The following is a 40,995-nucleotide window of genomic DNA, read 5'->3' as shown; positions in this document are numbered from 1 at the left end:
CTCTCCGCTTCCCTGTGGGGCGAACAAGTAATAAGTTACGTGGGTTCCGGGGTTCTGGCAAATCGGGCCACCACTCCCGGGCGTGTCGCCCCCCGCGTTCGATGCAGGTTTTCCCAGTCCAGCGGGGGTATTCGTCTCAGATCGCCGCCACGAGTACGATCACAGCGTGAACGAGCCCCCGAATGGAGCCCCTGCTGCCGTGCTGCTGGAGCGGGTGTGGGCAGAGCTCGGCATCGAGCCGGCCTCTGCATCCACCGCCACCGCACCCCTTCATGCCGTGCCTCTTCCGTCGCGCCTCGCGACTGCTGATCTGGCGTGGGCGAGCGTGCGTGCCGTCTCCCTGGCATCCGGCATCGGGCTCCCTCCAGAACCCGACCGCATCGCCGTCGCCTATCGAAGTGATCAGGCCCTCACCATCGATGGACTCTCCCCCGATGTCTGGTCGCCCTACTCGGGGTTCTTCCGCGCAGCCGACGGGTGGATCCGCACTCACGGCAACTACCCGCATCACGCGATGCGCCTGCAGTCCGGACTCGCTCTCACTGCTGACTCCGACGCCGATGACGTGCGGGCCGCCATCCTGCCGCTGAGTGCCGCCGAGGCAGTCGAGCGGATCACGGCGACGCGCGGGCTGGCGGTGCGGGTGCTGCGGGAGAACCCGCACCACGATGCGCTGCTGCGCGCCACTCCCCTGCTCCAGGTCGAGCGGATCGATCTCTCACCCCGCGATGGACGACACGAATCGGGCGCTCGAGACCTTCGCGCGCCGCTCGCAGGCGTGCGAGTGCTCGACCTCACACGGGTGATCGCCGGCCCCGTATGCACCCGCACCCTCGCACTTCTGGGTGCAGACGTGCTTCGCGTCGATCCGCCGCATCTGCGCGAACCCGAGTGGCAGCACTTCGACACCGGTCACGGCAAGAGAACGACGCTGCTCGATGCCCGCACCGATCGGTTCGAGGAGCTGGTCGCGGAGGCCGACGTCGTCGTTCTGGGATATCGGCCGGAATCCCTCGATCGTCTCGGTCTGTCTGCACCTGCACTGCTCGAACGGCATCCGGGCCTGGTGATCGCCCAGCTCAGCGCATGGGGAATCGACGAGCCCTCTCGTGCCGGGTTCGACAGTCTGGTGCAGGCCGAGTCCGGGATAGCCATGATCGAGAGCCTCGATGGTGATCGCCCCGGAGTTCTGCCTGCACAGGCCCTCGACCACAGCACGGGGTACCTTCTCGCGGCGGCGGTCATCTCACTGCTCGAACGGCGGCGGCGAGAGGGCGGCGGCTGGGTGGTGCGAACCTCACTGCGTCGAGTCGCGGCCGAGCTTCTCGGAATGCCGCGATCCTCCCGGCCCCAAGCGGGACCGGAGTTGGATCTCGCCGCGCACACCGCCGCGTTCGACGTCGCGGGGCAGACGGTCACCACCGCCGCGTCGGTGCTTCCCGGCCTCGAGTTCGCAGCGCCCCATCGCTGGGGATCCGATCAGCCGCGCTGGTGAAGACGGCGGAACAGCGGCACCGAGAGGCAGAGCGCAAGCGTGAGGACACCCCACAGCGCACACGCCGTCGGCAGCACCCGATAGGCCAGATGCTGATACGTGAACTCTTCGGTGAACGGCCCGTACGCCAGGTATCCCATGACCCACGCAGTGATGAGCACGGCGGGTAGCGACAACCACCACGCCAGGCGGACACCCCCTGGCGTCGCGCGCTCGACGTCTTCGCGGGGATCGGCGTGCTGCAGGCGGCGGATGGCCCAGATGCCGATGATGAGCAGCCCGATCACGCTCGATCCGTACTGCAGCCATTTGTACCCGGTGAGCAGGCCCCACATGTCGTCCAGTGCGGGAAGCGCATCCACTCCCCATCGCCCCTCGTGCGTGAAGAGATCCCAGACGATGTGCGTCAGGACGCCCAGCACCAGCGACGCCGCGAGCATGACGGGATAGAGCCGATTCTGCGCCCCGATGCCGACGGCCGTTCTCGCTGCGTCGATGCCGGACTGCGACCAGTCGGCGGGCAGTCGACGGGCCAGCCACAGCGGAGACAGCTCGCCGACCGTCGGGCGCAACACCACGCGCCAGAGCAGGAAGAGCCCGAACGCGACCAGCGCTGTCCAGAGCACATTGCCGAACGTGTGGGTGAACGAGTACCTGAGGCCGACACCGCGGAGGAACAGGGGCAGGTCCGGCGTCATGGCGCCGATCGCGATCGCGGCCGGCACGAGCGGAGTGCGGATGAAGGGCAGGGCGACCAGCGCGTGACTCGGCGTGAACGGCATCGGCTCTCCTGACGAGCGGGGTGGTGAGAAGCGTGACGGCGGTCATCCGAGAGTTCCTCAGACGACCGCCGTCACGCGATCAGAGACAGACCTTCAGGCGAGGAAGACTCCTGCGAGGGTCTTCTTGCCGCGGCGAAGCACGGAGACCCCGCCCGGCAGAGTCCCCTGCACGGTGGCCGAGTCGTCCTCCACGCGTGCGCCGTCGAGCGACACCCCGCCTTGGCTGATCGCGCGTCGTGCTTCGGACAGGCTGGAGACCAGGCCGGTGGCGACGAGCGCATCCACGACCGGTGAACCGGCTTCGACTGTCGCGTGCGGGAGCTCTTCGAGAGCGGTGCGCAGCGTCGACGCATCGAGAGCGGTCAGGTCACCCTGACCGAACAACGCTTCGGATGCCGCGATCACGGCGGCCGTCGCATCGATCCCGTGCACGGTCGCCACGACCTCGAGCGCGAGGCGCTTCTGCGCCGCACGCCGGAACGGCTCTGACTCGACGAGAGCTTCGTACTCCTCGACCTCGGCACGGGTCAGGAACGTGAACACCTTGAGCCGCCCGATCACGTCGGCATCCGCCGTGCTGAGCCAGAACTGGTACATCCGGTAGGGGCTGCACATCTCGGCATCGAGCCAGATCGCGTTGCCCTCGCTCTTGCCGAACTTGGTTCCGTCACTGTTGGTGATCAGCGGTGTGCCGATCGCGTGCGCGGAAGCCCCCTCGGCGCGACGGATGAGGTCGGTGCCGCTGGTCAGGTTGCCCCACTGGTCGGAGCCACCCGTCTGCAGCACGCAGTCGTACTGCCGGTAGAGCTCGAGGAAGTCCATCCCCTGCAGGATCTGGTAGCTGAACTCGGTGTAGCTGATGCCCTCATCCGAGTTCAGACGCGCGGCGACAGCGTCCTTCTTGAGCATCGTGCCGACACGGTAGTGCTTGCCGATCTCGCGCAGGAAGTCGATCGCCGACAGCGGCGCCGTCCAGTCGAGGTTGTTGACGATGCGCGCGGCGTTCTCACCCTCGAAGCTCAGGTAGCGCTCGACCTGCTTGCGCAGGCGCCCCACCCACTCCTCGACCGTCTCACGGGTGTTGAGCGTGCGCTCCGCCGTGGGCCGAGGGTCACCGATCAGACCGGTGGAGCCGCCGACGAGGCCGAGCGGCTTGTGACCGGCGAGCTGGATGCGACGCAGCGTGAGCAGTTGCACCAGGTTTCCGAGGTGCAGGCTGGCTGCTGTCGGGTCGAAACCACAGTAATACGTGATCGGGTCCCCGGCGAGAAGGGCGCGCAGCGCCTCCTGGTCAGTGGACACGTGGACGAGGCCGCGCCACAGCAGTTCGTCCCACACGTTCTCGAACGTGGGGTCGATCGCCGGCGGGGCGGTCGTCAGAGCGGAATTCGACACGCGCCCCAGGCTATCAGCGGTCGGGGCACGGGAATCGCCGTGATCGCATCCGATCAGACGTGCGCAGCCCACCACACGAGGAAGGCTGCACCCAACCCGATGACCCAGCTCACGAGACTGCCGACGAGGAAGTACTCCGCGCGGGCCCCGGTCTCGCCGTCGCGCGAGATCTCGGGGAAGCGGACGATTCCCTTGGCGGCCAGCATCGCGGCGAGAATCGGATACGCGGCGGCCAAGGTGAGGAGCATCACGAGGATGCGTTCGAGCGGCCCGATCAGTCGACCGCCCTTGAAGCCCGCCCGGGGATCCCGTGCGGGCACGGCGTCGGCTTCGCCCGCCTGGTCTGCCTGCTCAGCGGCCGCCGTGTCTGCCGCACCCACGCCGATCACTCCCGTCACGCCGTCGTCTGCCTGCGCGACAGGGGCCACCGGATGCGCGACCGGGGCGTCGGAAACGGCCAGTTGCGCCTCTGCGGTGTCGCGCACCGCGGCTCGCCTCAACTCGGCAGGCCGCCACGTGTGCTCGCCGTCGAGTGCTGCCCGGACCACGAGGTTCGCGGACTCCAAGAGGAACACACCCGTTCCCACGGTGAGGATCGCGAGATCGAACGGGACATCTCCGAACGGGGAGCGCACGCTCCACACGGAGCCGATCAGACCGGCATCCGCGCGGGCACCCAGCCAGACGACCGATCCGATGCTCAGCACACCGAGGAGCACGGCGGGCCAGAAACCGAGCGGCGCGGGTCTCTCGGACGGCATGCACCACACCCAGAGCGCACCCACCACGAGCGCGAGCATCATGGGCAGCAGCGCGTCGCTCACACTGCCGAGCAGAAGGAGGATCACTGCCACCGTGAGATAGCCGACCCATCGATGCGAGGCGAACTGGCGCACGAGATCGGCTGAGCCCACGGCCAGCAGGATGAATCCGGCGACGATCATGCGCTCGCCCCCCTCAGCGCGGCGACGCCTTCGATGAGGGCGGCGCTGCCGGCGTTGCGCAGCGACTTCGAGACGCTGGGCTGCGAAATACCCTCCTCGGCGGCGAGGTCGTGCTGTGATCTGCCGACCAGGCGTCCGTAGGTCAGACGGCGTTCTCGCTCGTTCATCGCCCCGACCAGCTCGTCACGGACGAGGAGGTAGGCGTTCGACGCGGCGATGGTGCTCTCCATGACCTCATCCTGCCCCGTGGCTCCGACAATCCACGTGCGCGTGCGCGGCACGGTGCGACTCTCCCTCGCGTGCACGGTCTCGATCGCGGCACGCGCCGCGTACCACCCCGGTCCGTCGGCGAGTTCGCCGTGCACCGAGTCGACCGAACGCACGTCCCCCACGCCGATCCCGAATCGGAAGGCGATGCCGTCGGGAAGTGCGAGCTGGATCATCAGCAGCGACACCATCGCGTCTTCGAGCTCGAGATAGACGCCCTGCTGCTCGTCCCCTACCGTGGGCGTGAGCGCGTGGTGCGCGAGGGGCAGATGCTTCTCGACACGTGCGATGGTGTCATCGAGGATTCGCTGCGCCGCCGAACGATCGTCGAGCTTGCGAGAGCCCACGATATCGGCGAGTACGGCGATGACCATGTGATAACCGTATCACGAATAACTTCCGTTTATGCCCTATTTGGCTATAGCCTGAGAACATGCCTGAATCAGACATCATCCCCTGGTCCGAAGGGTCCTGGACCCATGCTCCCGCTCATCTCTCCTCCGGTGCCGAACACCTGGACGTGACCGCCGTAGAAGGCAGCGACGCCTGGCGGCACACCGCCTACGGGTTCGTGCACGACACCGAGCACGCGCTGCTCGCTCCACTGGCAGTGGGCGAGGCGATGGACGTGTCGTTCCGCGCCCCCTGGGACGGACAGTTCGACCAGGCCGGAGTCTTCGTGCGCATCGACGACGAGCACTGGATCAAGGCGGGCGTCGAATACGCCGACGACCATCTCGGGCTCGGCGCCGTCGTCACCGACATTCGCTCGGACTGGTCGGTCGGCTACGTCGACGACTGGCACGGCAGCGAGATCACGGTCCGCGTGAGCCGCTGGCCGGATGCCGTGATCGTGCGTGCACGCGCGGACGACGGCGAATGGCGCCTGGTGCGGGTGGCGCCGTTCGACGGCGAGGCGACAGCATCCGCCGGTCCGTTCCTCGCGGGCCCCACCCGCTCCGGACTCGTCGTCCGCTTCACCCGCTGGATGCGCTCAGCCGCCGACGTCGCACTGCACTGAGCTCGACCCGACGGATACTCCGCGGAGAGGTCGCTCTGCTGAGTGACGAACGGCCCGCGGAACTCTCTCGCCGAGAGTTCCGCGGGCCGTCTGTGGTCAGGCGCATCGCCGCGATTCGGCTGCGCGACGGCTATAGCCCCAGAGCGTGTGCGGCCGCCTGCGCTCTGGCGACCAGTTCAGCACGCTGCTCGGCGACCCGGACAGGAGCCGTTCCGCCGACGCCCGTGCGGGAGGCCACGGACCCTTCGATCGTGAGCACCTCGCGCACCTCGGGCACGAGGTGGGGCGACACCGAGATCAGCAGCTCGTCGGACGCGTCTTCGAGGCCGATCCCCTGCTCTTCGCAGGCACGCACCAGCGCGCCGGAGATCTCGTGAGCATCGCGGAACGGCACACGGCGCTTGACGAGCCACTCGGCGACGTCCGTCGCGAGCGAGAACCCCTGGGGTGCGAGGGCGGCCATGCGCTCGGTGTCGAAGCGCAGCGTCGCGATCATTCCGGCGAAGGCCGGCAGCACGACCTCGAGGGTCTGCACCGAATCGAAGACCGGCTCCTTGTCTTCCTGCAGGTCACGGTTGTAGGCGAGCGGAAGCCCCTTGAGCGTCGCCATCAGCCCCGACAGGTTGCCGATCAGGCGCCCCGACTTGCCGCGAGCGAGCTCGGCGATGTCGGGGTTCTTCTTCTGCGGCATGATGCTCGAGCCGGTTGAATACCCATCGTGCAGAGTGACGAAGCCGAACTCGCGAGTGTTCCAGAGGATGATCTCCTCACTCAGACGCGAGATGTCGACCCCGGTCATCGCCGTGATGAAGGCGAACTCGGCGACGACGTCGCGCGCCGCGGTTCCGTCGAGCGAGTTCTCGGCCGGGCGGTCGAGCCCGAGCTCGGATGCGACGAGCGCGGGGTCGAGTCCGAGCGTCGAACCCGCGAGCGCTCCCCCGCCGTACGGCGAGACACCGGCACGGCGACGCCAGTCGACCAGACGCTCCAGTTCGCGCACGAGCGGCCACCCGTGGGCCTGCAGGTGGTGCGCGAGGAGCACCGGCTGCGCGTGCTGCAGATGCGTGCGCCCGGGCAGGATCGCGTCAGGATGAGCCTCGGCCTGCGCGACGAGGGCGTCGATGACCCGAAGGAGGTCTCGCGCGATCACGCGCGCGTGGTCGATCAGGTACATCCGCACGAGGGTGGCGATCTGATCGTTGCGGCTGCGTCCGGCACGAAGACGTCCGCCCAGCTCCGGCCCGAGCTCGGCGATCAGAGCCTGCTCGAGAGCCCCGTGCACGTCCTCATCCGACGGGACGGGACGCAGGGTGCCGTCGGCGACCTTGCGCGCCACGGCATCGAGACCCTCGTGCATCCTGGCGGCCTCGTCGGGTTCGAGGTATCCGGCAGCCGCAAGCGCCTTCGCATGGGCGTGCGAGCCGGCGATGTCGTACGGCGCGAGGATCCAGTCGAAATGCGTCGACCGGCTCAGCTCCACCAGCTCGGGCGACGGACCGGTCGCGAAGCGGGCCCCCCACAGTGCACCTTCGTTCGTGCCGTCGTTCTTCGCGTCGACCATCATGCATCCTTCTTGTCGAGCAGCCAGACGAGCAGGGCCTTCTGGGCGTGGAGACGGTTCTCCGCCTCGTCCCAGACGACGCTCTGCGGTCCGTCGATGACCTCGGAGTCGACCTCGTAGCCTCGGTCGGCGGGGAGGCAGTGGATGAAGATGGCCTCCGAGTCGGCGATCTCCATGGTCTCCGGCGTCACCTTGTAGCTGCCGAGATCGCGGATGCGCGCGAGCTTCTCCTCTTCTTTGCCCATCGACACCCAGGTGTCGGTGACCACGACGTCAGCACCGGCCGCGGCCTCGACCGCATCGGTGAACAGGGTGATCGAGCCGCCGGTCTCCGCAGCACGGCGATCAGCCGCCTCGACGACGTCCGCACGCGGCGCGTAGTCGGCGGGTGAGGCGATGCGCACGTGCATGCCGGCGGTGACTCCGGCCAACGCGTACGAATGCGCCATGTTGCTCTGTCCGTCGCCGAAGAACGTCAGGGTCAGCCCCTTCAGTTCGCCCTTGTGCTCGCGGATCGTGAGCAGGTCGGCGAGCAGCTGGCACGGGTGGAAGTCGTCCGAGAGCGCGTTGACGACGGGCACCGTGGTGCCTGCGGCCATCTCCTCGAGCCCTGCCTGCGCATACGTGCGCCAGACGATCGCCGCGACCTGACGCTCGAGCACCCGCGCGGTGTCCGACGGGGTCTCCTTGCCGCCCAGCTGACTGCTGGCGGTCGAGATGATCAGCGGCGAACCGCCGAGGTCGGCGATCCCGACGGCGAACGAGACACGGGTGCGCGTGGACGACTTGTCGAAGATCACCGCGACCGTCTGGGGACCTGCGAGGGCCTTGTTCGCCCAGCGGTCCTTCTTCAGCTCGATGGCCAGGTCGAGGATCTCGGCCTGCTCAGCGGGGGTCAGATCGTCGTCACGCAGCAGGTGGCGGGTCATGCGAGGGCCTTTCCGGATTCGGCGAGGGATGTCTGGACATCGGAGAGCGACGCAGCGAACAGCTCACGGAACTCGGCGAGTTCGGCGTCTCCGATGGTGAGAGCCGGCGCGATGCGCACGGTCTCGGGGTTGGCGGCGTTCACGATGAGACCGCGCTCCTGAGCTGCCGCGACCACCTCATTCGCGACAGGGGCGCCCAGAGCCACCCCGATCAGGAGTCCTCGGCCACGCACTCCCGTGACGAGCGGCGAGTCGATACCGGCGATGATCTCGCGGATCTCTTCGCCACGGCGCGCGGCGTTGTCGACGAGGCCTGCGCTCTCGATCTCGGTGAGCACCGCGTCGGCGACGGCCGTCGCGAGCGGGTTGCCGCCGAACGTGGAGCCGTGCGAACCGGGCGTGAAGAGCGAGCTAGCCGCACCGTAGGTGACGAGAGCGCCGATCGGGAAGCCGCCACCGATGCCCTTGGCGAGCGTGATGGCGTCAGGCGTGATGCCTTCGTGGCTGAAGCCGAACCAGGCACCCGTACGCCCTGCGCCGGTCTGGATCTCGTCGACGATGAGCAGCGCCCCGTGCTTCAGAGTGAGTGAGCGAGCGGCCTGCAGGTATCCGTTCGGGAGCTCGACGACGCCTGCCTCGCCCTGGATCGGCTCGACGATCACGGCAGCGACACGGTCGTCGATCGCCGCCTCGAGTGCCTCGATCGTCGCCGGGATGTGCTCGACTCCTCCGGGCATCGGCTCGAAGGGCGCGCGCATGGCCGCCTTCGCGGTGAGAGCGAGCGATCCCATGGTGCGCCCGTGGAATCCGTTCTCGAGCGCGAGGATGCGGGGCTTCTCCGTTCCGCCGTGCAGGCGGGCGAGCTTGAACGCGGCCTCGTTCGCCTCGGCGCCGGAGTTCGAGAAGAACACGCGTCCGTCGATCCCCGCTCCGGCGAGGCGCTTCAGCCGGGCGGCGAGAGCCAGCTGCGAGGGTGTCGCGAAGTAGTTCGACACGTGCGCGAGGGTCGCGGCCTGCCTCGATACGGCCTCGACGAACACCGGATGCGCGTGCCCCAGGGAGGTCACCGCGATTCCGGCGAGGAAGTCGAGGTGGCGCTTGCCCTCGGAGTCCCAGAGGTACGACCCCTCACCGCGGGTGAGCATCGCCAGTCGGGGCCCTGCGTTGAGGACCAGATCGCTCGCTGCGTCATCCTGCCAGTTGCTCATGCCTTCACTCCTGCGCTTCCCATGACCACTTCTGTTCCGATTCCCTTGCTGGTGAAGAGTTCGACGAGCACCGAGTGCGGCACGCGCCCGTCGATGATGGCGGCGGCGTCGACGCCGCCCTCGATCGCATCCAGGCAGGCCTTCATCTTCGGGATCATGCCCGACTCGAGGGTCGGCAGCATCTCGATGAGAGCCTCCGACGTGAGGTGCGACACGAGAGAGTCGCGGTTGGGCCAGTCGGCGTAGAGCCCAGGGACATCGGTGAGGATGACGAGCTTGCGCGCCTTGAGAGCCACCGCGAGGGCGGCAGCCGCAGCATCCGCGTTCACGTTCAGCGACTGTCCTGGGTGATCGAGGTCGGGGGCGATGCTCGAGACCACGGGAACCCGACCGGCCGCGAGGTGATCGAGAACCGGCGTCGGGTCGACCTCGACGACGTCGCCGACGCGACCGAGGTCGATCTCCTCGCCGTCGATCACGACACCGCGGCGACGCCCGCCGAACAGCCCGGCGTCTTCACCGCTGAGCCCGGTCGCGATCGGACCGTGGGAGTTGATCTTCGACACGAGCTGCGGGTTCACCTGGCCGGTGAGCACCATGCGCACCACGCTGATCGCCTCGGTGTTGGTGACTCGGTAGCCGCCCTTGAACTCGCTCGGGATCTCGAGGCGCTGCAGCATGTCGGAGATCTGCGGTCCGCCGCCGTGCACGACGACCGGCAGCACACCGACGTAGCGCAGATACGCGATGTCCTGTGCGAAGGCCTCCTGCAGCTCGTCCGAGACCATCGCGTTGCCGCCGTACTTGACGACGACGATCTGGTCGCGGAACTTCTTGAGCCACGGGAGCGATTCGATGAGCGTCGCGGCCTTGACGGCGGCGACGTCAGGCGTGGTGTCCTGGATGTCGGTCATGAGGCGTAGGCGCTGTTCTCGTGCACGTAGTCGTGGGTCAGGTCGTTGGTGAGGATCGTCGCAGTGGCCTCGCCGACCTTGAGGTCGATCACGAGGTGCGTGGCGCGAGGGGTGAGGTCGACCTCTTCGCGCGGACGGTCGGGGCCGCCCTCGCTGCACACCCGCACGCCGTTCATCCAGACATCGACGTCATACGGGTCGAACTGCGCACTCGTGGTGCCGATCGCGGCGAGCACCCGGCCCCAGTTGGGGTCGTTGCCGAAGATCGCCGCCTTGAAGAGGTTGTTGCGCGCGACCGAGCGGCCGACTTCGACGGCCTCCCCCTCGGTGGCAGCGTGCTGCACCTCGATGGTGATGTCGTGGCTCGCACCCTCGGCGTCCCCCTGCAGTTTGACCGCGAGCTCGAGGCATAGCTCGGCGAGAGCCGCCGAGAAGTGCTTGAGGTCGGGGGTCACCTCGGAGGCGCCGTTGGCGAGCAGCGTGACCTGGTCGTTGGTCGACATGCAGCCGTCGGAGTCGAGGCGGTCGAACGTCGTGCCGGTCGCGAATCGCAGCGCCGCGTCGGCCTCGAGAGGCTCGAGCACGGCATCCGTCGTGATGACGACGAGCATCGTCGCGAGGCCGGGCGCGAGCATGCCCGCGCCCTTGGCCATGCCGCCGATGGTCCAGCCGTCTCGGCTCACGACGGCGGTCTTCGAGACGCTGTCGGTGGTCATGATGGCCTCGGCCGCGACCTGGCCGCCGTCGGTCGACAGCTCGGCGATCGCCTGTTCGGTGCCCGAGAGCACCTTGCCCCGGAAGACCTCGTCTCCGACCCCGATGAGCCCCGTCGAGCAGACGAGCACGTCGCCGGCACTGACGCCGAGCAGCTCGGCCGCCTTCTCGGCGGTCTGGTGCGTCGTCTGGAACCCGAAGCTGCCGGTGAAGCAGTTCGCTCCGCCGGAGTTGAGCACGACGGCTTCGACGACACGATCGGCCACAGCCTGCTGCGACCAGATGATCGGGTTGGCCTTGGCACGGTTGCTCGTGAACACGGCGGCGCCGACCTTGCGCGGGCCGCGGTTGACGACCACGGCGACATCTGGTCTGCCGGTCGACTTGAGGCCGGCGGCGACTCCGGCCGCCTCGAATCCTGCGGGGGCGGTGACGCTCACGGCGCGACTCCGTTCACTGAGAGGGCGCGGGACTCGGGCAGCCCCAGCGCGAGGTTCATGGACTGGATGGCAGCGCCTGCGGTGCCCTTGACGAGGTTGTCGACGGCGGTGACCACGGTCACGCGGTTGGCCGCACGATCGATCGCAAGGCCGATCAGCGCCGTGTTCGCGCCGAGGACGTCGGCGGTGCGCGGGAACTGACCTTCGGGCAGCAACTGCACGAACGTCTCGTCACCGTAGGCGTCCTCCCATGCGGCGCGGATCTCCGCGTCGCTGGCGTCGCCGGCGATCGGTGCGGTCGAGGTGGCGAGGATTCCCCGTGACATCGGAACCAGCACTGGGGTGAAGGAGATGCGGATGCCGTCGGCCGCAGCGCCGGATGCCGCGGCGAGCGCCTGCCGGATCTCGGGGATGTGCCGGTGGGTGCCACCGACCGCATACGGGTTCGCGCTGCCGAGGATCTCGCTGGCGAGCAGATTGGTCTTGAGGCTCTTGCCCGCGCCTGACGGACCGACAGCGAGCACTGAGACGATGTCGCCCGCGTCGATCACTCCGGCGGCGACGCCGGGAGCGAGACTCAGGCTCACGGTCGAGGCGTTGCACCCGGGGGCGGCGATCCGCTTCGCATCTCGCAGCATCTCGCGCTGCTTGACACCGCCGACGAGCAGCTCGGGGACGCCGTAAGCCCAGGGCTCGTGGAAGTCGCCGCCGTAGAAGGCATCCCATGAGTCCTGGGACGTCAGTCGGTGGTCGGCTCCCGCGTCGATGACGAGCGGGGTGTCGCCGAGCGCATCCGTGTACTGACCGGACTGGCCGTGCGGCAGCGCGAGGAACACGATGTCGTGGCCTGCGAGCGTCTCAGGTGTGGTGTCCTGCAGGGTGAGGTGGGCGAGTGACCGCAGGTGCGGCTGATGCTGCACGAGCGGCTGACCGGCGTTCGAGTGAGCAGTCACGGTGCGGATCTCGATGTCCGGGTGAGACGCGAGGAGGCGCAGGATCTCGCCGCCCGCGTAGCCGGATGCGCCGGAGACGGCGACGGAGTACGTCATTCTTCTACCTTAACGGTCGGACCCCTCGTCGAACGCGGGGTGCAGTGTCGGGAACCGGGGCGGCGACACCGGCACTCGACCGCCGTGCGTATGCAGGCAGAAGCGCAGGGTCGCCTAGAGTCGGCGGCCGCTGCGGCGTCGGCGCACGGCGATGACGCTCGGAACGAGCGTCAGAGTTGCGGTGGCGGCCGAAGGCATGCCGCGACGATAGCGCGCTCGTCGCGGCATGCGCAAATCCGGTCCGTCATCTGCGAGACGCGTGGGCTCCGGGGGCTGCGAAGAACGCGAGCTCGTGCGCACTCGAGACCTCGAACGCTCGGAGCATCCGTCGACGCCGCGGGGCGTCCGCCTGCGTCGCCGCGTCCATCACGAAGTCGATCGCCTGCTCCGTCACGTTCTCGAAGGCCGGATCGGCGTAGGTCGCGAGCCACGACGCATACGGATGCTCGGGATCACGGGCGTACTCGCCGAACGCACCCGCGTGCAGGCGCCTTCCGAGATCCGTGTAGAGCCAGAAGCAGGGCAGCACGGCGGCGATGAGCTCGGCGTGGTCTCCGCCGAAGGCCACGGAACGCAGATGATCGAGGTACGCGACGGTCGCTGGCGCCGGATCCGCGGCGAAGGTCCCCTCCTCCACGCCCGAGCCGGGGGTCAGCCACGAGGCATGGAGTTCGAGCTCTCCGGCGATCGAGCCGTGGGCCGACTGCGCCCAGAACGCCTGTTCGTGCGATGTCGGGGCGAGCCGCGCGGCCTCGGCGAGCACCCTGGCGTACTCCCGGAGATACAGCGCGTCCTGTCGGAGGTAGAACAGGAACCACTCACGGTCCAGCGTCCCGTCAGCGAGAGCGCCGATGAACGGCAGCTCGTCGATGTCGGCCCGGAGGTGCGCGATCCGCTCCCACCACTGGTCCCGGATGTGCGCCCGGTCAGGAACGGTCTCGAGTCCGCCACGTCGCCACAGGCCTCCGAAGTGGTTGATCGGCCCGTGCCCTCGCCCGACGTGGAGTGCATCGCTCTGTGTCAACGACTCCCGCAGCCACGAGCGGGCCGAGCCGACCGCGTCGATGAGTGACTCGCCCCTCGCGAGCCGGGTGGCGAGCGCCGACGAGAGCGAGCACCCCGTGCCATGCGTGTTGCGAGTCGGGATGCGCGTACCCGGATATACCCGAGTCACTCCCCCGGCCGCGTCGATCACCGCGTCGGGAACGTCGTCGCCGTCGAGATGCCCTCCCTTCACGAGCACCGCCGCACCGATCCGGTCGGAGAGCGCGGCAGCGGCCTCGAGCGCGTCGTCCCACCCGTCGATCGCGTGGTCGGCGAGCGCAGCGAGCTCCGCGAGGTTGGGCGTCACGACATGCGCGCGTTCGAGGAGTCCGCGCAGCGCGACCTCGGCATCCCGGTCGAGAAGCCGATCGCCACTGGTCGCGACCATGACCGGGTCGAGCACGACGATCGGCGGCCGCACGGCATCGAGCCAGTCGGCGACCGTGCGGATCACGTCGGCGTTCGCCAGCATCCCGATCTTGACCGCATCGATGACGATGTCGTCTGAGATCGCGGCGAGCTGCTCACGCAGAAACTCCGCGGGCGGCACATGCACCGCCCGCACTCCCGCGGTGTTCTGAGCGGTGAGTGCGGTCAGAGCCGCCATGCCGTACCCGCCGTTCGCGGCGATGGACTTGAGGTCGGCTTGGATTCCCGCACCGCCCGAAGGGTCGCTCCCGGCGATGCTGAGGACCCGCGGCGTGCCTGACGCTCGCCACCGCCGGAGGAACGCCTGTGCAGCCTGCCTCGGATCGACGGCGGCGCAGACGGCCGAGACCACCGCGAGGCCCGCCGCGTCCGCGTCGCGAAGACGCTCGGTGTCATCGATGCCCACCCCGCCGATGGCCACGCAGGGAAGAGCGCACGTCGCGACGAGCGACCGGAAGCCGTCGATGCCCAGTGCCGGCGGATGGTCGGGTTTGGTGCTCGTGGGGCGGATCACACCGACGCCGAGATAGTCGACCACGCCGGCAGGCAGAGCCGCCACCGCGTCGAGGTGCTCGGGTGTGTTCGCCGTCAACCCGATGATCGCCTCGGCACCCAGTCGCTCTCGCGCCCGTTCCACCGACGCATCCCCCTGACCGAGATGCACACCGTCGACGCGCGCGCCCCGGTCGCGAGCGGCGAGCACCGCGTCGACACGATCGTTCACCAGGAGGAGCGCGCGGCCGGCGATCACGCGCGACAGCTCGACCAGCTGATCGGCGGTCTCGGCATCGGTCGCGCTCTTGTCACGCAGCTGCACGATACGAACTCCCCCGTCGACCGCCAGGCGCACGGTCTCGACGACACCCCGCTCACCGCAGAGGTCGGCATCCGTGACGAGGTAGAGCGAGAGGTCGGCGATCACAGCGTCTGCTCCTGCACACGCGCGGAGGCCACCAGGTCAGCCGGCTGCACGGCGGCGAGCGCGTCGAGCAGAGCGACGGCGAAGGTGCCGGGGCCCGCGACGTGCACCGCGGCCCGCTCGGCGGCGATCGTGTAGACGAGGCTCGCCGAGCCCACCGCCGTGAGCGGATCGGCCGAGGTCGAGCGAGCGGCGCCGAGGAACGCGGCCATGACGGCGCCCAACGCGCACCCACCGCCGGTGACCCGGGTGAGCAGCTCGTGACCGTTCGCTATGCGTAGCAGCCGGACGCCATCGGTCACCAGGTCGACCGGCCCGGACACTGCGACCACAGAGCCATGACGCGTGGCGAGAGCGAGCGCTGCCTCTGCCGCGGAGTCGGTCGTATCGACCGCGTCCACACCGCGGCCGCCTGCACTGAGTCCGGCGAGTGCGAGGATCTCGGACGCATTCCCTCTGATCGCCGTGGGGCGCGAGGCGACAAGCTCGTGAGCGAGGGCCGTGCGCACCGGCAGAGCGCCGATCGCGACGGGATCCAGCACCCACGGAATTCCTGCGGCGACCGCGCCGGCGGCGGCTTCGAGGCTCGCCGCCCGCTGCCCGGGGGTCGGCGTGCCGAGGTTGATCAGCACACCGGAGGCCACCCCGGCGAACATGCCGGCTTCATCGACGATGTCGACCATCGCCGGCGCCGCGCCGAGGGCGAGCAGCACGTTGGCGGTGAACCCCGTGACGACGCTGTTGGTGATGCAGTGGGTCAGAGGTGGACTCTCGCGCAGCTCGGACAAGAGCTCGGCGGCCGAGGCGACCAGGGTCGATTCGGATTCAGGACGCAGACGATCGCTCAATGCGACATCCCTTCGCTAGTACGAACTAGATCAGGTTCGACGGGTCTGTTCTCAGCCGCGGATGCGGCACCCCGTGTCACTACTCGGAGTCTAGCGACGCGCGCCGTCAGGGCAGAAGCTGGAGCAGCGCGAGTTCGTCGGTTCGGGTCAGACCGGCTCGCCGCTCGCGATCGACACCGCGTTCCTGCTCGTCTTCGACCACGGCAGCGATCGTCTCGTCGAGCGGGCGCAGCTCGCCCCCGGCCGCACGGTAAAGCGCGTTCGACCTCGTCATGAAACCCGTCATGTCGCTTGGCAGCCACAGCGGCAGCGATCGCTCCCCTGCCCAGTACTCCACGTCGTTCTCGACGAGCCAGTCGTCCGTCGCCGTCACCGTGTCTCCCCGGTGCCCGGCGTGCGTGCGCACCGCCTCGATGACCTCGGCCATCGGGTACCGGTCGCCGATCGTGTTGATCGCGCCGGTGGCGGTGGTCGTGCTGATGAACTCCGACAGGTCATCGACGTCGATCACCTGCACGTCGCGTCCGTCGGCACGTGGGAGCAGCACCGGTTCGTCGTGAGCGCGCAGGAACGCCGCAGCCCAGTATCCGAAGCGATCGCTCGGATCGTCCTTGCCGACGATCAGCCCCGGGCGCACGATCAGCATTCGGTCGCCGAGCGTCCGAACCGCGTTCTCCGCGGCCACCTTCTGCGGCCCATACTCGTAGTCATCTCCGGCGCGGGCCGGCATATGCAACGGCGCGGACTCGTCTGCCCCGGCCGTCTCGTCATCGGAATATGCAGACATCGACGACACGTACGTCCAGCGGGCTGCTCGCGCGCCGAGCGCCTCGACTGCCGCCGCGACATGCGCCGCATTCGATGAGACGTCGATCACGTGGTCCCAGTCGCGACCGCAGACGGCGTCGTAGGCGTCGGCGTCGTCACGATCGGCCAGAACCAGGCTCGCCCCCTCCGGGGACGGTCGCCCTCCTCGCGCGAGGCACATCACTGTCGCCCCGTTCACCAGCAGGCGTCTGGCGATCCGACCGGACAACCAGCCGGTCCCGCCGAGGATCAGAACGTCAGTCATGGACCCATGCCACCATCTTCGCCGTGCGAGGGGAAGGTCCTTCCGCTCACGGCGGATGCCGGGTTCACCGCAGGCGGAGGTCGGACAGCCCTGTCAGCTCCGGAACGGTCCAGGAGGGATCCGGCCGCCAGTCGAGCCATTCCGGGGCGAAGGGCCAGTCAGCCTCGCGGAACGACGCGATCGCCGCGTCCGCGTGCCGCTCGATCTGCGCCGCCTGCTCGGATGTGAGGCGGCCCTGCTCGACGGCAGCGATCACCTCGTCCTCATCCTTCAGGTGCACCCGTCCGTCCGGCTCGATCTCGACGTCGAGGATGTGGTCCGAAGAGTACGTATCGCTGTCGGTGCGCAGGTGCGCGTTCTCGAGGTTCACGTACCAGCCGGCGAACTGCCAGTCCGAGCCGCTCACATCGCTCCAGAAGAGCCACACCGACCACGCGGCACCCGCCGGGGCGATCCGCAGGATGCCGTTGCCCCACCACTCCTCCACGATCCGTGTCCGCGGGTCGAGCCATCGTCGCTCGAGGGGAACCGTCCGGACGCGTTCGCCCGCAGGAGTGCCCTGCCCCTCCTGCAGCGTGCCCGGAGCGAGCCAGGCGATGAGGCCCCGCTCGTCGTCGCGGACCACTCGCATGGGAGTGATCGTCGATGCGTCGCCGGGCTGCCACCCCGGCTTCCGGTAATGCCAGGAGATCTGATCGCCCGGGGCGAGGAAGGGCGCCTCGCCGATCGGTCGGACGCCATCGGGAACCGCCGCAGGTGTGCTGTGGGGGAGGATGCTCATCACGACACGCTATCTCGGGGCAGGCCGATGTCAGGTCGGCTCGGCGGTGACGATCACAGCCGGCTCGAGGGCGAGGCGGCGGACTGCATCCCGCACTGGGATGCAGCCCGCTCTCGGCGATGTCAGTCGCGCAGAGTCGCGCCGAAGCGCTCGGCCGCCACAGCGACACCCGCGAGCTTCGCCTCGGTCGCCTCTGCGGCGGTGAGCGTGCGATCGCTCGCGCGGAACCGCAACGCGAAGGTGAGGCTCTTCTGTCCTTCGGCGACGCCTTCGCCGCGGTAGTCGTCGACGAGACGGATCGCCTCGAGGAGCTCCCCCGCGCCTTCGGCCAGTGCAGCGCGTACCGAGCCTGCGGGGACATCGGCGCCCAGCACGAGCGACACGTCCTGCGTCGCAGCGGGGAACGTCGAGAGCGAGGCGGCGACAGCTCGGCCGCCCCCCAGCCCGAGGACCTGATCGAGGTCGAGCTCGAGCACGGTCGCGCGACCCGGCAGGTCTGCTCCCGCTGCGACGTCGGGGTGGAGTTCTCCGACGTATCCGACCTCGACGTCGCCGACGGTGAGCACGCCGGTGCGCCCGGGGTGCAGTGCCGTGCGCTCGCCCTGGGCCACATCGATGTCCACGCCGGCGGCTGCCGCGATGACTCTGGCGGCATCCAGTGCCTCGGAGAGTCCGGACGGCTCGGCGGCGCGTCCGGGCTGTCGTGCGACGACATTGCCCGTGAACAGCGCCGCGACGTGGCGGTGCTGCGGCGGGATCGACGCGTTCAGCGCGGCGAGGGTCTCGTCTGACGGACGCACGCCGAGCGGAGGCACCTCGTCGGTTCCGTAGTCGACACCCGGCTCAGGAAGGAACACGACTCCGGTCTCGAACAGCGCGAGATCCGTGAGGCCGCGCGAGATGTTGCGGTGCGCGATCTGCAGCAGCCCGGGGACGAGCGAGCGACGCAGGAACGGCGCAGAGCCGTCGAGCGGGTTCGCGAGCCGGATGCTGGGCAGGTGCTCTCCCGACGCCGAACCGTGCAGGTCGTTCTCGGCCTCGGTCGTGAAGGGGAACGAGGGCGTCTCGACGAGACCGGCTGCCGCCAGCGCGTCAGCGACGCGACGGCGCCCCTGCTGGTGCGGCGTCAGGCCACGGCCGGAGGGAGGCGTCGGCAGCACCGAGGGGATGCGGTCGAGACCGTGGATGCGCGCGACCTCTTCGGCGAGAGACCACTTGTCGGTGAGGTCGGGGCGCCAGGTCGGCGGGATGACGGCCCAGCCGGCATCTACCTCGGTGACCTCGCCGCCGATCGTCGTGAGCGCACCCACGATCTCGTCGTCGGAGTAGTCGACGCCGATGAGTCCCTGCACGAAGCCTCTCGGCAGCTCGATGTCGGCCACGAAGACCTCGGCGAAGAGCGCGCCGCCCTCTTCGGTGAGCGTGCCACCGGCGAACTCGACCATCAGGTCGGCGGCTCGACGAGCGGCGACGAACGGCACGAGGGGGTCGACGCCGCGCTCGAAGCGCTTTGACGCCTCACTGGGGAGCTTGTGACGACGGGCGGTGCGCGCGATCGTCACGGGGTCGAACGTCGCGGCCTCGATGAGGACATTGCGCGTCGTGTCGCTCATCTCGGTCGTGCCGCCGCCCATGACACCGGCCAGGCCGATGGGCCCGGATCCATCGGTGATCAGGAGATCCTCGACATGGAGCTTTCGCTCCTGGCCGTCGAGAGTCGTCATCTTCTCACCGGGGGTCGCGCGGCGCACAATGATGCCACCCGCGAGCTTGTCGAGGTCGTATCCGTGCAGCGGCTGCCCCAGCTCGAGCATCACGTAGTTGGTGATGTCGATCAGGATGCCGAGCGAGCGCATGCCGGCGAGCGACAGGCGAGCGATCATCCACGGCGGGGTCGGGCGCGACGGGTCGACATCGCGGACGACCCTGGTGACGAACTCGCTCGCGCCGACGCGGCCGCGCACGGGGGCGGCGTCGTCGACGATCGCGGTGTGACCGGTTCCGGGCTGGAGCTCGGCGAAGTCGCGCTCGGCCGGGTCGCGGAAGGTCGCGCCGGTCGCGTGCGAGTACTCGCGGGCGACGCCACGCAGCGAGAACGCGTACCCGCGGTCGGGCGTGACGTTGATCTCGACAGCGACGTCATCGAGTCCGAGCAGGCTGATGGCGTCGGTTCCGACGGGGGCGTCGATACCGAGGTCTGCCAGCACGAGGATGCCGTTGTGCTCATCACCGAGACCCAGCTCGCGCGCCGAAGCGATCATGCCGTCGGACACGTGACCGTAGGTCTTGCGAGCAGCGATCGGGAACGGGCCTGGCAGCACGGCGCCCGGCAGAGTCACGACGACCTTGTCGCCGGCGACGAAGTTGTGTGCGCCGCAGACGATCCCGCGGATGCCGCCGTTCGCCTCGCCGACGTCGACCTGGCACCAGTTGATCGTCTTGCCGTTCGACTGCGGCTCCCCCTCGAGGGAGACGACCTGTCCGACCACGACGGGACCCGAGATCTCGAAGCGGTGGACGTCCTCCTCTTCGAACCCGACGGTCACCATCGCCGCCAGGACATCTTCGGGCGTCGCATCCGCTGCCAGATCGACGTACTCACGCAGCCACGAAAGCGGGACGCGCATCACACCACCATCCCGTACTGCTCGCTGAAACGGACATCGCCCTCTGCCATGTCCCGCATGTCCTGCACATCGCTGCGGAACATGAGTCCTCGCTCGACGCCCATACCGAAAGCGAAGCCGCTGTAGACGTCGGGGTCGATCCCCGCCGCACGCAGCACGTTCGGATTGATCATTCCGCAGCCGCCCCACTCGATCCAGCGGGCGCCGCCCTTGAAGGTCGGGTGCCACAGGTCGAGCTCGGCAGACGGCTCGGTGAAGGGGAAGAAGTTCGTGCGGAAGCGCGTCTTGGCCTCGGGGCCGAAGAGCTGACGAGCGACGTGGTCGAGTGTGCCCTTGAGGTGCGCCATCGAGATGCCCTTGTCGACGACCAGACCCTCGAACTGCGTGAAGACGGGCAGGTGCGTCGCATCGAACTCGTCGGTGCGGTACACGCGACCGGGGCACAGCACATAGATGGGCAGGTCGCGGTCGAGCATCGAGCGCACCTGCACGGGGCTCGTGTGCGTGCGCATCACGAGGTGCCGCGAGGGCGGGTCGACATAGAACGTGTCCTGCTCCTGGCGAGCGGGGTGGTCGACGTCGAAGTTCAGGGCGTCGAAGTTGAACCACTCATGCTCGAGCTCAGGCCCTTCCGCGATCTCCCAGCCCATGCCGACGAAGATGTCGGAGACCTGCTCGCTGAGCAGGGTGAGCGGATGCCGCGCACCGACGCGCGTGCGGGAGGGAACGGCGGTGATGTCGACGCGCTCGGCTTCGAGGCGGGCGGCGACCTCGGCGGCGGCGAGCTCCTCCTCCTTGGCGGCGAGGGCCTTCGTGACCTGACCGCGACCCTGACCGACGAGCTTGCCGAAGGCCGCCTTGTTCTCGGGAGCCACCTGCCGCATCGAGGCGTTCAGGATGGCGAGAGGAGAACCGTCTGCGACGTGAGCGGCTCTCGCCGCCTTCAGCTCGGTGGTATCGACAGCTGCGGTGATCGCTTCGAGCGCGGCCGCGACGGCGGCTTCGACCGCTTCCGGGGTGATTTCGGGAGACTCAGACACGAGACAGGAGTCTACCGGGGGCCAGGGACTGCGCTCTGCCGAGGCGAGGCTCAGAGCGGTCCGAACATCGGCACCGCGACTCCGGGCCCCCAGGTGACTCGGTCATGGTCGAGAGCCGCCGCGAGTCGCTGGTTCCGAGCTGCCTCGCGGCGCAGCGTGTGTCGTCCCCGGCCGATTATCGCCGCCGGGATCACGAACACCGAGACGAGCACGAGCGCGAGGCCGGCGTCGAGCGCGAGGAGCGGCACCGGGTCGACCGAAGAGACGATCCCGGGGATCAGGAAGACGTTGATCGCCCCGAAGATGCTCGCGGCGGCGATGAGGCCACCTCCGAGCGCACCGGCGCCCCTGGTCGTGTACGACGTGCCGGGTCTCGGGAGCCAGCCTCTCACCCGTCCGAAGAACAGGCCGGAGGCGACGGCGATGACGCCGCCGACGATCATCAGCGGCACGTGCGCGGACGGCGGGACGCCGACCGCGAGCAGGACGAGACCGAGGATCACGGACGACGAGCCGAGTGCGAGGAACGATGCCCACATCGCACGGCGCATCGCGCGAGCGTCGGCGATCTCACGCAGCCGAGATCGGGACTCCGTGCCATGGAGCGCGGCGAGGTCGGCATCCAACCACTCCGCGAGCGTTCGGCTCGTCGCGGGCGGATACTCGGAGACCGGTTCGACGCGCATGACGGCAGGCCCTCAGACCGCGCCGCCCCCGCCCGCGGTGCCATCCAGGCCACTGCCGCGACGCTGCAGAGTGATGAGCTCGGTGTTGGTGCCATCGCCGTGCTGACGGGGGTCTGCTGCCGCCTGGATCGCCTTGACCTTCGGCGAACGACGGGTGCTGATCTCCACCCATTTCGCGATGCCCGAGAGGATCAGGCACATGACGATGTAGATGCCGCCGATCACGAACGCCGACTGCAGGATCGGACGCCCCTGCTGCGATGTCAGCTGCTTCGCGTAATACAGCAGCTCCGGGTAGGTGATGATGAATCCGAGGGCGGTGTCCTTCATCGTCACGACCAGCTGGGCGACGATCACCGGGAGCATCGCCCGGATCGCCTGCGGCAGCAGGATGAGACGCATGACCCCGCTCTTGCGGAGTCCGATCGCGTAGCCCGCTTCCTTCTGCCCCCGAGGCAGGGACTCGATACCGGCCCTCAGCACCTCTGCGAGCACGGAGCCGTTGTACGCCATGAGCGCGATGACGACCGCCCAGTACGGATCCATCTTGATGCCGACCACGGGAAGCCCGTAGTAGAGCAGCATCATGAAGACCAGCACCGGCACTGCACGGAACAGCTCGGTGATCGCGGTCACCGGAATCCGCACCCATGCGTGCTCGGAGAGACGCCCGATCGCGAGCACGAAACCGAGGACGATGCTGAGCAGAGCAGCCAGCGCGAACGCGGCGAGAGTGTTGCCCAGTGCCTTGAAGATGCCCATCCACACGTTGGAGAACGTGAACACGAACCACTTCTCAGCCGAGAACTGCCCCGTCTCCACCATCCGCAGGACGATGAAGCCGACAGCGACCAGGACGAGAAGAATGGTGGCGACCGCGATGACGCGGTTGCGGGCGATCGCCCGGGGTCCCGGGACGTCGTACAGTACAGAGCTCATCGCGCGATCCTCCATCGGTTCTCGAGATATCGCTGCAGCCAGCTCAACAGCAGCACCAGGGCGACGAACACCACCGCGACCCAGAGGAGGACCTCCATCGGGTTGCCGGGGCGATCGGCCGAGTCGTTGATCGTCGAGCGCAGCGCCGCGAGTTCGGCGACCGAGAATCCGGCGGCGACGGTCGTGTTCTTGAGCAGCGCGATGAAGACGCTCATCATCGGAGGGACCACCGAGCGGAACGCCTGCGGGAGGATCACGAGGCCCATCACCTGGCCGAAGGGAAGCCCGATCGCTCGCGCCGCCTCAGCCTGGCCGACGGGGACCGTGTTGATTCCGGCCCTCAGCACCTCGGCGACATACGTCGCCGTGTAGATGCCGATGGCGAGGATGCCGAGCACGAGGTTCGACAGATCAGGAAGCCCGAGCTGCGGGTACCCGAAGATGAAGAAGAAGAAGACGAGGGTGAGCGGGGTGTTGCGCACGGTGTTCACGTACACGGTGCCGACGCCGCGGGCGATGGGTACGGGAGATACACGCATCGCCCCGACGATCAGGCCGAGGATCAGTGCGATGATCCCGCCGGCGAAGAACACGATCAGCGTGTTGCTGATCGCCTGTCCCCACAGGTCGAGATTGCCGAAGATGACGTCCACGCCACCCTCCCTTCTTCAGAATGAGTGGGCGGCCTCCGTGAGGAGGCCGCCCATGTCGATCAGTACGCGTCGACCTCGGGCTGCTCGACCTCGATGCCGCTGGAACCGAGGTTCGCGTCGAAGATCGCCTGCCAGATGTCGCCGTTGTCGGTGAAGAGGTCGTTGATGTGCGTGCGCAGCGCGTCATCACCCTTCGTGAGGCCGACACCGTAGCGCTCCTCGGTGAAGAGGCCGCCGGTGACCTTCACATCGTCCGGGTACTGCGCTGCATAGCCGATCAGGATCGCCTGGTCGGTGGTCACCGCGTCGACCTTGCCGTCGATGAGGTCCTGGACGCAGGCGGAGTACAGGTCGTACTCCTGCGTCTTGATGTCGGGGAAGTTCGCCTTGATGTTCTGGATCGGCGTCGAGCCGGTCGCAGAGCAGACGGTCTTGCCGTTGAAGTCCTCGAGCGCCTCGGCCTCGTCCGCATCAGCGGCGACCAGGAGTCCCTGGCCGGTGACGAAGTACGGGCCGGCGAAGTCGATGAGCTCCTTGCGCTTGTCGTTGATCGAGTAGGTGCCGACGTAGTAGTCGATGTCACCGTTCGTGATCGCCTGCTCGCGGTTCGCCGAGGCGATCGGCTTGAACTCGATCTTGTCCTCGTCGTAGCCGAGCGATGCGGCGATCCACCGGGCGATGTCGACGTCGAAGCCGGTGCGCTCCCCCGTCGTCACGTCGAGGTAGCCGAGACCGGGCTGGTCCTCCTTGACGCCGACGACGACCTTGTCGCGCTCCTGGATGGCGTCGAACGTCGGGCTGCCCTCGAGCTGCACGTCTTCGGCGACTTCGAACCAGGTGGAGTCCTCGCCCTCGTCGCCGCCGGTTCCGGCGCCGGGGTCGGACGGGCTGCCGCTGTTGCAGGCGGTCAGCGCGAACAGTGCCACCGTCGCGATCCCGATTCCTGCCAGTGTGCGTGTGCGTCGCATGTGCGTCTCCTTCGTGTGCTGTGTGTGCAAAGGTCTGTGGAGCTCGTCAGTGTGTGAGGAGCTTGGAGAGGAAGTCCTTGGCGCGGTCGCTCTTCGGGTTCGTGAAGAACTCCTCGGGCGTCGCCTCTTCGACGATGCGTCCGTCGGCCATGAATACGACCCGGTTGGCGGCCTTCCGCGCGAAGCCCATCTCGTGGGTCACGACGATCATCGTCATGCCGTCACGGGCGAGTTCGACCATGACGTCGAGAACCTCGTTGATCATCTCGGGATCGAGCGCACTGGTCGGCTCGTCGAAGAGCATGACCTTGGGCTGCATGGCGAGGGCACGGGCGATCGCGACACGCTGCTGCTGTCCGCCCGAGAGCTGGGCGGGGAGCTTCGACGCCTGCTGAGCGACGCCGACGCGTTCGAGCAGCATCATCGCCTCCTTGTCGGCATCGGCCTTCTTCATCCCGCGGACCTTGATCGGGCCCAGGGTGACGTTCTCGAGGATCGTGAGGTGCGCGAAGAGGTTGAACGACTGGAACACCATGCCGACATCGGCTCGCAGGTTCGCGAGCCCCTTGCCTTCGGCCGGCAGCGCCTTGCCGTCGATGCTGATCGTGCCGCTCGTGATCGTCTCGAGTCGGTTGATCGTGCGGCACAGGGTCGACTTGCCCGAGCCGGAGGGCCCGATCACCACGACCACCTCACCGGCGTTCACGGTGAGGTCGATATCCGTGAGCGCCTGGAAGTCGCCATAGTGCTTCTGGACGTTGTCGACCACGACGAGAGGCTTACCAGAGGTCATCATTTCTCCAAACTAGCCAGGTCGATCACGTGGCTCCACATTGATGCGTCGACATTTACACGTTCGTAACCGCGCGAAGAGGCCGATCCCGCCCGAATGCCGGAGTGCCCCACGGTCCGCCCCCGCGGACCGTGGGGGCGTCCCTGCTGCTCCGTTCCTCCCCCGAGTAGAACGTGGCAGCAAGCCTCCGACCGGATCCGATCACGAGACGATCCCCGGGAATGGCCGAGAGCGCGCCCGACTGAAGGGCGTGGGCTCTGTGGCATCTGAATTCTCCGTCGAATCGAGCGCGATCGACCACCACATTGGCAGAGCAGCATGCTGGCATGAGACTTCTTGAGGATTTCTTGAGGCCTCAGTCGCGCTGGTCTCGGTAGTACTCGATCGCGCCGGGATGCAGGTCGACCGGCCCGGTGAAGATCGCCTGCCTGCGGTCGAGCAGAGAAGCGACCGGCACACGCTGCGCGATATCCGTGCGGCCGTCGAAGAGGATCGTGAGGACGTCTCGCACGACGCCGTCCGGAGTGTCGGACGAGGTGACCAGATAGTTCGGTACCGCCATCGTCGGCACCGACTCGTCGAGTCCGTAGAGGCCCACGGGGAAGTCCGACGGACGGTACGCGTCGGAGTAGCGCGTGTTGATCGCGGTGACCCAGGTCTGCTCCACCGGCACCAGTCGCACGGGGGTCGTCTCCGCCAGTTCGGCGATGCCGGGCGTCGGGATGCCCCCCACCCAGAAGAATCCGTCGATTCCCGACCTCTCGAGTGCGCTGATCGATTCGCTGAGGTCGAGCTGCGGATCCGCTATCGAGGCGATGTCGACCTCTGCGGCATCCAGGGCTCGTGCGGCGATGACGTTGACGCCCGAGTTCTCCGCGCCGAGCGATACGGTCTTCCCAGCGAGGTCACCGAGTTCCACGATGTCAGAGTCGGCACGCACGACCACGTGGAGGTACTCGTCATACAGACGGGCGACGGCCTGCACCGGCAGCGGCTCGTCGAATGCCCCGGCCCCCGCGACCGCGTCTGCCGCGGCATCCCCCTGCGCGAAGCCGAGGAGGGCCTCCCCTGAGCTCACGCGCAGGAGGTTGTCGACCGACCCGGCGGTCTCTCCCACTGCCATACGGATGCCCAGCGACCCCGACAGCTCCCGAGCGACCTCCGCACCGTAGGCGTAGTACACCCCGTTCGATCCCCCTCCGGCGATCGTGTACTGAGAGTCGCCCCAGTCTGTCGATCGCGTGCTGCAGGCGCTGCTCGCGCCCGCGATCACCAGCACCGCAGCCGCGGCGGCGATCCTGCGCCAGCGTGCGCGGCGCAGGCCGTGCCCGCTCATTCCGCAGCTCCGTCCGGCAGCAGCAGCGAGACCAGCAGTCCGCCGCCCTCCGGGGTGTCGACCCTCAGCTCCCCGCCGATCGTCTCCAGGAGGTCGGTCGCGATAGCGAGGCCGAGCCCTGATCCAGGCGCCCCGCCGCTGTCGTCGCTCCGCCAGAATCGGTCGGCGGCGTTCGCCGCCTGCTCACGGGTCAGCCCTGGGCCGTGATCGCGAACGGTCAGTACGCAGAGTCCGTCGCTGCGGTGCGATCCGATCTCGACGACGGAGTCGACGGGAGAGAACTTCACCGCGTTGTCGATGACCGCGTCGAGCGCGCTCTCGACGATCGTGCGATCGGTGACGCTCATCACCGGGTCGGCCCCCGTCGAGAGTGTGCGGATCCCCCGGTGAGAGGCGACCTCGCTCCAGGCATCGGCGCGTCTGGCCGCGAGCGTCGTCAGATCGACGGCCGAGATCGTGGTGTCGGAGCGTCCGCCCCGTGCGAGCCCGAGGAGCGTCTCGAGGATGCGAGCCATGCGGCGTCCCTCCTCCCTCGTCTCCTCGACGTCGTCCTTCCAGTCGTCGTCGAGGCCTGTCGAGAGGTGCTCGACGCGCAGAAGCAGAGCGTTGAGGGGGTTGCGGAGCTCGTGCGAGGCGTTCAGTGCGAACTCCTGCTGACGCGTCATGACGCGCTCGATCTCATCCGCCATGCCATTGAAGACGCGGGTCATCCGGCGCAGCTCGGGTGGACCGGTGTCCTCCGCGACCCTGGCGTCCATCTCGCCGCGTTCGATCGCGATCATCGCCTCATCGAGACGGCGCACCGGAGAGAGCACCCACTTGGCGAGTTGGAACACGAGCAGCACGCCCAGCCCGATCGACATCGTCGACACGAGCGTCAGCACGAGGATCTGCCGCAGGATCTCCGTTCTCGGCGCCTCGACGTCGGCGGAGAGCATGACGGCGCCGATGACGTCGCCGTCGTCGAAGACCGGCTCGACGAGCGAGGACTCCGCCGCGATCCAGGGGAACACCGGCTCAGGAGCGTCGGCACGGCGTCCCGAGAGCGCGAGGCCGACTCGTGCGGCATCGTCGTCGGGCAGCACCTCGGCTGCGTCTTCTCCCGAGGCCCACACGCCGCCGGCGAGATCGAACACGACGACGTCGACGCCGTACACCTCGTGGAAGCGTTCGGCCTCTGCATCGATCACCGTCGCGCTTCCCGACCGCAGCGCCTGTCGCGCACTCGTCACGAAGTATCCGAGGTCACCGAGCTGCTCGGCGTAGAACGCCTGCTGGATGCTGCGGGTCGCGCTCCACGCCGTCGCGCCACCCAACGACACGAGGATCGCGACGAGCGGCACGAGGAACACGATGACCAGACGTCTGCGCATCGACGGCTATCCAGCCAGCCGGTAGCCGACACCGCGCACGGTCTCGATCAGATGACGCTGGCCCACCTTCTTGCGGATCGCGCCGACGTGCACCTCGAGGGAGTGCCCGAACCCGCGCCAGTCGGTGTTCCAGACCTCGCGGATGAGCCTCTCCTTCGGCACGGCCACTCCGGGGTACCGCGCGAGCACCGCCACGATGTCGAACTCCTTGCGAGTGAGTTCGATCGGCGACCGGTCGATGAGCACCTGCCGAGCGATGAGGTCGATCTCCACATCGCCGTCCTGCAGCCGCACACGCGCCTCGGACTCCGGCCGCACCGGTCGCGAACGTCGAGTGACGGCCTCGATGCGAGCCAGGAGCTCATGCACGTCGTACGGTTTGACGACGAAGTCGTCGGCTCCGGCCCGCAGCCCTCTGATGCGCTCGGTGACCTGGTTGCGCGCTGTCACGATGACGATCGGCACCTCGGAGCGACCGCGGATCCGGCGGCAGAGGTCGATGCCGTCCACATCGGGCAGACCGAGATCGAGGAGCACCACCTCGGTGTCCGCACCCAGCTTCTGCAGGGCGGACGCACCGTCTGCCGCGCGCACGGTCGCATATCCGGATCGCGCGAGGAATGCCTCGAGTGCAGCGGCGACGCGCTCGTCGTCCTCCACGATCAGAATCTGCATCGACCCTGGGTCCCCTTCTCCGCTCGAGCAGGGACAAACCTACCAGCAGAGCGAGAGACCGCCTGGCCGGCTGCGATCAGGCGGAGGATGCCGCCCGCTGCGCGAACGCGCTCTCGTAGAGGCAGACGCTCGCTGCCGTGGCCAGATTCAGTGACTCGGCTCGACCGAAGATCGGCAGCCTCAGCACCTGGTCGGCCTGGGCGAGCGCTTCGTCTTCGAGACCGTGCGCCTCGTTGCCGAACAGCCAGGCCGTCGGCTCGGCGAGGACTCCGTCTGCGCGGGCGCGAAGAAGATCGTCGCCCTTCACGTCCGCAGCGAGGATCTGAAGACCGGCAGCATGTGCCTTCTCGACCACGTCGGCGAGCTCCGCACCCACCGACACGGGCAGATGGAACAGCGACCCCGTCGTCGCACGCACGACCTTCGGGTTGTAGGGGTCGACCGTGCGTCCGGTGAGAACGACGGCATCCGCCCCCGCCGCGTCGGCCGCCCGGATGATCGTTCCGAGGTTTCCCGGGTCCCTGATCTCCTCGCAGATCGCGACGAGACGCGGGGAGCCCGCGAAGATGTCGCGCACAGAAGTGGGTGCCTGACGGACGACCGCGACCAGTCCCTGCGGTGTGACAGTGTCGGCCATCGCGTTCAGCACATACTCGGTCACGTGCTCGACGTCGATGCCGGCATCCGATGCCTTCGCGCGGATGTCCGGATGCTTCTCCCAGCCGGTGGGGGTCGCGAACAGCTCGACGATCGCCTCGGGACTGTAGGTCAGCGCCTCTCGGACCGCCTGAGGTCCTTCGAGGAGGTAGAGCCCTGTCTCTGCTCGCGCGCTGCGCTTGGTCAGCTTGGCGACGGCACGGACTCGGGGCGAACGGGGGTTCTCCAGCACGTTCACAGTCTAGAGAACGGCAGAGCGGTTCCTGCGCAAACGCCGGGCGAACGACAGAGGACGCCCTCCCGAAGGAGAGCGTCCTCTGTGGTGAAGAGCTGCTTACGCAGCGGACTTCGGAGCGTTGACGTCAGAGGGCAGAGCCTTCTTCGCCGTCTCGACCAGCGTCGTGAAGGTCGCTGCGTCGTTGACCGCGAGGTCGGCGAGCATACGACGGTCGACAGTGACACCCGCGAGACCGAGGCCCTGGATGAAGCGGTTGTACGTGATGCCGTTCTGGCGTGCAGCAGCGTTGATGCGCTGGATCCAGAGACGACGGAAGTCGCCCTTGCGCTTGCGACGGTCACGGTACGAGTAGACCAGCGAGTGGATGACCTGCTCTTTGGCCTTGCGGTACAGGCGCGAACGCTGACCGCGGTAACCCTTTGCGCGCTCGAGGATGACCCGACGCTTCTTGTGGGCGTTTACCGCCCGCTTGACTCTTGCCATTTTCCTGTGTTCCTATTCGTGCGTCGGGCGCGTCAGCGGCCGAGAAGCTTCTTGGCCGTCTTGGTGTCAGCCTTCGAGAGCACCTGGTCCTGGTTCAGACGACGGGTGCGCCGGCTCGACTTGTGCTCGAGGTTGTGGCGCATACCGGCCTGCTGCTTCTTCAGCTTGCCGCTGCCGGTGATCTTGAAGCGCTTCTTAGCACCCGAGTGGGTCTTCTGCTTCGGCATCTTCTCTTCCTTCGTATGGCGCCTTCTCAGGCGACGGTGTCAACCCGCGGTGCGGGAGTCTGGGGGCGGGAGTTACTCCGCTGCGGCCTCGGCCGGTGCGTCAGCCTCGCTCTTGGCTTCGCGAGCAGCCTGCTTGTTCGCTGCGCGCTGGGCGTCGCGAACCGCGTTCTGCTCCTGCTTGGCCTCGGACTTGCTCTTGAGCGGAGCCACGATCATGACCATGTTGCGACCGTCGATGGTCGGGTTCGACTCGACGGTTCCGAGCTCGGCGACGTCCTCGGCGAACTTGCGGAGGAGGCGGACACCCTGCTCGGGTCGCGACTGCTCACGGCCGCGGAACAGGATCATGGCCTTGACCTTGTCGCCGGCCTTGAGGAAGCCCTCGGCGCGCTTGAGCTTGGTCGTGTAGTCGTGCGCCTCGATCTTCAGGCGGAAGCGGACCTCCTTGAGGATGGTGTTCGCCTGGTTGCGGCGAGCTTCCTTCTCCTTCTGGGCGGCTTCGTACTTGAACTTGCCGTAGTCCATGATCTTGACCACAGGCGGCTTCGAGTTCGGGGCGACCTCGACGAGGTCGAGGTCGGCTTCCTGCGCAAGGCGCAGCGCCGCCTCGATGCGGACGACGCCGATCTGCTCACCCGCGGGGCCGACGAGGCGGACCTCGGGGACGCGGATGCGCTCATTGGTGCGGGGATCGCTGATGCGTAACTCCTTAGACGATGGGATTCAGCCACCAGGACGCAGTCAGCATCCCGGGCGAAATCAGAATCGTCCCCCACCCACCGGCATTCAGACGCCGGCTCCGCACCCTGCCTGCCGCATCGGTCTGACGACGCGATCCGGTGGAGTGCAAGACCCGGTAGCCTGGAACGGCAAGCGCGGGTGGGAAGTGAATCCTCTTTCGTACCGGAGCATGACGCTCCGGAGCCCGACACAGTCTAACAGAAGGCAAGGCGAAGTGACGAACCAGGCATCGGATGAGGCTGCACGCGAGCGCGAAGAGCGCTGGGCACGGCAGGAGGAAGCGGCGTCTTCCGCCACCCGGGACATCGCGGATGTTCCGGCGGTCGAGGTCATCACGACCGCAGCCGTGCACCTCATGAGCGCAGCGGCGGTCAAGCTCGGCCTCGCCGACGACCCGCACGCGGCAGAGCAGCTCGATCTCGACGAGGCTCGCAAGCTGATCAACTCTCTGGCCGGTCTCATCACCGCCGGCGCACCGGAGATCAGCGACATGCACGCACGCTCGCTGCGTGACGGGCTGCGCTCATTGCAGCTCGCGTTCCGCGAGGCATCGACCATCCCCGACCCGATCGGCAAGGGCCCGGGCGAGAAGTGGACAGGGCCGGTCAACTAGCCGGTCCGTGCCGCTTCGGTCGGCCGGCCGGCGACATCGCCGCGCCGGTCAGGCCGAGCGACGCAGCTTCACGGTGAGGGAATCCACGAGCACCGCGATGCGGTCATCCGACGCCCACCGTTGCGCCAGACGTGCGAGCACGGCGTCGAGCACCTCACGTTCCAGGCCGTCGACCAGCTCGAGGATGACGATCAGCTCCGGTCCGCGCAGACGCGCGTCCGGGTCGCCTGCGGCGACAGACACGTCGATCACTGCGAGTTCGTGCGCGACGCTCGCCTGCAGGGCGCCGAACACCTCGGGAGAGAGGAAGCTCGGCTCCCAGCCATGCCCCTGCGCGATCGCCCACACCGCCGGACGACGGAAGACGAACTCCGTGTCCGACGTCGGATCGAGCACGATGAGGTCCGTGTCATCCGCGGACGCCGCGAGTGCGGCGCGCGTCGCTTCGACCGGAATCGGTCGAGCCGTGGCGTCCCAGCGCTGCATCGCCTCGACCGAGGAGAACACCGGCTGCACGCGACGACCATCCGGCGCGGCCACCGTCACGATGGACAGCTCCTGCGTCTTGTCGACCGCGAGACCACTGGGGGCCATGCCCTCCTCGCCTTTCTCGGCGATGAGGGGGATCAGCACCCGCGCCGTGCGGAAGGCATCGACGACCTCGGTCTGAGCGCCCTCCCCCGCGCGGAAGCGCAGAAGGGCATCGAGCAGCGCCGGGTCGGCGGAACCGTCGTCGGCCGCGTGCGGATTCGACTCGAAGCTGCGCCCCTCCCAGGGCACACCTGCAGAGTCGCCCTGGATCGGCGACGCGTGATGCGGCGACGCCGCGTTCGGCGAGGTGTGATCGTGCGAGCCGTGGCCGCTGGCGTCGTCAGTCCCCTGCGACATCCAGAGCCTCAGCCAGCGTGAAGGCGCCGGCGTAGAGCGCCTTGCCGACGATCGCACCTTCGACGCCCAGCGGCACCAGCTCGCGGAGCGCGGCGATGTCGTCGAGGCTCGAGATGCCACCGGATGCCACGACAGGTTTCGGTGTGCGCGCGGTGACCTCGCGGAGCAGCTCGAGGTTCGGGCCCTTGAGGGTTCCGTCCTTCGTCACGTCGGTCACGACGTAGCGGCTGCAGCCGGCATCCTCGAGACGCTCGAGCACCTCCCAGAGGTCGCCGCCCTCTTTCGTCCAGCCGCGGGCGGCCAGCGTCGTGCCGCGGACATCGAGCCCCACGGCGATCGCCTCACCGAAGCGACCGATCACATCGGCGGCCCACTCGGGGTTCTCCAACGCGGCGGTGCCGAGGTTGATCCGGGTCGCGCCGCTCTCGAGAGCCGCTTCGAGCGTCGCATCGTCGCGGATGCCACCAGAGAGCTCGACGCTGACGTTCTTGAACTGCTTGATGACCTTGCGCAGGATCGGGGCGTTGCTGCCCCGACCGAAGGCTGCGTCGAGGTCGACGAGGTGAATCCACTTCGCGCCCTGCGCGACCCACTCCCCCGCGGCGTCGAGCGGGTCGCCGTAACTGGTCTCGGTGCCGGCTTCGCCCTGGGTGAGACGGACTGCCTTGCCGCCGGCGACATCGACGGCGGGGAGCAGAGTGAGAGAGGGAGACTGCGCGAAGTCGTTCATGACGTCCTCAAGTGAGATGGATAGCCGATTCGCCGGCACGAGAATCGACACTAGCCCGCGCATCCGCCCGCTCCAAAACGATGACGGCTGAGAACATCGTGTGCCACGCGGTAGCCTCGATGAGGGCCCTGTTCGGTCGATGAGGAGATATTGCATGGTGCGCGATGCGGAAGCGCGAGGAGGCGGACCCCTGCGGCGCGGGAATGCGCTGCCTCCCGAGACTCCGGATGACAGCGCGCAGCCGCCGGTCGCACCAGACGACGCCCCCGTCGACGCGCGTCAGCTCCCGCTGACCGCACCCGCGCCGTCGACCCCGCCCGTGCCCGGGACGCGCGCAGCCGCCGCTGCTGCGTGGGCGGCAGCATCCGCAGCGACTCCGCCGACCGGAACTCCCCGAGTGGTCAGCCCAGCGGGCCCGGTCTCCCGACCGCCCGCAGCACCCGCAGCGCCCTCGATTCCCGGACCGCCGTCAGCCGTGTGGTCCGAACCGCAGAGCCCTGGCACTCCCGATGCTGACGCCCGGCCGGCAGCGAAAGCTGTGCCCCCGGCCGTCCCGCCTGTGCCGACGCCGGCACCGGCGACCCCTGCAGCGACGCCTGCTGCTCCGACACCGACACCGACACCGACACCGGCTGCTCCGGCGCCCGCGCTTGCGAATGGTGTGCCGCAGAGCCAGACGCCAGGCCTGCCGCCCACCCCGCCGCTGCCGACCACCACGGCTCCGACCGCTCCGAACGCCGCCGCGGCGGAGTCGGCGTCGTCGGCATCATCGCGTCGTCAGCAGCGCGAGCAGGGCGTCGGACGACGCTCGTTCCTGCAGGAGGAGCGCCGAGAAGAGCCCGCACGTCAGGGCGGGCGCGGGCTGCTCAATCGCGTCGGTTTCTCTCTCGGACCCAACGCTCGTGAGCGAGGCGTGCGCGACGACGAGCATGCCGTGAGCCGTCATTGGCCGGGGCCACGCACCGTCGCGGTCGTCAACGGCAAGGGCGGGGCGGGCAAGACGCCGGCCACAGTGCTGCTGTCCGCGGTCTTCGCCCAATACGGCGGCGCCGGAGTTCTGGCCTGGGACAACAACCAGACCCGCGGCACGCTCGGCTGGCGCACCGAGACGGGGTCGCACGACCGCACGCTCCTCGAACTGCTTCCACAGACGCAGCGCCTGCTGGGAGCCCAGGGGCAGTCCGCGGACCTCGCGCACTTCGTACATCACCAGCCGCAGGAGAAGTACGATGTGCTGCGGTCGAAGCCGATCCGGCTCGCGCACGAGAACCGGCTGCGGCCCGCCGACGTCGACTCCATCCATGCGATCGCGGCCAAGTTCTATCGACTGATCATCATCGACTCCGGCAACGACGAATCCGACCCCATGTGGTTGCGGATGATCGACCTCGCCGACCAGATCGTCGTCGCGACGACGACCCGCGACGACCATGCCGAAGCCGGCGCTCTGCTGCTCGAGGCGCTCGAGGACCGCGACGAGCGCTCAGCGCGGCTCGCGCGGGAATCGGTGGTCGTCGTCAGCCAGGCGGATCCGAAGGCATCGCCCGCAGAGGTGACAGACGTGATCGCGGGCTACCAGCCCCTGGCGCGCGAAGTCGTCGGCATCCCCTTCGACCGCGAGATGGTCGACGGTCACCTTCGTCTTCGTGCGCTCGCGGCGCCGACGCAGCGATCCTGGCTCTCGGCTGCAGCTGCCGTCGCGCGCGGTTTCTGAACATCCCGGCGAGCGGTCACCGACACGCCGCGTTATCCGAGCAGCTCTCGATCCTGAGCGCTCGGCCGCGCCGTCAGGCTCGCAGGCTGTCGACCCAGTTGCGGAGCAACTGGATTCCGGCCTCTCCCGACTTCTCGGGGTGGAACTGGGTCGCGGAGAGAGGTCCGTTCTCGACGGCAGCGAGGAACGGATCTCCGTAGGTCGACCACGTGAGCACCGGCTGTGGGAACGGCGGGATGACATCGAGCTCCCACGACTGCGCAGCATAGGAGTGCACGAAGTAGAAGCGCTCGTTCTCGATGCCCTTGAACAGCACAGAGTCGGCTCCGGGCTCGACCGTGTTCCACCCCATGTGCGGCAGCACCGGCGCGTTGAGCTCGGTGACCGCTCCCGGCCACTCGCCGAGCCCTTCGGAGTCATGCCCGCGTTCGACGCCATGCGCGAAGAGGACCTGCATGCCGACGCAGATGCCGAGAACGGGGCGTCCGCCTGCGAGGCGACGGTCGATGATCTCGTCGCCACCGTGCGCGTAGAGCGCGTCTCGGACGGCCTGGAACGCACCGACGCCGGGCACCACGAGACCGTCTGCCTCGAGCGCCTCCTTGCGATCGCGGGTCAGCACCGCGTCAGCGCCCGCGGCGACGAGAGCCTTCACCGCCGAGTGGACGTTGCCCGATTCGTAGTCGAAGACGGCGACCCTGGGTGCCGAGCTCACAGCGCGCCCTTCGTCGACGGGATGCCGTCGACCAGGGGGTCGAGCGCTTTGGCCTGACGGAATGCCCGAGCGAACGCCTTGTACTCGGCTTCGGCGATGTGGTGGGGGTCGCGACCTCCGAGCACGCGCACGTGCACCGTCAGCCCCGCGTTGAAGGTGATCGCCTCGAAAGAGTGGCGCACCAGCGACCCGGTGAAGTGGCCCCCGATGAGGTGGTGCTCGAAACCGACGGGCTCTCCCGTGTGCACGAGGTAGGGGCGACCCGAGATGTCGACGACCGCCTGGGCGAGCGCCTCATCGAGCGGCACGAGCGCATCGCCGTAGCGGGAGATCCCGGACTTGTCGCCCAGCGCCTCGCGGATCGCCTGACCGAGAACGATCGAGATGTCCTCGACAGTGTGGTGCGCGTCGATCTGCGTGTCGCCGGAGGCGCGCACCGTGAGGTCGGTCAGCGAGTGCTTCGCGAACGCCGTCAGCATGTGATCGAAGAACGGCACCGACGTGTCGATACGGCTTGCACCGCTGCCGTCGAGGTTCAGTTCGAGCTCGACGGTGGACTCCGACGTGCTGCGTACACGCGTGGCGGTGCGCGGGGTCTGGGCGGTGGTGCTCATGATGCCGATCCTATCGAGGCGAGGGCATCGAGGAACGCGGTGGTCTCAGCCTCGGTGCCCGCAGTGACGCGGAGGTGGCCGGGAATCCCGACGTCGCGGATGAGGACTCCCTGCTCGTACAGCTCCTGCCAGACCTTCGCGGGCTCTGCGACTCCGCCGAACAGCACGAAGTTCGACCACGATTCGTGCGGCGTGTAGCCGAGCGCCTCGAGCGTCGCCGATATGCGGTCACGCTGCTCGACGATCTCCTCGACCATGCCGAGCATCACGCCCGAGTTCCGCAGCGCGGCGACGGCCGCCGCCTGAGTGAGAGCGCTGAGGTGATAGGGCAGACGCACGAGCCTCAGCGCGTCGATGAACGCAGGATCCGCCGCGAGATACCCCACGCGCGCGCCCGCGAATGCGAACGCCTTGCTCATGGTGCGAGACACTGCGAGCCGAGGGCGCCCCTCGAGCAGGGTGAGGGCGGATGCCGCCTCGCGCGGTGCGAACTCCTGGTAGGCCTCGTCGACGATCACGACTCCCGTCGATGCCTCGTAGACCGCCTCGACCACGTCGAGGCCGAGCGGTGTGCCCGTCGGATTGTTCGGGGAGCACAGGAGGATGACATCGGGGTCGACATCTCTGACCTGTGCCGCGGCCTCGTCAGGCGTGATCGTGTAGTCGGGCTGCCTGGTGCCGGCGACCCACCGTGCTCCGGTCCCCTTCGAGATCAGCGGATACATCGAGTAGGTCGGGCTGAAGCTGAACGCCGTGCGACCCGGCCCCCCGAACGCCTGGAGGACGTGCTGAAGGACCTCGTTCGACCCGTTGCCCGCCCAGATCTGGGCGGGTTCGAGACCGTGGCCGAGGTACTCGGCGAAGCCCTCGCGCAGTGTGGTGAACTCACGATCCGGATAGCGGTTGACGTCTCGGAGCGCGACCGCGATGTCGTCGAGGATGTCGCTGGCCACGGCGTCCGGAACCGGATGCGTGTTCTCATTGACGTTCAGTGCGATCGGGAGAGGCGCTTGCGGTGCTCCGTACGGGGTGAGCCCCCGGAGATCGTCGCGAAGCGGCAGGTCGTCAAGTGATGCAGTCACCCTTCCCATGGTAGGCCGCGTTCGCCCTGCGGATGCCCGTGGCGTCCGAGTATGAAGGTGAACTCGCCCGCTCCACTCCGCCGACCGGTGGAGGCGGGACTCACTCCGAGTACTGCGCCGGAATCGCGAGCTCCTGACCGATCTGCAGCTCGCCGCCACGCAGCAGGTTCAGACGCGTGATGTCACCGATCACGTCGCGCGGGTCGGCCCCGGGGGCGATGCTCTCGGCGATCGACCACAGGGTGTCGCCCGGCATCACGGTCACTGTGGCGAACGTCGCCGTCGCGGCCTGCTCGCCCGATGCCATCGCGCTTCCGCCGCTGAGCGCGGCGAACGCGATTCCGATGGCGAGGGGCACTGCGGCGACCGAGAGCACGACGCGTCGACCACGCGCCGTCAGCCGGAGCCGCGTCGCCGGACGAGCCGGAAGGACTGCTGCACTGCTGAAGGTGATGGTGCTCATGTCGTGCTCCTCTGCATCTACCGCGTGAGCGGTGAAGTTGGCGTAGCGTTCGCATCCGCGCCTCGGCCGGGAGCCGTGGATGCGAAGCTACGTACCGAAGTTATCTTCGAATTCGAACATCTGTCAAGCGTTCTTCGAAACAGAAGTAGGAGAATCGGCCGACACGCTCGAACAGATCTTCCACATCGGCGCGTTTCTCGGATACGGTTTCGATAGGAACACCCCACCACGGGCCTCCGACATTCGAACTGAGACGCCGGATCGCACACCTGAGGAGCACCATGAGCGACAACTCCGCCCCCGAGGCCGATGCCCCGCGCACTCGTCGCCGCAAGAGCCTGAGCCCTAAGCAGATGGCGATCCTCGAGGTCATCCAGACGTCGATCAGTCACTACGGCTATCCGCCGAGCATGCGCGAGATCGGCGACGCCGTCGGGCTCAAGTCGCTGTCCAGCGTCACTCATCAGCTGGGTCAGCTCGAGCTCAGCGGCTATCTGCGCCGCGATCCGGGCAAGACCCGCGCGATGGAGGTGCTCATCGACCTTCCAGGGACGAGCGGTGAGAACCCCGCCGATGTGGCGACGCCCGTCGGAGACGCCGCGCTTGTCCCCCTCGTCGGACGCATCGCCGCCGGCGTTCCGATCACGGCCGACCAGCAGGTCGAGGAGATCTTCCCGCTCCCCCGTCAGCTCGTCGGCAAGGGCGACCTGTTCATGCTCAAGGTGTCGGGCGAGTCGATGATCGACGCCGCGATCTGCGACGGCGACTGGGTCGTGGTGCGCTCGCAGAACAGCGCCGAGAACGGTGAGATCGTGGCCGCGATGCTCGACGGCGAGGCCACCGTCAAGGTGCTCAGGCGTCGCGACGGCCACACCTGGCTGCTCCCCCGGAACTCGGCTTTCGAGCCGATCCTCGGCGACGAGTCCGTCATCCTCGGCAAGATCGTCGCGGTGCTCCGCTCGGTCTGACCCTCTCCACACGGGTCTCGTGAACCGCGCGTTCCCAGAGGACCGGTGGCGACGCCCACTACCGCCCCCTGTGTGACGCGGCGCACCGGTGCACCATAGGCTCGAATCATGTCGTCGCCGTTCGGTACCTGGCCCTCCCCGTTCACTCCCGACCGGATCGCCGCGTCGTCTCCGAGGATCGAAGGTGCTGCCTTTATCGGCGAGAACATCTGGTGGGGCGAGTCGGTGCCCTCCGAGGGCGGGCGTGTGACCGTGCGCAGCTGCAACGGCGCCGAGATCCTTCCCGCTCCCTGGAGCGCGCGGTCACGCGTGCACGAGTACGGCGGCGGGGCGTGGACGGCTGATGCCGACGGCACGCTGTTCTTCGTCGACGCCAAGGATCAGCGGGTGCATCGCATGCCACGCGGGGGCGCTCCGGAGCCCCTCACCCCTGCGGGGCCGGCACACGGCGGCCTGCGCCTGCAGAACGGCCGGCTGTTCGCCGTGCGGGAGGACCTCTCGGTCGACCCCCACCAGCGCGGAATCGTCGAGATCCCCACCGACGGATCAGCAGCCGACGATCCGACGCTGGTGAAGGTGCTCGTGCAGGGAGAGTCGTTCTACGCGCATCCGGCGCTGTCTCCCGACGGGACGCGCGCCGCGTGGGTCGAATGGTCGGGCGACCGGATGCCGTGGCAGCGCGCGTCGCTGGTGCTCTCCGACGGCACCGGGCGCACAGAGCTGCCCACGCGAGCCGCCCTGCAGCCGGAGTGGACGGAGAACGACGAGATCCTGTACTCGGACGATCCGTCGGGTCGCTGGGCGCTGCACCGACAGCGCGTGGACGGCGTGCGAGCGGTCAGCCCCGCAGAACGGATCGACGACATCGACGCCGACACCGGATACGGGCTATGGGTGCTCGGAAACCGCTGGTACCGACCGCTCGCCGACGGCCGCATCGTCGCGGTGCGCACCAACGGACGCGACGAGGTGGTCGTCATCGAGCGGGACGGCGGCGCCCGCCGCATCCCCATTCCCGCCGACGGCCATGTCAGCGTCGACGATGTCGCAGGCTCCCGCGTGCTGCTCTCGGGCAACAGCTCGACGACAGCGCCCGGGGTCTGGTGCGTCGACGTCGACTCCGGAGACGTCGAGGTGGTTGCGGGAGCGACGCCGACGGATCCGTCGTGGATGTCCGCGGCATCCGAGGTCCTGGTCGATGGCGCGCACGGCCCCGTCCACGCCTTCGCGTATGAGCCCGTGAATCCGTCGGCTTCAGCCGCGGACGACGAGCTCGCGCCGTACATCGTGCTCGTGCACGGCGGTCCGACCGCCCACGTGACGGGCGCCGCATCAGGGGCGATCGCGTTCTGGACGAGCCGCGGCATCGGCGTGCTCGATGTCAACTACGGCGGGTCGACGGGCTACGGGCGTACCTACCGAGAACGACTCGACGGCGGATGGGGCGTGGTCGACGTCGACGATGTGATCGCTGCGGCGCGCGGCCTCGTCGACACCGGACTCGCCGACCCCGACCGCATCGCGATCCGCGGAGGCTCGGCGGGTGGCTGGACGGTGCTCTCGTCTCTCGTGCGTGGTGGAACGTTCGCCGCGGGCATCAGCAGATACGGCGTCGCCGACCTGCGGATGCTGAGCGAGCACTCTCACGACTTCGAGGCGCACTACATCGAGGGCCTGGTGGGGCCGCTGCCCGACGCAGAGTCCGTCTACATCGAGCGCTCGCCCCTCACCCACGTCGATCGGATCGACGTGCCGGTGCTGCTCATGCAGGGCGCCGAGGATCGCGTGGTGCCGCCGTCGCAGTCCGAGGCGATCCGCGATGCGCTGGCGCACCGCGGCGTCGAGCACGAGTACGTGCTCTACCCGGGTGAGGGCCACGGCTTCCGCGCGAGCGAGACCATCATCGATGCACTCGAGAGGGAGCTCGCGTTTCTCGGACGCGTGTTCGGCTTCACGCCCG

40 protein-coding genes and 1 riboswitch (1 of these 41 cut by a window edge) are annotated in these 40,995 nt (G+C 68.3%); of the genes, 6 read left to right on the top strand and 34 right to left on the bottom strand.

The window, feature by feature from the left end:
• Window positions 1-166 precede the first annotated feature (166 nt).
• Window positions 167-1,495, top strand: a complete 1,329-nt coding sequence (locus RQG82_RS19365; protein WP_311260409.1) for a CoA transferase — start codon at window positions 167-169, stop codon at window positions 1,493-1,495.
• Here RQG82_RS19365 and RQG82_RS19360 read toward each other — a convergent pair.
• The 4 genes from RQG82_RS19360 to RQG82_RS19345 form a co-directional block, all read right to left on the bottom strand.
• Window positions 1,480-2,277, bottom strand: coding sequence for a DUF4184 family protein (locus tag RQG82_RS19360; protein WP_311260408.1), 798 nt, complete (start codon window positions 2,275-2,277; stop codon window positions 1,480-1,482). The two genes, RQG82_RS19365 and RQG82_RS19360, sit on opposite strands and share 16 nt — an antisense overlap.
• 93 nt (window positions 2,278-2,370) lie before the next feature.
• Window positions 2,371-3,672 (bottom strand): tyrosine--tRNA ligase, encoded by a 1,302-nt coding sequence (tyrS, locus tag RQG82_RS19355; protein WP_311260407.1) that lies wholly within the window; start codon window positions 3,670-3,672, stop codon window positions 2,371-2,373.
• A 53-nt stretch (window positions 3,673-3,725) separates the two neighbouring features.
• Window positions 3,726-4,616, bottom strand: a complete 891-nt coding sequence (locus tag RQG82_RS19350; protein WP_311260406.1) for a hypothetical protein — start codon at window positions 4,614-4,616, stop codon at window positions 3,726-3,728.
• Window positions 4,613-5,257: a SatD family protein gene (locus RQG82_RS19345; RefSeq protein WP_311260405.1), complete on the bottom strand. Its 645-nt coding sequence runs from the start codon at window positions 5,255-5,257 to the stop codon at window positions 4,613-4,615. Before RQG82_RS19345 ends, RQG82_RS19350 begins: the two co-directional genes overlap by 4 nt.
• Window positions 5,258-5,316: 59 nt before the next feature.
• Here RQG82_RS19345 and RQG82_RS19340 point away from each other — a divergent pair, with 59 nt between their 5' ends.
• On the top strand, window positions 5,317-5,904 hold the full coding sequence (locus RQG82_RS19340) for a DUF1349 domain-containing protein (protein ID WP_311260404.1): 588 nt from the start codon (window positions 5,317-5,319) through the stop codon (window positions 5,902-5,904).
• A gap of 130 nt (window positions 5,905-6,034) precedes the next feature.
• Here the strand turns inward: RQG82_RS19340 and argH are convergent, their stop codons facing one another.
• From argH to infC, 24 genes are all read right to left on the bottom strand, one after another.
• Entirely contained in the window at window positions 6,035-7,465 is a 1,431-nt protein-coding gene (argH, locus tag RQG82_RS19335; protein WP_311260414.1) for an argininosuccinate lyase, read from the bottom strand.
• Window positions 7,465-8,394, bottom strand: a complete 930-nt coding sequence (argF, locus tag RQG82_RS19330) for an ornithine carbamoyltransferase (protein ID WP_311260403.1) — start codon at window positions 8,392-8,394, stop codon at window positions 7,465-7,467. Before argF ends, argH begins: the two co-directional genes overlap by 1 nt.
• On the bottom strand, window positions 8,391-9,602 hold the full coding sequence (locus RQG82_RS19325) for an acetylornithine transaminase (protein WP_311260402.1): 1,212 nt from the start codon (window positions 9,600-9,602) through the stop codon (window positions 8,391-8,393). The genes argF and RQG82_RS19325 overlap by 4 nt, the downstream gene beginning before the upstream one ends.
• Entirely contained in the window at window positions 9,599-10,516 is a 918-nt protein-coding gene (gene argB, locus RQG82_RS19320; protein WP_042536571.1) for an acetylglutamate kinase, read from the bottom strand. Before argB ends, RQG82_RS19325 begins: the two co-directional genes overlap by 4 nt.
• A complete protein-coding gene (gene argJ / locus RQG82_RS19315; RefSeq protein ID WP_311260401.1) occupies window positions 10,513-11,670 on the bottom strand; it encodes a bifunctional glutamate N-acetyltransferase/amino-acid acetyltransferase ArgJ in 1,158 nt (385 codons plus the stop codon). Before argJ ends, argB begins: the two co-directional genes overlap by 4 nt.
• On the bottom strand, window positions 11,667-12,719 hold the full coding sequence (gene argC, locus RQG82_RS19310; protein WP_311260400.1) for an N-acetyl-gamma-glutamyl-phosphate reductase: 1,053 nt from the start codon (window positions 12,717-12,719) through the stop codon (window positions 11,667-11,669). The genes argJ and argC overlap by 4 nt, the downstream gene beginning before the upstream one ends.
• 244 nt (window positions 12,720-12,963) lie before the next feature.
• A complete protein-coding gene (locus RQG82_RS19305; protein ID WP_311260399.1) occupies window positions 12,964-15,114 on the bottom strand; it encodes a bifunctional hydroxymethylpyrimidine kinase/phosphomethylpyrimidine kinase in 2,151 nt (716 codons plus the stop codon).
• The gene (gene thiM / locus RQG82_RS19300) at window positions 15,111-15,959 is read right to left on the bottom strand and encodes a hydroxyethylthiazole kinase (RefSeq protein WP_311260398.1); all 849 of its coding nucleotides are present in this window, start codon (window positions 15,957-15,959) and stop codon (window positions 15,111-15,113) included. Before thiM ends, RQG82_RS19305 begins: the two co-directional genes overlap by 4 nt.
• Window positions 15,950-16,043, bottom strand: a riboswitch (TPP riboswitch). (Overlaps the previous gene by 10 nt.)
• 22 nt (window positions 16,044-16,065) lie before the next feature.
• The gene (locus RQG82_RS19295; RefSeq protein WP_311260397.1) at window positions 16,066-17,031 is read right to left on the bottom strand and encodes an NAD-dependent epimerase/dehydratase family protein; all 966 of its coding nucleotides are present in this window, start codon (window positions 17,029-17,031) and stop codon (window positions 16,066-16,068) included.
• Between the two features lie 64 nt (window positions 17,032-17,095).
• Entirely contained in the window at window positions 17,096-17,812 is a 717-nt protein-coding gene (locus RQG82_RS19290) for a DUF402 domain-containing protein (RefSeq protein ID WP_311260396.1), read from the bottom strand.
• Between the two features lie 122 nt (window positions 17,813-17,934).
• Window positions 17,935-20,439 carry a phenylalanine--tRNA ligase subunit beta gene (gene pheT / locus RQG82_RS19285; protein ID WP_311260395.1) on the bottom strand — a complete coding sequence of 835 codons (2,505 nt, stop codon included), beginning with the start codon at window positions 20,437-20,439 and terminating at the stop codon, window positions 17,935-17,937.
• Window positions 20,439-21,479, bottom strand: a complete 1,041-nt coding sequence (gene pheS, locus RQG82_RS19280) for a phenylalanine--tRNA ligase subunit alpha (RefSeq protein ID WP_311260394.1) — start codon at window positions 21,477-21,479, stop codon at window positions 20,439-20,441. The genes pheT and pheS overlap by 1 nt, the downstream gene beginning before the upstream one ends.
• A gap of 50 nt (window positions 21,480-21,529) precedes the next feature.
• Complete coding sequence (locus RQG82_RS19275; protein WP_311260393.1) at window positions 21,530-22,165, bottom strand: hypothetical protein; 636 nt, start codon at window positions 22,163-22,165, stop codon at window positions 21,530-21,532.
• A gap of 12 nt (window positions 22,166-22,177) precedes the next feature.
• A complete protein-coding gene (locus tag RQG82_RS19270) occupies window positions 22,178-23,104 on the bottom strand; it encodes an amino acid ABC transporter permease (protein WP_311260392.1) in 927 nt (308 codons plus the stop codon).
• Complete coding sequence (locus tag RQG82_RS19265; protein ID WP_042536554.1) at window positions 23,101-23,757, bottom strand: amino acid ABC transporter permease; 657 nt, start codon at window positions 23,755-23,757, stop codon at window positions 23,101-23,103. Before RQG82_RS19265 ends, RQG82_RS19270 begins: the two co-directional genes overlap by 4 nt.
• 59 nt (window positions 23,758-23,816) lie before the next feature.
• On the bottom strand, window positions 23,817-24,725 hold the full coding sequence (locus RQG82_RS19260) for a glutamate ABC transporter substrate-binding protein (protein ID WP_311260391.1): 909 nt from the start codon (window positions 24,723-24,725) through the stop codon (window positions 23,817-23,819).
• 46 nt (window positions 24,726-24,771) lie between these two features.
• A complete protein-coding gene (locus tag RQG82_RS19255; RefSeq protein WP_396653639.1) occupies window positions 24,772-25,521 on the bottom strand; it encodes an amino acid ABC transporter ATP-binding protein in 750 nt (249 codons plus the stop codon).
• Between the two features lie 352 nt (window positions 25,522-25,873).
• Window positions 25,874-26,854: a TAXI family TRAP transporter solute-binding subunit gene (locus RQG82_RS19250; protein WP_311260390.1), complete on the bottom strand. Its 981-nt coding sequence runs from the start codon at window positions 26,852-26,854 to the stop codon at window positions 25,874-25,876.
• Window positions 26,851-28,227 carry a HAMP domain-containing sensor histidine kinase gene (locus tag RQG82_RS19245; RefSeq protein WP_311260389.1) on the bottom strand — a complete coding sequence of 459 codons (1,377 nt, stop codon included), beginning with the start codon at window positions 28,225-28,227 and terminating at the stop codon, window positions 26,851-26,853. The genes RQG82_RS19250 and RQG82_RS19245 overlap by 4 nt, the downstream gene beginning before the upstream one ends.
• 6 nt (window positions 28,228-28,233) lie before the next feature.
• The gene (locus RQG82_RS19240; protein ID WP_311260388.1) at window positions 28,234-28,902 is read right to left on the bottom strand and encodes a response regulator transcription factor; all 669 of its coding nucleotides are present in this window, start codon (window positions 28,900-28,902) and stop codon (window positions 28,234-28,236) included.
• A 76-nt stretch (window positions 28,903-28,978) separates the two neighbouring features.
• Window positions 28,979-29,791 carry an RNA methyltransferase gene (locus RQG82_RS19235; RefSeq protein WP_311260387.1) on the bottom strand — a complete coding sequence of 271 codons (813 nt, stop codon included), beginning with the start codon at window positions 29,789-29,791 and terminating at the stop codon, window positions 28,979-28,981.
• Between the two features lie 102 nt (window positions 29,792-29,893).
• Window positions 29,894-30,280, bottom strand: coding sequence for a 50S ribosomal protein L20 (rplT, locus tag RQG82_RS19230; protein ID WP_029262486.1), 387 nt, complete (start codon window positions 30,278-30,280; stop codon window positions 29,894-29,896).
• A gap of 32 nt (window positions 30,281-30,312) precedes the next feature.
• Complete coding sequence (rpmI, locus tag RQG82_RS19225; RefSeq protein WP_036278714.1) at window positions 30,313-30,507, bottom strand: 50S ribosomal protein L35; 195 nt, start codon at window positions 30,505-30,507, stop codon at window positions 30,313-30,315.
• Between the two features lie 72 nt (window positions 30,508-30,579).
• Window positions 30,580-31,230, bottom strand: coding sequence for a translation initiation factor IF-3 (gene infC / locus RQG82_RS19220; RefSeq protein ID WP_311260412.1), 651 nt, complete (start codon window positions 31,228-31,230; stop codon window positions 30,580-30,582).
• A gap of 232 nt (window positions 31,231-31,462) precedes the next feature.
• Here infC and RQG82_RS19215 point away from each other — a divergent pair, with 232 nt between their 5' ends.
• Window positions 31,463-31,861: a DUF1844 domain-containing protein gene (locus RQG82_RS19215; RefSeq protein WP_042536542.1), complete on the top strand. Its 399-nt coding sequence runs from the start codon at window positions 31,463-31,465 to the stop codon at window positions 31,859-31,861.
• Between the two features lie 48 nt (window positions 31,862-31,909).
• Here RQG82_RS19215 and RQG82_RS19210 read toward each other — a convergent pair whose 3' ends face one another.
• Together RQG82_RS19210 and priA are read right to left on the bottom strand one after the other, a co-directional pair.
• A complete protein-coding gene (locus tag RQG82_RS19210) occupies window positions 31,910-32,749 on the bottom strand; it encodes an SseB family protein (protein ID WP_311260386.1) in 840 nt (279 codons plus the stop codon).
• The gene (priA, locus tag RQG82_RS19205) at window positions 32,733-33,479 is read right to left on the bottom strand and encodes a bifunctional 1-(5-phosphoribosyl)-5-((5-phosphoribosylamino)methylideneamino)imidazole-4-carboxamide isomerase/phosphoribosylanthranilate isomerase PriA (RefSeq protein ID WP_311260385.1); all 747 of its coding nucleotides are present in this window, start codon (window positions 33,477-33,479) and stop codon (window positions 32,733-32,735) included. Before priA ends, RQG82_RS19210 begins: the two co-directional genes overlap by 17 nt.
• A 154-nt stretch (window positions 33,480-33,633) precedes the next feature.
• On the opposite strand from priA, the gene RQG82_RS19200 reads away from it, so the two are divergent.
• Window positions 33,634-35,193, top strand: coding sequence for an AAA family ATPase (locus tag RQG82_RS19200; protein ID WP_311260384.1), 1,560 nt, complete (start codon window positions 33,634-33,636; stop codon window positions 35,191-35,193).
• Window positions 35,194-35,266: 73 nt separating this feature from the next.
• On the opposite strand, the gene hisH is transcribed toward RQG82_RS19200, so the two are convergent.
• From hisH to RQG82_RS19180, 4 genes are all read right to left on the bottom strand, one after another.
• The gene (hisH, locus tag RQG82_RS19195) at window positions 35,267-35,908 is read right to left on the bottom strand and encodes an imidazole glycerol phosphate synthase subunit HisH (protein ID WP_311260383.1); all 642 of its coding nucleotides are present in this window, start codon (window positions 35,906-35,908) and stop codon (window positions 35,267-35,269) included.
• Window positions 35,905-36,522, bottom strand: a complete 618-nt coding sequence (gene hisB, locus RQG82_RS19190; RefSeq protein WP_311260382.1) for an imidazoleglycerol-phosphate dehydratase HisB — start codon at window positions 36,520-36,522, stop codon at window positions 35,905-35,907. The genes hisH and hisB overlap by 4 nt, the downstream gene beginning before the upstream one ends.
• Window positions 36,519-37,613 carry a histidinol-phosphate transaminase gene (locus RQG82_RS19185; protein WP_311260381.1) on the bottom strand — a complete coding sequence of 365 codons (1,095 nt, stop codon included), beginning with the start codon at window positions 37,611-37,613 and terminating at the stop codon, window positions 36,519-36,521. Before RQG82_RS19185 ends, hisB begins: the two co-directional genes overlap by 4 nt.
• Before the next feature lie 91 nt (window positions 37,614-37,704).
• Window positions 37,705-38,067 carry a LysM peptidoglycan-binding domain-containing protein gene (locus RQG82_RS19180; RefSeq protein WP_311260380.1) on the bottom strand — a complete coding sequence of 121 codons (363 nt, stop codon included), beginning with the start codon at window positions 38,065-38,067 and terminating at the stop codon, window positions 37,705-37,707.
• Between the two features lie 281 nt (window positions 38,068-38,348).
• Here RQG82_RS19180 and lexA point away from each other — a divergent pair, with 281 nt between their 5' ends.
• Together lexA and RQG82_RS19170 are read left to right on the top strand one after the other, a co-directional pair.
• Window positions 38,349-39,035 (top strand): transcriptional repressor LexA, encoded by a 687-nt coding sequence (lexA, locus tag RQG82_RS19175; protein WP_311260379.1) that lies wholly within the window; start codon window positions 38,349-38,351, stop codon window positions 39,033-39,035.
• 108 nt (window positions 39,036-39,143) lie between these two features.
• Window positions 39,144-40,995: the 5' portion of a prolyl oligopeptidase family serine peptidase gene (locus tag RQG82_RS19170; RefSeq protein ID WP_311260378.1), read on the top strand. It continues 8 nt past the right edge of the window; the window shows 1,852 of its 1,860 coding nt (coding positions 1-1,852); its start codon is at window positions 39,144-39,146; its stop codon lies beyond the right edge, outside the window.

Source organism: Microbacterium sp. WCS2018Hpa-9, assembly GCF_031843745.1.
Classification (GTDB): domain Bacteria; phylum Actinomycetota; class Actinomycetes; order Actinomycetales; family Microbacteriaceae; genus Microbacterium.
Note: the sequence above shows the minus strand (reverse complement) of the source record. Positions and strands in the feature narration are given on the sequence as shown.

Bases quoted from the DNA above. Each gene is read 5' to 3' on its own strand.
- RQG82_RS19360 (WP_311260408.1), bottom strand. From the start codon at position 2,277: ATGCCGTTCACGCCGAGTCACGCGCTGGTCGCCCTGCCCTTCATCCGC.
- RQG82_RS19350 (WP_311260406.1), bottom strand. From the start codon at position 4,616: ATGATCGTCGCCGGATTCATCCTGCTGGCCGTGGGCTCAGCCGATCTC.
- RQG82_RS19345 (WP_311260405.1), bottom strand. From the start codon at position 5,257: ATGGTCATCGCCGTACTCGCCGATATCGTGGGCTCTCGCAAGCTCGAC.
- RQG82_RS19340 (WP_311260404.1), top strand. From the start codon at position 5,317: ATGCCTGAATCAGACATCATCCCCTGGTCCGAAGGGTCCTGGACCCAT.
- argH (WP_311260414.1), bottom strand. From the start codon at position 7,465: ATGGTCGACGCGAAGAACGACGGCACGAACGAAGGTGCACTGTGGGGG.
- argF (WP_311260403.1), bottom strand. From the start codon at position 8,394: ATGACCCGCCACCTGCTGCGTGACGACGATCTGACCCCCGCTGAGCAG.
- RQG82_RS19325 (WP_311260402.1), bottom strand. From the start codon at position 9,602: ATGAGCAACTGGCAGGATGACGCAGCGAGCGATCTGGTCCTCAACGCA.
- argB (WP_042536571.1), bottom strand. From the start codon at position 10,516: ATGACCGACATCCAGGACACCACGCCTGACGTCGCCGCCGTCAAGGCC.
- argC (WP_311260400.1), bottom strand. From the start codon at position 12,719: ATGACGTACTCCGTCGCCGTCTCCGGCGCATCCGGCTACGCGGGCGGC.
- RQG82_RS19295 (WP_311260397.1), bottom strand. From the start codon at position 17,031: ATGACTGACGTTCTGATCCTCGGCGGGACCGGCTGGTTGTCCGGTCGG.
- RQG82_RS19290 (WP_311260396.1), bottom strand. From the start codon at position 17,812: ATGAGCATCCTCCCCCACAGCACACCTGCGGCGGTTCCCGATGGCGTC.
- pheT (WP_311260395.1), bottom strand. From the start codon at position 20,439: ATGCGCGTCCCGCTTTCGTGGCTGCGTGAGTACGTCGATCTGGCAGCG.
- RQG82_RS19275 (WP_311260393.1), bottom strand. From the start codon at position 22,165: ATGCGCGTCGAACCGGTCTCCGAGTATCCGCCCGCGACGAGCCGAACG.
- RQG82_RS19270 (WP_311260392.1), bottom strand. From the start codon at position 23,104: ATGAGCTCTGTACTGTACGACGTCCCGGGACCCCGGGCGATCGCCCGC.
- RQG82_RS19260 (WP_311260391.1), bottom strand. From the start codon at position 24,725: ATGCGACGCACACGCACACTGGCAGGAATCGGGATCGCGACGGTGGCA.
- RQG82_RS19255 (WP_396653639.1), bottom strand. From the start codon at position 25,521: ATGATGACCTCTGGTAAGCCTCTCGTCGTGGTCGACAACGTCCAGAAG.
- RQG82_RS19250 (WP_311260390.1), bottom strand. From the start codon at position 26,854: ATGAGCGGGCACGGCCTGCGCCGCGCACGCTGGCGCAGGATCGCCGCC.
- RQG82_RS19245 (WP_311260389.1), bottom strand. From the start codon at position 28,227: ATGCGCAGACGTCTGGTCATCGTGTTCCTCGTGCCGCTCGTCGCGATC.
- RQG82_RS19240 (WP_311260388.1), bottom strand. From the start codon at position 28,902: ATGCAGATTCTGATCGTGGAGGACGACGAGCGCGTCGCCGCTGCACTC.
- rplT (WP_029262486.1), bottom strand. From the start codon at position 30,280: ATGGCAAGAGTCAAGCGGGCGGTAAACGCCCACAAGAAGCGTCGGGTC.
- rpmI (WP_036278714.1), bottom strand. From the start codon at position 30,507: ATGCCGAAGCAGAAGACCCACTCGGGTGCTAAGAAGCGCTTCAAGATC.
- RQG82_RS19210 (WP_311260386.1), bottom strand. From the start codon at position 32,749: ATGTCGCAGGGGACTGACGACGCCAGCGGCCACGGCTCGCACGATCAC.
- priA (WP_311260385.1), bottom strand. From the start codon at position 33,479: ATGAACGACTTCGCGCAGTCTCCCTCTCTCACTCTGCTCCCCGCCGTC.
- RQG82_RS19200 (WP_311260384.1), top strand. From the start codon at position 33,634: ATGGTGCGCGATGCGGAAGCGCGAGGAGGCGGACCCCTGCGGCGCGGG.
- hisB (WP_311260382.1), bottom strand. From the start codon at position 36,522: ATGAGCACCACCGCCCAGACCCCGCGCACCGCCACGCGTGTACGCAGC.
- RQG82_RS19185 (WP_311260381.1), bottom strand. From the start codon at position 37,613: ATGGGAAGGGTGACTGCATCACTTGACGACCTGCCGCTTCGCGACGAT.
- RQG82_RS19180 (WP_311260380.1), bottom strand. From the start codon at position 38,067: ATGAGCACCATCACCTTCAGCAGTGCAGCAGTCCTTCCGGCTCGTCCG.
- lexA (WP_311260379.1), top strand. From the start codon at position 38,349: ATGAGCGACAACTCCGCCCCCGAGGCCGATGCCCCGCGCACTCGTCGC.